Here is a 57,671-nt window from a genome sequence, read left to right as displayed (position 1 = left end):
GGGCGAGTTCCCTGACGCGACGTCCGGTACTCGATGCCAACTGCTGCGACAGTTCCTGCCCCGGGCCGCCTGCGCCACCGGAAATACCGGGCAGATCCAGCACGGCGGGCAGTGACGCGAGCCTGCCGCGCCAATAGGCGAGTCCGGCTTCGTCGGGTGCGCGCGAACTCAGCGCGACATCGGCGAACTGGCGCTCCGCTCGATCGTCGCGCAGCCCTCGACCGTCGAGCAGGCGTCGGTAGCCGTCCATCAGCTCACCGAAGAACACCGCGGTGGAGGCGTCGTCCCACACGATGTGGTGGGCGACCACGACCACTGTGCTCGTCTCGGCGCCGGTTCGGATCAGGCGGACCCGCAACGGCGAATCCTTCGACAGGTCGAACGGGCGCCCGGTCACCGCACGGGCGAGTTCGTCGACGCGGGGGTCGCGTTGCCCCTCGACCAGGTCGCCGATATCGAACTGGTCGTAGACGGCGGGCAGTTCGTCGACCACCACCTGCACCGGCCGGTCGACGTCCATGCGATAGGTGGTGCGCAAGATGTCGTGTCGTTCGACCACGCCCTGGACAGCGCGCCCCAGCAGCTCGGGATCGAGGGCGCCGACCACATCCACCGAGATGGTCACGTTGTAGCCGACGGTTCCCGGATCGAGCTGCTGGATCGACCACATGCGCTGCTGGCCGGGCGAGAGGGGGCGTGGGACACCGGTGTCGGCCGACTCGTCGGACCGCGCTGTGGGTGCGGTGAGAAGATTCGCCTCGGCCAGGCGGCGTTGTAGCAGCGCGCGACGACGTTCGGCCAGGTTCGCAGATCTGTCCGCACTCATGCGGAACCGCCTTTCGCTTCCGGGGCAACCGAATTCGGCTGTGCGATCCGCTCCCCCGAGATGGTCATCGGACTTCGGGCGTGCACGGGCGTCGCGGCATCACCGCATGCGCTCGATCAGGCTCGCCGGGCGCATATCCGTCCAGACCGCCTCGACGTGGGCGAGGCACGCTTGCCGATCCCCCGGCCCGTGATCGACCGTCCAGCCCTCGGGCACCTCCGCGAACACCGGCCACAGCGAGTACTGCTTCTCCGCATTGACCAGGATGTAGAACTCAGCGCTGTCATCATCAAATGGATTGGGGGACATGGAATCTCCTCGATCGGATGAACACCAGCCCATGAAGTAAAGCAAGCCTTGCCTAATCATGGCAAGGGTTTGCTCGCCGCCTCAGCTCGGCGGCGGCGCGTCAAATACGTTCGCCACCAAGGTGATCCGGTGCGGTGGCGTCACTCACCCGCCGCGAGTCGGCATCGACAGCTCGCAGATCGACCGGATCCGACAGCCGCGCCCGGCGCAGCCCCGGCATGCGCACCGTCAACGTGGCCACCGCCACGACGCAGACCACACCGCCGAGCACGGGCACGAGGGGTGCCGACAGCGATCGCGCCAGCACTCCCGCCGCCATGTTGCCCACGTTGGGAGCGAGCGTTCCCTGGGCCAGCCACAGGCTGCCGACCCGGCCCTGCAATCCGTCCGGCGTCCGCTGCTGGATCAGCGCCCTGCGCACAATCTCCGAGGTGGTATCCGCCAGACCCGCGACGACCAAGGCCGCCAAGGCGACCCACAGCGACGCCGTGAGTCCGACGCACGAAATCGCCACACCCCACAGGAGCACCGCGCCGATGAGCACAACGCCCGTGTCGCGAACCCGACCGGCCCAACCACTGACCAACGCCGCGAGCAACGCACCGACGGCGGGCGCGGAATACAGCAGCCCCACCGTCTGCGACCCGCCACCGAAGTGCTCGCTCGCCAACTCTGGAAACAAGGCGTACGGCATCGCCGTTACCATCGCCAACGTATCGATCAACAGCACCCCACCGACGACCCGATCGCGGCGCACGAACGAAAAACCTTCGACAATCGAGCGGATCGGGCGTCGGTCCTCGGCAACGTCCGGGGGCGGCACCGGAGCGAGCAACCACAGCAACACCGCGCTGATCACGAAGCAGACGGCGTCGAGGGCGAAACACACCGCCAACCCCGGTCCCGCCGCGATCAGGCCGGCCATCGCCGGTCCGATCACCGCACCGACTTGGATCGACAGCGCGGTCAACGCGGCCGCCGCGGCCAACCGCTCGGGGCCCACCAGAGCGGGCACGAGAGCCATGAGGGCGGGGGCACCCAGCCCGTTGATACCGCCCGCCAGTACGGCGGCGACGTAGACAACCCAGAGGTGCGGAGTCGGCAGGGCCGCATTCACGGCGAGCCCCACGAAGACGACCACGACTGCCGCGCGGGTGGCGACGGCGATCACGCGGCGATCAGCCCTGTCCGCCACCACACCCCCGCTCAGAATGCCGATGAGCAGCGCCACGCCGAAGACCAACCCCACCGCGCCGACCTGCAAGGAGGAACCGGTGAGCTGATAGACCTGGAGATTCACCGCCACGACGGTGAGATGCGTGCCCAGCATCGAAATCGCCTGCGCGGCAAGGACGAGCCGGAATTCGGGCGCGGTGCGCAGCGGTCCGACATCGATAACCACGTCGCCCAACCGCACAACCGCCTCCAGACTTCGAGATACGATGCGGTGAGCCTAACCTAAATTTGATGTCCGCTCGGGGGGTTCTCGATCCTCGACACCCGATATCGTTCGGCAGAGTACTGATTCCGAGTCAGCGAATCGCGCAGTGCACGAAGGGAATACACCGATGCGGCGCACAGGGTCGAGCGCCCGAGTCCCCACAGCCGAGGCCGGCATCGCACCGTCGCGGGTCGAGCCCACCGCCACCCGCTACCGCACCCGCACACTCCAGATCATCGTGCTGCTCGGGCTCGTGGTGGTGAGTTGCGCGCTGAGTCTGTGTATCGGCGCCAAACCGATTCCACTCGACGCGGTCTGGCACGCACTGGTCACGCCATCGGGTCTCGAGGACGACATGATCGTTCGAGATCTGCGCGTTCCCCGCACGGTGATCGGCGCGCTGGTCGGCGCGGCGCTCGGCCTGGCGGGAGCCCTGACGCAGGGGCACACCCGCAACCCGATCGCCGATCCCGGAATCCTGGGAATCACCCACGGCGCCGGACTGGCCATCGTGCTGGCGACCTACTCGCTCGGAATCACCGATCTGCACAGCTTCATCTGGTTCGGCTTCGCCGGGGCAGCGCTGGGCGCGCTCACCGTGTTCGCCGTCGGGTCCGCGGGCCGGGGCGGTCCGACACCGCTGACGCTGGTGTTGGCGGGCGCCGCGATCAGCGCACTGCTGCAAGCGATCACGTTCGCGATCGTGCTGCTGGATCAGCGCAGCCTGGACGCGTTCCGCTTCTGGAAGGTGGGATCGATCGCCGTCGCCGGCATGCCCCTGGTGGTGCAGGTACTGCCGTTTCTCGTGATCGGGCTGGCGCTCGGTCTCGCGGGCGCGTCCGGCTTGAACGCACTGGCGCTGGGCGAAGATGTGGCCCGGTCCCTCGGGCACAGCGTGGAACGGGTGCGCGTGCTCGGCATCGCCGCCATCACGGTCCTGGTCGGCGCGAGTGTCGCCGTGTGCGGGCCGATCGGGTTCGTCGGCCTGATCGTTCCCCACGCGGTCCGGCTGGTCACCGGACCGGATCATCGCTGGATCCTGCCGTTCTCGGCGCTGGCCGGGGCCATCCTGGTCTTGCTGACCGATACCGTGGGCCGCATCGTCGCACGACCGGGAGAGATCGAGGTCGGTGTCATGCTGGCGCTGATCGGCGCACCGTTCTTCGTCGTGCTGGTCCGCCGCCGAAAGCTGGTACGAGTGTGAACCACAGCGCGCGCACCGACGTCGTCGACTCAGGGCCGCTGCCCTCGGTCCGGCGCCCCGCACTGCGAATCGGCGCGTTCTCCATGGCTTTTCGCGCCCGTCCACTACTGCTCGTGATCGTCGCGGCTCTCGTCCTCGCCCTGGTGTTCGTGGTCGGTCTCGGCCTCGGCGCGTTCAGGCTGTCACCGGCGGAGGTCATGGAGGTTCTGCTCGGCGGCGGCCACCCGGCCGACCGCCTCGCGGTGCTGGAGCTACGCCTGCCGCGCGCCGTCGCGGCCGTGCTGGTGGGTGCGGCCCTCGGCCTGTCCGGCGCGATCATCCAAACCGTCGCGCGAAATCCCCTGGCCAGCCCGGACATCCTCGGTGTCACCTGGGGCGCCGGTGCGGCTGTCACCGCGGCCATCGTCCTCGGCGGAACCTCAGGGGGCATCCTCGCCACCACCGGGCTGCCCGGGGTGGCGCTGGCAGGCGGATTGCTCGCCGGGCTCGCCGTATTCGGGCTCACCTACCGTGACGGACTCGATTCGCTGCGGCTACTCCTGGTCGGCGTCGGCGTCATGGCCATCGCCTCCAGCGCCACCGTGTGGCTGCTCAGCGCGGGCGATGTCAACGACGCGGGCCGCGCCCTGATCTGGCTGACCGGCAGCCTCAACGGTCGTGGCTGGAACGACGTTGTGCCCCTCGCGATCACGCTCGCGATACTCGTCCCGCCGACCTTGATCGGGTCCCGCACTCTCGGCGCACTGCAATTCGACGACGACACCGTCCACGCGATCGGTGTTCGGGTGACGCCGGCTCGCGGTGTGCTGCTGCTGGCCGCCGTGATCTTCGCCGCGGTCGCGACCGCGGTGGCCGGACCGATCCAATTCGTCGCGCTGTGCGCGCCGCAGATCGCCTTGCGCCTGGCGCGAATGCCGCGTCCACCGCTCGTCCTGTCGATGCTGCTCGCCGCCGTACTCGTCCTGGCCGCCGACCTGATCTCCCGGGCCGCCTTCGGCACCGCGGAGCTACCCGTCGGCATCGTCACCGCCGTGCTCGGCGCCCCCTACCTCATCTACCTGATCACCCGACGACGCCGAGGCGACACCGTCTGACACGACCGGCCTACGTCGCTCCCAGATGCCCGGCATCGAAAGCGGAGCGAGTCATTGTGACTGGAATCACTCACTGGCGAAACAGTTCAGCGCCTCGCACGACCTGATTCGACACCGCCTCGGGCCTCTATCAACGAACGCTATTGCACGTATATTGCACAAAAAAGTGCAGGCCGTCGCCAATATGGCTGTGACCTGCACTTTTGAGGTGGTCCCAGCTGGTTTCGAACCAGCGACCTTCCGCGTGTGAGGCGGACGCTCTCCCGCTGAGCTATGGGACCGAACACTGCGTCGGGCGGGTTTTCGAGCCGCTCGAACGAGATGGAACATTAGCACGGAGGGCCCGGATGACACCAAATCGCCTTGTGAAGCAGGTATTCGGCGAGGCTGGGGCCGCCTGGTTCGGCGCCCGCGCTTGCGCGTGTGTGTGCTCGAGCCGGTGATCGATAGTTCGTACCGATTTCCGGTCAATGAATCAGATAGATGCGCATATCTATGTCCCATGATGGAAGAACGATGGAGTGGTCGGGCGCGGCTCGGGCTGGGCGGGCGTGGACGACATGCGTGTAATTCGTATTCGTGCCGGTCTACCAGGCGATTTGTAGTCTGCGTCGAACGTCGGCTAATGTTCTCCTCGCACCGCAGAGAGCAGCAAAGCCGCCAGGCCGAGCCGCTCCCCTAAGTGTGAAGTAAATGCGGATGTGGCGCAGTGGTAGCGCATCACCTTGCCAAGGTGAGGGTCGCGAGTTCGAATCTCGTCATCCGCTCGAGAGGTAGGTAAGGCAACAGCCCCATCCTCCTTTGTACGGTGGAGTGGCCGAGTGGTGAGGCAACGGCCTGCAAAGCCGTGCACACGGGTTCGATTCCCGTCTCCACCTCGCGCGATTAGCTCAGCGGGAGAGCGCTTCCCTGACACGGAAGAGGTCACTGGTTCAATCCCAGTATCGCGCACCACCGTACCGAGTCAGGCCCCCTTTCGAGGGGGCCTGACTTGTTTGCGTTGCGGTCACATCGACGGATGCTGGTCGGCGTGCATGATCGCCGTGAAGGTCATTCGGTCGCCGCGGTACAGCGAGCGACGTTGTTCGATCGGGATGCCGTTCTGGTCGTAGGAGACGCGGTTCAACAGGAACATGGGGGTCCGGGTGTCCACGGTCAGCAGGGCTGATTCGCGGGCATCCGGCAGCGCGGTCTCGATCGAGTCGACGGTGCGCTCGAAGGCTATTCCGCGGCTGCGGATTTCGGCGTACAGCGAGTCGCGGTAGTCGAAGGTCCGGGCCAGACCGGGGTAGCGGTCGGCGGGGAGTCTGGTGGTCTCCAGGCCGACCCGCACGCCATCAGTGGTCAGTACCCGCTCGAGCTGGATGATCGGCGCACCCACCGCCACCGACAGTGTGGCAGCCAGCGGTTCGTCGGCGACCTGGTCGGTCCAGCCGACCAGGATGCGGCCCGCGCTCAGACCTTGGGACTTGACGGCTTCGGTGTAGGAACCCATCGCGAGGGGCTGCTGGATCTTGGGCCGCGCGACGACGGTGGTGCGGCCGCGGCGCTCGACCCGCCCCGCCAGCAAGAGCTCGCGCAGTGCTTGGCGCACCGTTTCCCGCGCGACGTCGTAGGTTTCCGCGATCTCACGTTCGGCGGGAAAAGGATCTCCCACCTGCATGTTATCCAGCATTCTGTCCAGCTGTGCGCGGACAACCTGGTGTTTGAGCACTCGGGGTTCAACGGGCGCTGTCATTGTCCGAGCGTATCAAATTGTGGTCTAGACCAAGAAAGTCGATTGCTGTTCATCTGCCGATTCCTCGGCATGCACTTCTTGGTATAGACCAAGCCTCACCGTCATCGGCATGAAGATTCACCTGCGCCGCACCGCCATGATCGCCGCGGCGTTCATCGCGACACTCTCACTCGCCCTGTCCGGCTGTTCGGGCTCCGATTCCGAGGCGGTGAACGCGCAGGGATTTCCCGAGACCCTGACGTTGGCGGCCATCCCGGCGGAGAACTCCACCGATCTGAAAGCCAGCTACGCGCCGCTGATCAAGGCGCTGGAGAAGGAGACCGGCTCGAAGATCGAGTTCGTTCAGGCTTCCGACTACGCCGGCGTGGTGGAGGGGATGATCGCGGGCAACGTCGACCTCGCGTTCTTCGGCCCGTTCGCCTATGTCGTGGCCGGCATCAACGGCGCCGACATCACGCCGGTGGGGGCGGTCATCAAGAACAAGGGCGCCAAGCCCGGGTACCAGTCCTACGGGATCGCGCGATCGGACGCGAATGCGATCACGGGATTGAAGGACTTCGCCGGCAAGAAGGTGTGTTTCGTCGATCCCAGTTCGACCTCGGGATTCCTCTACCCGACCGCGGGGCTGATCGAGGCCGGGGTCATCAAATCCGGGAAGGAGGCCGACATCTCGGCCGGGATGTCGCCGATCTACGCCGGCGGACACGATTCCTCGGCACTGGCCGTCGCCCATGGTGACTGCGACGCGGGCTTCGCCTTCGACACCATGGTGGACAAGACCATGATCGACAAGGGCGATCTGAAGGCAGGCGAGCTCAAGACGGTGTGGAAGTCGGAGATGATCGCCGGGTCGGTGTTCGCCGCCGCCAACTCGCTCGGCACCACTGCCGTCGACAAGCTGAAAGCGCTGTTCGTCGAGCAGGTGAACGTCGAGAGCCTGCAGAGCGCGGGGTATTGCACCGGCGACGCCTGCCGGATCACCGACGAGCGGGCCTGGGGCTTCGTCCCCGTCACCGACGCCGACTTCGCCGGAGTCCGCAAGGTATGCGCGGTCACGGGCTCCGAGAAGTGCAAGGGCTGACAGCTGTGACCACCGCCGAACCCGAACGGGTCGTCGCGGGCGACGATCTCGTCATCACCGCGAGCAATGTCACCAAACGATTCGGGAGCACGCTGGCGCTCGATGACGTCTCGCTCGACGTGCGCCGCAGCGAATTGCTCGTCCTGCTCGGCCTGTCCGGGTCCGGCAAATCCACCCTGCTGCGTTGCTTCAACGGCCTGCAGCCGGTGAGTTCGGGGACCGTGGAAGTCGGCGGGACGCGCGTCGACCGGGCAACGGGGGCCCAACTGCGGGCACTGCGCCGCAACGTCGGCTTCGTGTTCCAGGACTTCAATCTCGTCGGCCGGCTGAGCTGCCTGGAGAACGTGTTGATCGGCGGCCTGGCGCACCTGCGCCTGCCGCGCTACGGCGCGCTGACCTATCCGGCGCGCATGCGCGCCGAAGCACTCGGTCACCTGGATCGGGTCGGACTCGCCGATTTCGCCGATCGGCGGGCCGACACGCTGTCGGGCGGACAGCAACAGCGCGTCGCCATCGCGCGCACGCTGATGCAGAAACCCGGATTGGTGCTCGCCGACGAACCCGTCGCGTCGCTGGACCCCGAGAATGCCGCCATCGTCATGGATCTGCTGTTCAGGGTGTGCATCGAGGAGAAACTGACGGTGGTGTGCACGCTGCACCAGGTGGACCTCGCGCTCGGCTGGGCGCACCGCATCGTGGGCCTGCGCAACGGACGGAAAGTGCTCGACCGGCCCGCGGTCGGGATGACCCGCGACGACGTGATGAGCGTCTACCAGCGCGTCGACCCGACGGTTCTGTCCATGCCCGAACCGTCATGACCACCACGCTCGACAAACCAGCGACACGTCCGCTCATCCTGCGCTTGGTCGCGGTGGGCTTTCTCGCCGCGACGCTGCTGTCGGCCTGGTCGATCGACTTCGCGCCGGCCGCCCTGATCGACGGGGCCGACGACGTGGTGGCGCTGCTGGACAGGATGCTGCCGCCGCGACTCGACAATCCGGGGCGGATCGTCGACCTGGCCGTGCAGACCCTGCTGATGGCCGTGCTCGGTACGGTGCTCGCCGCCATCGCCTCGGTTCCGCTGGCGTTTCTCGCCGCGCGCAATACGAGCCCGCACCCGGCGGTCCAGGCGGTGGCCCGCGCGATCATCACGTTCTGCCGCGCGATGCCCGACCTGCTGTTCGCCGTGCTGTTCGTCCGGGCGTTGGGCATCGGTGTGCTGCCCGGCATCCTCGCCCTCGCGCTGCACTCGATCGGCATGCTCGCCAAACTGTTCGCCGACGCGATCGAGCAGACCGACGTAGGGCCGCGCGAGGCCGTGCGGAGCACCGGCGTCGGATACTTCAGGGAAATGCTCAATGCTGTTGTTCCCCAGGTTGTTCCGTCGTGGATCGGCACCTTCGTCTATCGGATCGACATCAATCTGCGGATGTCGGTGGTGCTGGGATTCGTCGGCGCGGGCGGCATCGGGTTCGCGTTGCAGGACGCGCTGCGCGGGCTGGTCTATCCACGGGCGCTCGGCATCGTCGGGGTGATCCTGGTCGCCATCACCGCGATGGAACTGCTGTCGATCGCGATCCGGCGCATGCTGCTCGACGCTTCGCACAGCGGCCCACGTCGCGACCGAGTCGTGCGCTTCGGCTTCAGTGGCTTGCTGCTCGGCACCGTGCTCGCCGCGTTCGTGGTCCTCGAGCTGGACCCGCTGTCACTGGTCACCTGGATCGGGCCGTCGATCGAGGTGTTCGCGCGCATGGTTCCGCCCGACTTCGAAACGCTGGGTGCCGACCTGTTCGAAGCCGCCGCCCAAACCGTCGCGATCGGTGTCGTCGCCACGGCGATCGGCAGCGTGTTCTCGCTGCCCGTCGGCATTCTCGCCGCGCGCAATGTGACGCCGAACGCCGCGATGTACTGGATCGCGCGGGCCTGGATCCTGCTGGTGCGCGCCGTGCCCGAACTCATTCTGGCCGTGATCTTCGTCGCCGCGCTGGGGCTCGGGCCGGTGGCCGGTGCCTGCGCGCTGGCCATCGGCTCCGTCGGATTCCTCGCCAAACTGGTCGCCGACGCCATCGAGGAAATCGAGCCGGGCCCGATGGAAGCGGTGCGCTCGATCGGCGGAGGGTGGTGGCAGACGCTGTTCGCCGCGGTGCTCCCGCAGTCGATTCCCTCGATCGTCGGCGCCGGTCTGTATCTGCTCGACGTCAATGTGCGCACCTCCACGATCCTGGGCATCGTCGGCGCGGGCGGCATCGGATTCCTGCTGTTCGAATCCATCCGCACGATCGACTTCGAGGTCGCGGGCGCCATCGTGATCGTCATCTTCGTGATCGTCTACGCCATCGAAAGGTTGTCCGGATGGATCCGGTCTCGTCTCGTCTGACCACCGCCGCGATCTGGACCGGCGGCACAGACGTCGATCTGCGCCGGGTCGAGATCCCCGATCTCGCCGACGGCGAAACCCTGGTGCGCGTGCGACTGGCGACGGTCTGCGGCAGCGACCTACACACTGTCACCGGCCGCAGGCCGGGCGCGTGTCCGTCGATCCTCGGCCACGAAGCGGTCGGCGATGTGGTCGCGGTCGGCGTCGGCGCGACCGTGGCCGTCGGGCAACGCGTCGTCTGGTCGGTCACGGTCGCCTGTGGGGACTGCGCGCGCTGCCGACAGGGACGCACGGCCAAGTGCGGTGCGGTACGCAAGGTCGGCCACGAGTCCTTCCACGGCGACTGGCCCCTGTCGGGGGCCTATGCCGAACACATCGTGCTGCCGCGCGGCACCGCGACCGCCGTTGTGCCGCCGGGCCTCCCGGATTCGGTCGCCGCACCCGCGGCCTGCGCCACCGCGACTGTGATGGCGACCATCGAGGCCGCGGGCGACCTGCGTGGGCGCCGCGTGCTCGTCGTCGGAGCTGGCATGCTCGGTCTCACCGCGGTGGCAGCGGGTAGCGACGCGGGCGCCGAGGTGCAGGCGGTCGACACCGATCCCGCGCGACTGGCCTTGGCCCCCCGGTTCGGCGCCGTCGCCGCCGATACCGACCCGGTGGATATCGCCATCGACTTCACCGGATCGGCGAACGCCATCGAGACAGCGCTGCGGCGACTCGATATCGGCGGCGTCCTCGTGCTGGCGGGGTCGGTCACCCCGGGTCCGCCGCTGGCCGTCGACCCGGAGCGGCTGGTCCGCCGCTGGCTGACCATCACCGGCGTGCACAACTACGAACCGCGACACCTGGGTCGAGCCGTCGACTTCCTCCACCGCACCGTGAACAGGTATCCGTGGCGCGATGTCGTGGCCGAGCCACTCCCCCTCGCGCAGCTCGGGGCCGCGCTACTCCGGCCGCCCCCCGGCATCCTGCGCACCGCCGTGGCTCCTCGAATGTAACCCAGATCACTCTCGGCACGGTTTCCCGGTGAGCTCCCCTAGTATCGGCACACGGCATCGCCGGGCGGGTCCGGTGCGGCGGCATGGAGGGGCGATCGCGTGAGGCAGATCCTGTTATCGGCGGGGATCGCGCTTGCCGTCACCATCACGCTCACGCCGGGGTTGATCCGGGTTTTCGCGCGCCGGGGGTTCGGGCAGGAGATCCGGATCGACGGGCCCGCCAGTCATCAGGCCAAACGCGGAACGCCGACGATGGGTGGGTTGGCGATCGGGGCGGGGGTGTGGGCCGGGTATCTCGGGTCGCATCTGATCGGGTTGCTGTGGGACGCGCCCGGACCGAGCGCGTCAGGAGTACTAATTCTGCTGCTGGCCTCGGCGCTGGGGGTGGTCGGCTTTCTCGATGACTCCATCAAACTGCGCAAACACCGCAATCTCGGGTTGACCGCAGCAGGCAAATACCTCGGGCAGATCGGTGCGGCGGTGGTGTTCGCCGTGCTGGTGCTGCGGTTCCCCGGCGCCACCGGGCTCACGCCCGCCGGTCGCAACCTGTCTTTCGTTCGCGATATCAGCACCATCACCTTCGCGTCGCTGTTCTTCGTCGCGTTCATCGTGCTGCTGGTGGTCGCGTGGTCGAACGCGGTGAACATCACCGACGGTCTCGACGGGCTGGCAGCGGGTTCGATGAGCCTCACCCTCGGCGCGTACGTGGTGATCACGCTGTGGCAGTACGACAACTCGTGCGAGATCACCCCGGGACGCGGCTGCTACACCGTGCGCGATCCGCTCGACCTGGCGATGGTCAGCGCCGCGGGCGCGGCGGCGTGTATCGGGTTCCTGTGGTGGAACGCCGCGCCCGCCAAGATCTTCATGGGCGATACCGGTTCGCTCGGCCTCGGCGGCCTGCTGGCCGGGCTGTCGATCACCAGCCGCACCGAGCTGCTGGCCGTGGTGATCGGGGCGCTGTTCGTCGCCGAGATCATGTCGGTGGTGCTGCAGATCGTGGTGTTTCGCACGACCCATACCCGCCTGTTCCGGATGGCGCCGTTCCATCACCACTTCGAGCTCAACAACTGGCCCGAGACCGCGGTGATCATCCGGTTCTGGGTGCTGGCCGGGATCGCGTCGGCGACAGGGCTGTGCCTGTTCTACAGCGAGTATCTGACCTCGCTCTAGTTGTCGGGGCCGACGGCTACGCTGACTCGACCGAGCGAGGGAGGTCGCCGCTGTGAGTGCCGAGATCGTCAGGCCACCGGGCCACGATATCGCCGCCGACGTCTCGTTCGAGCTAGAGGAACTCGACGACCTGGTCGGCGAACTGCTCACCGAGCATGCCGAACGCGCTGCCCGCGACGCGCGAATCGTCGCGTTGCGGCTCGGAATCGGAGGGCAGCGCCCGGAAACCCTCACCCGGATCGGCGCCCGCTACGACCTCGCCCGCGACCGCGTCCGCCAGCTCTACGCCAAGGCGGTCGGGCGGATCGTGCGCGAAGCCGCACGCTCGGGACATCGGTCGGCGCGGGTGTTCGCGCACCGCTACCCGCTCGGGACAGGGGACCTGCGCCTGGTGCGCATGCTGCTGGCCGAGACCTACGCCACCGATACCGACCTGGTGGCCATGGAATGGTCCTACCTCAAGCTCCGGCTGGCCGGACACGAACCGGGCGACGCCAAGCGGGTGGCCGGCTACGTGATGCAGCGAATCCTGGGCTGGCAGAAGAAGACCGCCAGCATCCTGGCCAAGCTGCGGGTGCCCGAAGAGGGCGCCGACGATCTGCGGCCACTGCCGGCCGACGTCGAATGGTCGACCGGGTCCGCCGCCCGATTGCCGACGGAGTCGGCGCGCGTGGCCGACGGTGACGACGACGGTCGCGGCCGGTTCTACTTGGCGAAGGTAGGTCGCGACGTCGCCTACGACTCGGCCCTGGTCGCCCGCCTGCTGCGCACCCTCGACGCCGACCCGGCGGTGGCGGCGTTCCAGGAGGAACCGACCGCACTCACCTACCGCTTCGGCGACGAGGACCGGGTGCACTATCCGGCTGTCGCCGCCGAGCTCTCCGACGGCCGTACCGTGCTCATCGACGTGATCCCGTTGGGCCGCACAGCCTTCCATCACAACCGGATCCAGAGCGAACTCGGCCGCGCCTTCGCGCACGAGCACGGCTGGGGGTGGCTCGCCTGGACCGGCAGCGCGCTCGGCACACCCCAGCTCCGAGCCCGCCGGGTGGACCCGGCGATCGAACGACGACTGACCACCGACCTGGAACAGGGCCCCTACGACCGGCAGGCACTGACCACGGTCAGCGCCGAGACCGGCCTCGAACTGCTCGACCTGGCCGGTCTCGTGCTGCGCAACGACTGGCGGTGGGACAGGTTGCCGATGCGGCTCAGCGCAGCACCGTCGCGCCGACCATGACGGTGAGCACCAGCAGCATCGCGCAGCAGGTGAGCCACTGCCACTGATTCAAGGTGCGATCCATGCGCCCGATGCTCGCGCGCAGACTCGCCGAGGCACGCTCCTGGGCGACGAGTTCGCTGCGCAGTCCGGACATGGTGATGGCCTCGGCGTCGGCGTTCGCCCCGGCCCGATCGATCCGTTTGTGCAGACGGCCGATCAGCCGCTGCTTGTCGCGCACCGTCTGGCGCGAGACCGCGAGCTCCACCCGCTGGTCGCGCAACTCGGTGCGCTGGTGCTCGATCATCGCGGCCTGCGCGGCGGTGTGCTGCTCCCAAGTGCCCACGTCGGACCACCCTCCTGTCGTGAGATCCGCGTGTCCCCAGTGTGTTTCGCCACACACCCAGCTTTCGAGAAAATCGCGCAGCTCCGTGCTGTCACGGACGGGGGCGGCGAAACCGGTCTCACTCGCGGCGAGCATGCCCTGATCGATGCGGTAGTCGGCGGCGGCGGGCGAGAAATCGGCGATGCCGACCGCCGGAAGCAGCGGCACCCAGAAGCCCTGCGGACACACCCACAGCACGTCGTCGATTCCGGCCGCCCGCAAGTGATTCCGGTGCGCGCGGGCCGCGGTGATGTCGAGCGGGCCGCTGCGAACCTCGACCACACAGCGCCGGTCGCCTCGGCGCCAGTAGATGTCGACGGGGATATCGCCGATCTGCGCGTCGACCTCGGCCTCGTCGGCGCCCGCGGCGCTGAGCCTGCCACAGATCCAGTGCTCCAGACGCTGCGTATTCCATTGCATCGCAGCACATTCGGGACAACCACAGCCATATCCGGTGCGCTCGGTGACGGCGCGGCGGCTGCCCTCGGAAATCCCCAGTTCGTCGAGTAGCGCTCGACGTCCACATGCCACCTGGGTCTCGCTCAGCCGCTTCGTCCTCACACCATCACTCCCTCACCAAAGGGACCCGTCGTAAGCTCACGCACATGTCCTGGAGACCAGGTTCCCGCAGCCACAGAAAAGGCGCCAGCCCCCTTGACCCGCGTTCGGGTGCGTCATCGCCAGGTGATCGAGATCACAAACGCGACTCTACTTGTATATCAAGCCATTTCATTGTGCCAACGTCGCACCCGGACGCCCAGATCTTGACCATTTCGATACACAGACCGGGCCTGTTGCACACCCATTTCATCCTCATTGCGAATCGGCTCGGCGCGTCGCGCAAGCGGTCGCGACAACACGTGCTGTTGCCCCGGTGGATATGATCGCTGCGGCCGAGGCGGGCACGCTCGGGCGACCACGGGAAGTAGGGTGTGCATGAACCACGCAGAGCACGACGAATCCATCGGGTCGATGCTGGCCAGTATCGCCACGGCGCTGCGCGAAGTCAGCGACAAGCTCGATATCGTCGCCGCGCGGGTCCAGCTCGATGTGCCCACCTTCCCTGTCGAGGAGGACCTGCCCGACCACGTCCGGATCAGGCGACTGGAATCCTGGGCATTTCGCGCGTCGCAGGATATTTCACGCCTGAGTTCCCGGCTCGACGCCCTCGACAATGACGGTGAGCCCGATTCCGGCCGTCCGGCGCGGGGCACGCGCAGCCGTCGCGAGGTCCGTGAGGCCGCGGAAGCCGCCGAACGCGCCGCCGATGGACTCACCGACCAGCTATCGGCCCCCGATCCTTTACCGCCGCACCAGAACTGCGGCACCGACGGCTCCCGTCCCCCGCTCGAACGCCGCAACTCCCCCGCCCGGCCCGCCACCGATCACCTCGGCGACCCCACCGCGCTGGCCGCGACGCCGGTGCCGCGCACTGTCTCGGCGGAAGCGTCGGCCGTGCCCCCGAGCCGACCGGCCACGTTCGACACCGATTCGATCGCCGCGGTCGGCGGCAACGGCGCCGAGACCGCACCGCCCAGTCGGCGGTCCGCGCCGGCGCGGCTCAGCAACACCGGGGCCGGCGAGCGGGTCGCGGTCGGCTCGATCGGCAATGCGACATCGACGAACGGCACCGCCAAGGGTGCGGCCGGTGACATCGCGGCCACCCGAAACGGCACGCCGGTGCCCGCGGTGATCGGCACGGTGTTGACCGCGCCTGTGGTCGACCACGGGCCCGCGGCGAGTGCGTCGACATCCACGGCGGCGGTGCTCGAGGAGGATCGCGCGCCCACGTCAGGCCTCGACAGCGGCGCGGCGTCGTCCGCGAGCGTTACCCTGCCCGGCAGCGCGGAGGTGAGCGCCGCGGTTCGCGAGGGCGGCGTGAACGGGTTCGGGCTGAGTTCCGCTGCGACGAGGCATGTTCCGAGCTCACCGGTCGACGATCGGGCGGCGCGGCCCGCGACCGGAGATCCGCTGACGACGCAGATCGGTCCCGACGCGGTGATCGAGCGGGCTCGTCCGGTCAAGAAGCCTGCGGAAACGTCGCCCCTCGGAGATGCCGGAGCGAGCGTTGGGCCGCCGGAGGAGCTGTCCGCCAACGGCAATGGCGTCGCACGGTCCGCGCCGACCGGTCAGCTCCATGCCGCCGACGACCAGCTCTCCCCGGGATTCACCGCCGAGCGATTCACCGAGACACCGAATGGCAAGCCGGTCAATGGATTCGGGCCGCCTTCTCCGATCGTGGATGACATTCGCACCGGCACGTCGACGGAAGCGCAGCCCGCGGTCAACACCGCCAACGGCATCCACTGGTCGTTCACCGATGATCCGGCGCCCACGACTCCGGGCCGAAACGGGCACGCTCGCAACGGCTTCACCACCGACTCCGCTCGCCGCGCCGAATCCCTCTTCGACGATTTCACCCCCCGTGACCGTCTGACCGCCGGTGAAACGGCCGAGCGACCTGCCGTCTCGACGCCGCCCGCACGCCTCACCCCGCCGACGGAACTCACCACACAGCCGAATCAGGTCTCGGTGGATCCGGCACGCACCCCCGGTTCATCGCACGTCAACGGTTTCGGCGACAGCGCCGCCGACCCGGGGCCGTCGAGCGTCGATCAGCCCGCGAACGCCGGCAGGCTGCCCGATCACCACGCGCGGCCCGACCAGGCATCGTTCACCGACCACGCTCGCCCGTCCTCGGACTTCGATCCGCCCACCCTCGGTCTGCCGACCGGCGGTGATGGCTCGACGAGCGACCCCGATCCGCTCGTACGCCCTGCCACCGACCCGATTCCGCCCACTGCCACCGACGCGGCCGGTATCACCGTCACCGGCACGTTCCGCGCCTTCGACATCGAAAGCGCGCAGGTGGACAAACTGCAGGCCATGCTCGACGAGCTGAAACGCTCGGCGGGCCTGCCGCCGGGCCGCCGCGACGTGTTCGGCCCGCCGACGCCGGACCTCGGCTAGGCAGCGTTCACGAATGCTCGCAGCGCCGCCGCCACGGCCTGCGGTTGATCCTCCGGAACGAGCGTCCAGGAATCGTCGACGATCACCTTGGACGCGTGGGGAAACAGCGCGACCAAGCGGTCCGCGTGGGCCAGCGGCATCATGCGATCTTCGCGCGCCCACACGACGAGAACCGGGCGGGTGAAGGTCCGCAACTGCTCGGACAGTTCGAGCAACCGACGACGTGAGGGCGCCCCGGTGGCGAACTTCACCAGGTCACGGCGGATCGCGGCGTTCTCGACGGCGGGACGGAACCACTCGTCGTACAACGAGTCCGGTATCCCGACCTTGCTCAGCGCACCGTACGCGCGCCGACTGTGCCGGAAGAACGCGGTACCGAACATCCGGCTCAGCAGCCATCCGCCGCCCGGCAGCCGGCACAGCAGGGACGCGGGGCGGGCCGGCGCGGGTGGGTAGTTGTCGAACGCGGTGCAGGACACGAGCACCAAGCTCGCGAGGCGCTGGTCTCGGCCCTGCGAGATCATGAATTGCCCACCACCCCAGTCGTTGAGGACCAGTGTCACCTCGTCGAGCTCCAGCGCGTCGAGGAAGTCCGCGAGGATGCGAGCCACTCCCTGCTCGGTCAGATCCGCGTCGGGGTTCATCGGCTCGGTATGCGCGCCCAAGGGCAGGGTCGGCGTGATGCACCGGTATTCGGACAGCAGCGGGATGACTTTGCGCCACTGGCGACCGTCCATGAGCAGCCCGTGCCCGAAGACGAGAACGGGCCCCGCTCCCCCGGTGTCCGCGTAGGTGATGGGTCCCGCCGGCACGTGCGCTGTTGGCATCCCGAGCTCCTAGATAGATCGTTCTACTGGCACCAAGATATGCTGTCGCGAACCACCGTGCAAGGAGGAACCGCCATGGCCGAACTCAGTACCCGTGAGCGGATACTCGAGGCGACAGCGCAGCTGTATCGCCGTCAGGGCATGTCCGCCACCGGCCTCAAACAGATCTCCACCGCCGCGCAGGCGCCGTTCGGCTCGATCTACCACCACTTTCCCGGCGGCAAGGAATCCATCAGCGTGGAGGTCATCCGGCGGGAGGGGGTCCGGTACGGCGATTTCGTCGGCATCCAGCTGGCCGACACCGATCCCGCGACGGGAATCCCGCGACTGTTCGAGAATGCCGGCATCCTCATGGAATCCCAGGGCTACAGCGAGGCGTGCTCGATCGAAACCATCGCGCTGGAAGTCGCGAGTACGAACGAACTGCTCAGAACCGAGACCGCCGTGGTTTTCGAGGACTGGTTGAGCCAACTCGCACGGTGGTTCGGGCAACTCGACATCACCGAGCAGCAGAGTCGCGATCTGGCGATGTGCACGCTGACCGCGTTGGAAGGAGCGTTCGTACTGTGCCGCGCACTGCGCTCGACCGACCCCCTCGTCGCTGCCGGGCACGGAGTCCAGTCCGCCGTCGTCGCCGCACTCACCCCGGCGTGATCGGCGACGGGTTCGCGACGGACCTCAGCTGAGCAGTTTCACCAGCGCCCGAGAGACCTGCGGGACCGCCTGCTCGTGGGCGAGCTGACCCAACGCGATCGGCGTGACGGCAGACATCACCATGCCGAGAAACATCTGAGCCACCAGTTCGGGGGCGAAGCTCCGGTCCAGCTCGCCTGCGCGCTGCCCCCGGGCGATGAACTCCGCGACGGTGTCGCGCACCTGGATCGCGGCCGGTGTCGGATCCACCCAGCCCTGGTTGAGCACGAGGTAGCGATATTTCATACCCAGCTCGACGCTGGATTCCAGCAGGGCCACCAGCGCGGGCACGACCGGCCCGCTCGTCGGCAACTCGGCGACGATCGCCACGATATCGGCCTCGGCCAGGGCACGGATCGCCGCGATCAGGTCTTCCCGGTGGCGGTAGTAGCGATAGACCGTGGCACGGGTGAGCTCCGCGGCGTCCGCGATATCGGTCATCGTCGCCCCCGGGTTCTGCGCGAGCACGGCAGTGGCGGCCTCGAGCAAGCGACGCGCGTTGCGTCGGGTATCGGCACGTCGACCGACCGAGCGCGGCGCGGATGCGATGTCGTCGAGTGCTGGCACGAACGAAATCGTCTCACACACGATCCGAGACATTCCTGTCGCATTTGAGACAGCGGTGCTACATTTTTCCGCGTGGAGAGGAGTCGCGCATGCGCCGACGTCACAAGCTGATCATCTGGGGACCGGGCGATATGGGCGGGCAGGCGCTGCGGACGGCACTCGCCTCCCCTGATTTCGACGTCGTCGGGGTGAAGGTGTTCAGCCCGCACAAGGACGGTGTGGATATCGGCGAGCTGGTCGGTCTACCCGCCGTCGGGGTCACCGCGACCACTGACAAACAGGCGATCCTCGACCTCGAGGCCGACTGCGTCATCCACACCCCCACGACTCCCGCGCTGATGAAGGGCGCCGACGACGACGTGATCGATCTGCTCGAGTCCGGCAAGAACGTGGTGTCGGCGGCCTCGTATCACAATGTGTCGATGGCCAATTGGCTGACCGAGTCGCGGCCACCACTCGATATCCTGCGCACGCTCGCGACGATGCGGACGACCGGCGCGGTACCCGGACCCCAGGAACGGCAGGCGATCACCGCGCTGCGATGGGCGATGCGCGCGGTCGACTCGCCGCTGGCGGCACCGGTCCGGCCACTGGTGCAGACTTTCGCCGACAAGTCCATGGACCGTGCCGTGCCGCGACGCCGCACCGGTGAGCGCATCCAGCAGGCCTGTCTGCGCGGGGGCGTGTCACTGCACGGCACCGGGTTGCATCCCGGACTGATGGTGGAGCAGGTGGTACTCCGGCTGGCCGGTCTGCTCGACGAGGTGCGCGAAGTCGGATTTCTCGAGGTCGGCGATCTCTCGGCCGCGCCCGACGGTATGTGGGGCGGGCTGTCGAGCCTGGGATTCGGAACCGAACTCAGCGCGGTGAATTCCGACCACGCCATCGCGCTGGCGCAGCACTTCTACTTCGACGCGGTCCTCGGCAACGTCGCGCACGCGCTGTTCGGCGCGCATTCGCGTGATGTCCGGGTCGAACGGCACGTGTACCCGGTGCCCGCCCGGGTCGAGGTCACCGCGGGCGGGACCGTCATCCGGCCGGGGACGGTCGGTGCGATCCACATGACCTACCGTGGCTATCTCGGCGACCGGCTCTTCATGACGAACGAGGAATGCTGGCATGTCGGCCCCGGCAACGCCCACCTCGGCCCCGACCACCCGGACAGTCACACCGGCGGCCACGTGATTCGACTCGACGGGCTGCCCGGACGGATCGACATGCGCAATGTCGCCGCGGACGACGCCGGGGGCGGCGACTGGTCGGCGGTCACCCACATCTCGGTGAAAGCCATGCTCGACATCGTCGCCGCGGTCTGCGCGGCACCACCGGGAGCCGTCATCGCGGATCTGTCGCCGCGATACCAGTTGGAGGCTTTGTGAACACCGCGCCCATTCCGGTCACGCTGCTCGGCACGAATACCGTTCTCACCGAACGACTCACGCGGCACCCCGAGTTCACGCCGGTGGATCTCGACGCGTCGGGTCTGGTTGTCTATCTGCCCGAATCGGGCGCGGTCACCGACGCCATCGACACCGTGACCCAACTACTCGGCGCGGGACACGACGTCGTGACCACGACGCCGCTCGACTACGACGCGATCGCCGCGGCCTGCCGCACCGGCCGGTCGACCTTCCACGCGACCGGCGGACTCCCTACCGCCGTGGTGGCCCGGTTCTGCCGGGCGTTCGCGGGTGCCTGGCGCGACATCACCCATGTCAGCATGACCGAGTTCCGTGACCCCGACGCACGATTCGTCCCGGATGCCGACTACGAAGCGGGCCTGCGCGCACTCGCTGCCGCCGTCCTCCCCGAGCTGCCCGACGCCGGTGCCCCGGTCGTCTCGAGCTCCCACCACGCCGACGAGATCCACGTCAGCCGCAAGCTGGGTCCGCACGTGTCCTACGACTCGGTCTGGGCCGACCTCGGTCCTGGCGAGGCGTTGCGCTATCGGCTCACCACCACGACCGCGGCGTCGGGCACGGGGCACACCACCCTGCGATTCGATACCGGCGCGGGCCCCGACATCGTCGACCACCTGGTGGCCGTGGGTGTCCTCGCCGCGATCCGGGCGACCAACGACAGCCCTCCCGGAATACTGCGCCACGATTTCGACATCGACCATGTCGTCACCGACGATCGTCTCCCCGGGTCCGCGCCGAACCGCTGACCCGGCGCTGCCCGATCATTTCGGGTTCCTGGTCGACGTCGATGGGCGAATGGGTCAGCCGACGCGAGCCGCGACGTTCACACCGGTCGCGTACGGGGCCTTCGGGGTTCGGCGGTCTGTCAGGCAGACGTTGCCAGCGGGACGAGACCGGGATCGACCTGCTGGGCCGGGGATTGGCGCAGGACGGTGTCGATGAGCTCGCGCAGGGCGCGATGGCCCGCGTCGGCGGTGTTGCGTGGATGCCACGCCATGGCGACAACGGGGGCGGGCAGCGGCAGCGGGATCTCGAACATCGCCAAGCCGAGCGCGGCACGCGCGGCGCGGGACAGCAGTTCCGGTGCGGGGCAGACCAATTCGGTCGACGCGAGGGTGAGCAGCGCGGTGGGCAGATCGGCCACGGTGGCGACCACGCGACGGGTGCGGCCGTGCAACGCGAGGCGGTCGTCGATCGGGCCGCGCATGCGGCCGGTGGGGGAAACCTCCAGATGGCGGGCCGAGGCGTAGGCGGCGACGGTGGGACGGTCGACGGCGAACGGGTGATCGGGCGCGGCGACGCCGATCCAGCGGTCGGTGAACACCCGCTCGACCACCGTTTCCGGGTCGGTATGGCCGATCATGCCGACTTCGATGTCGACGCGGCCGTCGCGCAGCGCCACCGCGCCGTCGGCGGCGTCGGCCGCGAGCAGCCGCACCGTCACTGCCGGTAGCTGGGCGTGCACCGCCGCCAGTAGCGGCCCGGACAGACTCGCGCCGACCGAATCACCCACGCGCACAACGAAATCACGGTGCCTGCCGGGCCCGTTGCCCGCGCGGGCGGTGAGCAACGACCGACCCTGATCGACCAGGCTCGCCACATCGTGGCGTAGTTCGAGGGCTCGCGGCGTCGGCACCATCTGTCTGCCCGAGCGAACAAGCAACGGATCGCCGAGCACCTCGCGCAGCCGGGTGAGGGTGCGACTCATCGCCGAGGTCGAGGTGTGTAGTCGCCTGGCCGCCTCGGTGACGCTGTTGGTGTCGAGCAGCGCGTCGAGCGCGAGCAGCAGGTTCAGATCCAGCGCGTCCACGCGAGGATTATCACCAACGCACCGATCGCCGTCGGCGTTGCCGACGGCGATCCGGCGTGTCGGCTACCGCTCCGCTACGGGCGCCGGTGTGGGCGCCACGGGGGTGGCCACCGCGCGATTACGCAGCACCCCCCGATAGGACGACGGCCGCACGGGGCGCACCCACTGGGCCAGCCGCGACACCAGCGGCAACGGCGTGCCGAGATCGTCGAGCATCTCGTCGATATTGGCCAGGGAGAACGGGACCACCGAGGCGCCGTGCGCGTGGTCGCCCTCGCTGTGCTCGCGCGACCACGCGAGGCGCGCATCGATCTCGTTGTTCATCAGCTCGGCCATCGGCGGCACGAACCGGCCGGTGAGCAGTCCGGCGATCCACTGCGCGCCCACCTCGGCGCTGAGCGCGCTCGCATTCGAGCTGTTGTAGCCGGCGAAGCTCAGGTTGGGGATCTCCACCGGCAGGATGTGGCGGTAGAGCCGGAAATCGCTCACCTCGTCGGTGAGGGCACGTCGGACGAACGGGGTGAGGAACGGCACCTCCTGCCGGTATCCGGTAGCGCAGATGACGATCTCGGCCAGTTTCAGGCTGCCGTCGGACAGCCGGACCGCGGGTCCGTGCGGTCCACCGATCAGTTCGGTGATCTCGGTGTCGCGGTGCACGCTGATCCGGCCCGCCTCGACCTGCTCGGCGAAGCCGTCGGTGGCCATGCTCGCGCTGCTGGTGCCGATCTCGGAGATCGGGCCCGTCGGCACCAGGTCGAGCTCACGCAGCCGCAGCTTGCGCGTGATCCGCTCCTGCAGCAGGTCCATGTTCGATTGGCGCAAGACGAGACGGTCGAGTAGCCGTTCCACGCGGTGCGGGAAGCGCGAGGGGAAATGCGCCTCCCCCGCGCGGGTGAGCAACAGGCGCTCGTAGTCGACGCCGAAACCGAGTTTGCGCGGCATCTTCCAGGTGAGTTCGCGCGCCACCACGGCGGTCTCGTCGGCGACCTGGCTGACGGCCTCGGCCACATCGCAGGCGGCCTTGTCGTAGCCGAGCACGACCACCGATCGATCGCGCGCCTGCTCGACATCGTGGAATTGCGAGACGTGGCACAGTCGCCCGCCCGAGGCACGAAACGCCGCGGCCCCGGCCAGCTCGGGCAGCACCGGGTCGCTGTGGACACCGTTGGCGACGATCAGGTGATCGCAGGTGGTGCGGTGCACGCCGGTCTGGTCGCGGATCTCGAGCAGCCAGCCGCTGTCCACCGGATCGGCCGCCACCACCTCGGTGCCCAGGCGCAGGTGCGGGCCCAGGCCGAACTCCTGCACGTAACCGGCCAGGTAGGACTGCATCTGCTGACCGTCGGGCCAGCGGGGGAAATCATCGGGCATCGGGTAATCGCTGAACGCGGCCGTGGACTTGCTGTTCTGCGCGCGAAGTCCCGGATACCGGCGGGTGGCACTCCACATCCCGCCGACGTCGGGGGCCCGGTCGAAGACTTCGACCGGGAACCCCGCCTGACTCAATACCTTCGCGCAGGCCAAACCCGCCACTCCCGCACCGACGATCCCGATGCGGCTACCGCTCGTCATGCGCAGGAGACTACTCGGACCCGTAGGTCAGGTGCCACCGCGCCGGACCGCCCACAACCTGAGGCAGCGCGCGCGACCCGGTCGTCGGGCCGCCGCGCTGCCGCGATCCGCCGTCGCGCCGCGGCGGGGATGACCCGTGCTGTACTGGAAAGATGACCAACAGTTCCGTCGTCGTCGACCGAGCCGGCCTCTGGGACGCCGAGGCGCTCAGCGATGTCGCCGCCGCGACATTTCCGCTCGCCTGCCCGCCCGAGGCCACCGCGGGCGATATCGAGATCTTCCTCGAGCAGATGCTCTCGGGCGAACGCTTCGGCGAGTACCTGTCCGACCCGGCCAGGACCGTGCTCAAAGCCGTCGAGGGTGACGAGATCGTCGGCTACGCCATGCTCGTCGCAGGCAGGCCGAGCGACCCCGACGTCGCCGCGCAGGTGAGCGCGGGCGAGGTGGTGGAACTGAGCAAGATGTATGTCCTGCCCGGACACCACGGCAGCGGTGTCGCCGCGGCTTTGATGGAAGCCGCGGTCGACACCGCACGCGATGCGGGCGCCGAGACGGTGTGGCTGGGGGTCAACCAGGCCAACGAACGCGCGCGAAAGTTCTACGCCAAGCACGGTTTCCGGCAGGTGGGCACCAAGACCTTCGTCGTCGGCAGCCAACTGCACTCCGATTTCGTATTCGAACGCGCGCTCTGACCTGCCGTGCGTCAGGCGGCAGCGGCCTCGAAGCGCGAGAGCGCGAGCAGCCGCGAGATGGCGCGCAAATACTTCTTGCGGTAGCCGCCGTCGAGCATCTCCTGGGAGAAGATCTCGTCGAGCTTCACACCCGAGACCGTCACCGGGATGCTCGCGTCGTAGAGGCGGTCGGCCAGCACCACCACGCGCAGCGCGACGGCCTGATCGGTCACGGTGTGCACATCGGAGATGAACACCGATGCCACGCCCTGGATCAGCGCACCGAACTTGGACGGATGCAGCGTGCTCAGGTGCTTCAGCAGCACGTCGAATTCGTCGAGCGTGGAGCCCGGAGTGCTCGCGGCGCGCTCGACGAGCACCTCGTTCGAGGTGGGTTCCGGCGCGGGCGGCAGGTCGCGGTGCCGGTAGTCGGGTCCGTCGACGCGGACCGGATCGAAGATCGAACCGAGTTTCTTGATCTCGCGCAGGAAGTCCGAGGCCGCGAAACGCCCCTCACCCAGCTGGCCGGGCAGCGTGTTCGACGTCGCCACGATGGAGACGCCACGGCCGGACAACTCGGTGAGCAGTCGCGACACGAGCATCGTGTCGCCCGGATCGTCGAGTTCGAACTCGTCGATGCACAGCACGCTGTTGGCCGAGAGCCGCTCGACGGCGTTGTTGAAGCCGAGCGCGCCGACCAGGTTGGTGACCTCACCGAAGGTGCCGAACGACTTGGGCGCCGGTGAGCTGTGGAAAATCGAGGCGAGCAGGTGGGTCTTGCCGACACCGAAGCCGCCGTCGAGATACAGACCGGCGCCCGAGACAGGCTTCTTCTTGCCGAAGAGGCTCTTCTTCGAGGCGGCCTTGTGGATTTTCGCCACCTGACCTGCGAATTCCTCGGCTTTGGCGACCGCGGCGGCTTGGCTCGGCTCGTGGGGGTCGGGGATGTAGGAGGCGAAACTGACCTCGTCGAACATGGGCGGGGGCACCATCTGCGCGACGAGTTGGTCGGCCGGGACCTCCGGATGGCGATCGACGAGGCGTTCTTGCATGGACAAATGGTACGGACGTGGTTGCATCGATCCCTATGCAGCGTATCCACAATGTGACCCAGCTCGCAGACCTCGACCCCGACGCACTGGCCAGGTGCTATGCCTATCCACGGCAGCTGGACGGTCCGTGGGTGCGGGCGAACTTCGTCAGCAGCATCGACGGCGCGTTCACCGTCGACGGTGTTTCCGAAGGACTCGGCACCGAGGCGGACAAGACGGTGTTCACCCTCCTGCGTGAACTGGCCGACGTGATCGTGATCGGCGCGGGCACACTGCGCGCGGAGAACTACGGCGGCGCGCACCCGGACCCGCAACGGCGCATCGCGCACCATCGGCACGGCATCGGTGGTCACCCCGACGGCACCGCGCCGCCGATCGCGGTGGTCACCGCGAGCGCCGCGATCGATCCCGCGTCGAAGTTCTTCACCGACGCCGAGGTGGCGCCGCTGGTCGTCACCACCAGCCACGCGGACCCGAAGCAGATCAGCGCCCTCGAGGACGCGGGCGCGCAGGTGGTGGTCGCCGGCGAGGCCGCGATCATGCCCGCCGCGCTGATCCGGGTGTTCGCCGAGCGCGGCCTGCACCGGGTGCTGTGTGAGGGCGGACCCCACCTATTCGGGCAGCTGGCCGAGGCGGGCCTGGTCGACGAACTCTGTCTGACCACCGCCCCGATGCTGGTCGGCGGCGCGGGCGGGCGAATCTCGCTGTCGGCGAGCACTTTCGACCGGCCGATGGCGCGCAAGCAGCTGGTGCTCGCCGAGGACGGCACCGTCCTGGCCCGGTGGGCCCGTCGATGAAACCCGGCGCCGAACCTGGCAGTGTGTAGCGCATGCGTTGGACTCGGGCCGCGGCGACGGCCGCGACACTGTCGATCATGCTCGCGGGCTGTGGGGCCGGGCCGTCGGATCGGCCGGTCGTCGCTGTCGAGCGCCCCGGGGCCGGCAGCGCCAAGACCGAGGCGCCCGCACCGCGCGAACTCGCCAAGGCCGAGGTGCCCAAAACCGACCTGGCCTGGCGTGATTGCACCGCGGCCACGTTGAGCTCGCTCGATTTCGGCCCAGCGCCGGCCGGCCTGGTTCTCGAGTGCGCCGAATTCTCCACCCCGATCGATACCGCGGGCACCGTGCTCGGCACCTTCCGCGCCGGCGCCCTGCGGGCTCGCCTGCCCCAGACGCCCACCGACACGCCACCGCTGGTACTCACCTCCGGTTCGGACCGGTCGTCGGCCTCGACACTGGCCGGTCTGGCGATCGGGCCCAACAGCGCCTTGCTGGCGGCGCAGCCGATCGTCGCGGTGGATCGACGCGGTATCGGCGCCTCCCAGCCCATCGACTGCATTCCGGCGCAGCTGCGCGCGGTGATGACCGATCTCGGCCAGACCGGGGTGGGCAACGCCGATCAGGTCGATGCCGTCGCGGGCTTCAGCCAGGACGCCACCATCGCCTGCCGCGATTTCCTGCAGCCCTACGAGGGCACGTTCGACGCGCCGCACGCCGCCGACGACATCGAACAGCTGCGCAAGCAATGGCAGGTCGACAAGATCAACCTGCTCGGCGCGGGCAACGGCGCCAAGGTGGCCCTGAGCTATGCCCGCCGCTACGGCGACCATCTGGCCCGCCTCGTGCTCGACGCGCCCGAACCCGTCGGCGCGGACGCCACCACCATGACCGAGGCGCGCGTCACCGGCGCCGAAGCGGCGCTCACCGCGTTCGCGCAGCGCTGCAAGGCTGCCAACTGCGCACTCGGCGCCGATCCGCGAGCGGCCGTTGTCGCGTTGATGAACAAGGCGAGCAGCGGCGGGCTCGGCGACATCTCGGCCGCGGACCTGTCGACCGCGCTCACCGGTTTCCTGTCCAGTCCCCGTGGTGACCAGGTGAATCGGGTCACCGCCATGGCCGACATCCTGGCCGCGGCCGACCGCGGCGACCGCGGACCGCTCTCGGCCATGGTCGTGCGCGAAGCCGCCGCGATCACCTCCGACGGCGAGTTCGTCAACCGGTGCACCGACAGCCAGCAGCCCCCGACCGCGGACAAGGCCCGTGAACTCGCCCAGACATGGGCGAGCAAATATCCGGTATTCGGGCGCAATGCCGCCATCGGGATGATGGTCTGCTCGGCCTGGCCGGTCTCCACCGCTGCGCCGCTGCCGACGAAACTCGACTTGCCGGTGCTGGTGTTCGCCGGTGCCGCCGATCCGATCGTCGGCGGGGCCGCCGCTTCGGTGACCGGTACGCTCGGCTCGGCGGGCGCCCGGCACGCCACCATGACCTGGCAGGGCTGGGGTCATCCGGTGGCCAATCACTCCGGGTGCGCGCAGAAGGCCGTCAACGACTATCTCGCCGAGGGGAAACTGCCCGCTGACGGCGGTGCCTGCCCGGCCTGATCCGATTCGGCAATCGCCCGGTTTCGGCGCGACATACAGGTCCGGCGACACCATCGCTACCCGATCCGGTGTACCGTGCCCCAGTGTTGTTCCGACAGCTCGAGCCCCGTACCGCTCGCACCTCCGCCGAGGTGATCAAGTTCGCGCTCTGGCCCTTCGCGGTCATGATGGTGCTGAACCGCGTCTTCATCAAGGCGATCAACGGTTTCGTCACCGATGACTACCGGCCTGTGTACAACGCCTCGTTCGAGTTCCTGAACGGCAGGCCCCTGTACACCGCCGACTTCTCGTCGGTCGACCCGCACTATCTCTACTATCCGAGCGGAACGCTGCTGATCGCACCGGTGGCGATCATCGACTACGAGCTGTCGCGCTGGCTGTTCATCGGGCTCAACGCCGCCGCGATCCTGCTCGCCTGGTATCTGCTGCTTCGCCTGTTCAAGTTCGGCCTCGGCTCCATCGCCGCGCCCGCGTTGCTGCTGGCGATGTTCGCCTCCGAGACGGTGACCAACACGTTGGTCTTCACCAACGTCAACGGCTGTCTGTTGCTGGCCGAACTGGTGTTCATCACGCTGCTGCTCGCGCGTAAGGACCTCTGGGCCGGTGTGGCGCTCGGTTTGAGCATCGCGGTGAAGCCGACGCTCGCGCCGCTGCTGCTGGTAGCCGCCGTTCGCGGGCAGTGGAAGGTGTTCATCACCGCGCTCGGCGTGCCGTTGACGCTCACCGCGATCGCGTGGCCGCTGTCGGCGGACCCCGAGAAATTCTTCACTCACGTTTTGCCGTATCTGGCCGAGACGCGCGACTACTTCAACAGTTCGGTCGGTGGCAACGGGCTCTACTACGGGTTGCCGGAATGGCTGATCCTGCTGGTCAAGGTCCTGATGGCCGGGGTGGTCGCGGTATCGCTGTGGCTGCTGTGGCGCTACTACCGCCACGATGAGCTGTTCTTCGTCACCACGTTCTCCGGCGTGCTGCTCACCGCGTGGTTCCTGCTGCCCTCGCTGGGTCAGATGTACTACTCGATGATGGTGTTCCCGTTCCTGATGACGGTGGTGCTGCGCAATTCCGTGCTGCGCAACTGGCCCGCGTGGCTGGCGATCTTCGGGTTCATGACCTACGACAAGTGGCTCTCGGATCGCTGGCAGGACGTCGGTCGCAACCTCGAATACCTGCGGGTGACATTCGGCTGGGGGCTGCTGCTCATCGTCGTGTTCTGCGTGCTCGGTGACCGGTATCTGGCGGCGCGTCGCGAGGGCAGGCTGCAGTTCGGGATCGACCCGATATGGATCGAGAGTGCGCCCGATTCGCGGGATGGCACCGACGAGCCCGCACCGGTCGCGCCCGTCGAGGAAACCCCGCCGCACCGTGAGGATCCGGTGGCGCCGGTCGAGGATCGCGAGCCCGCCCTCAAGTAATTCGTCGGCCGGTGACGCACCGCTCACAGCGCGCACCGGCCGAAACCATTAGCGTGGAGCCATGAGTTCCGATACTTCGTTGCCCACGCCGCGTATCCAGCTGACGCCGCAGCAATGGCGGGCGAAACTGGATCCCGAGGAATACGCCGTCCTGCGCGAGGCGGCCACCGAGCGCCCGTTCATCGGCGAATACACCGACACCAAAACCGAGGGCGTCTATGCCTGTCGCGCCTGCGGTGCCGAATTGTTCCGCAGCACAGAGAAATTCGACTCGCACTGCGGCTGGCCGTCCTTCTTCGATCCCGCCGATTCCGATGCGGTGATACTCAAGGCCGACGACACCCTGGGGATGCGGCGGGTCGAGGTGATCTGCGCGAACTGTCACAGCCACCTCGGACATGTCTTCGAGGGCGAGGGCTACCCCACTCCCACCGACCAGCGCTACTGCATCAACTCGATCTCGTTGCGGCTGCGCCCCACAGAGGAAGGCTCGCCCGGCTGAACCGCTGGAGCTCGGCCGCCGCGCATAGCACGGCGGACAGGGGTCAGGTGCGGCGATCGGTTGTGGTGCGCTCAGGGTAGACACCATGACCGACCTGTAGGTACGACAGCCGGTCGGCCAGTCGAGTACTGAGCCGTCGCAGGGCATCGTAGACGCGAGCGTCCTTGCCGATCACCACCCGACCCCTACCGCAGGCGGTGGTGTCGACCATGCGGCGCGCCACGCGCGCGGGCTGGGCCGAGAATCCCTTGGCGAGCCACTCGGGCGCGCCCATCTGCCGGGCTACCTCGCGCACCAGGTCGGTCCACACCGAGCCGGGAAGAACCGTGGTCACCGTGACATTCGAGCGGCCACGCAGATCCTGCGCCAGGCCGTAACCGAACAGGGCGAGCGCGGCTTTGGACGCGCCGTACACCGCTGAGCCCGGCACCGGGACGATCGCCGACAGGCTCGAGGTGTTCATGACGACGCCGCGGGGGCGGCGCAGCAGGTGCGGCAGGAAGGCCCGCGTCATCCACACCGCGCCGAAGAAGTTCACCTGCATCAGCGTCTCGATCCGAGCGTCGCTGAGGTCGGCGACAGGGTGGAGTTCCTGAGCGATTCCCGCGATGTTGAACAATCCGTCGACGTGTCCGTGGGCGGCGATCACGCTGCCGGGAAACGCCGCCACGGCGGCACGGTCGCAGATATCGATCGGGTGCGCGGTGAAGCGCGCGCGGTCGGTGACCAGTGCGGCGGTGGCGGCCAACGCCCGCTCGTCACGATCGGCACCGACCACGATCGCGCCCCGGTCGATCAGCTCCACCGCGACGCATCGCCCGATGCCGTTGCCCGCCCCGGTGACAACGAAGACGCTGCCCTCGATCGGCATCCGCGATCTCCGCGTTCTCCGCCGCGCGGCGGACAGCGGTGTACTCATGATTCGACTCCCCCGCGCTCGCCAAGCGTGAGCTGGATCGGCTCGCGCGACAGGGTGGGGCGGTACAGGCAACGCGTGCCCGTGTAGATGGTCGGCATGCACTCGTTGCAGTGCACGCAGGCCGACCGCGTCGATTCATCGGCTCGGATGCGCCGCAGCAGATTCGGTTCGCGCAGCAGTGCCCGGCCCATGGCGACGAATTCGAAACCCTCGGTCCTGGCCAGTCGCATGGTGTCGAGCTCGGTGATACCGCCCAACAGGATCAGCGGCATCGACAGCGCGCGCCGGAAGTGGCGGGCCCGCTCGAGCAGGTAGGCCTCCCGATACGGGTACTCCTTCAGGAAGGATTTCCCGACCAGGCGAAAGCCGAGGCGGGCCGGGTTGGGGAGGGTTTTCGCGAAAGAGCGCCGCGGCGGCGTGCCGTGGAACAGCATCATCGGGTTCAGCAGGGAACTGCCCGCGGTCAACTCGAGGGCGTCGAGCGCACCGTCGGCCTCCAGCCAGGCAGCCACCTGCAGCGATTGGGGAATGGTGAGGCCACCGGCCTGGCCGTCCTCCATATTGATCTTGGCGGTGACCGCGATCCGACCTCCCACGGCGTCGGCGACCGCGCAGGCGATCTCCCGTGCCATCCGAGCTCGGTTGAGCAGCGATCCCCCGTACGCGTCCTTGCGGCGGTTCAGCACCGGGCTCAGGAACGAACTGGCCAGATAGTTGTGCCCGAAATGGATCTCCACCGCGTCGAATCCGGCCTGCTCGGCCAGACGGGCGGCGTCGGCGTGCGCGGCGACGGTGTCGGCGATCTCGGCGATGGTGGGAGTCTTGGTGAATCGCATGCCGAGCGGGTTGAACATCCGGCTCGGCGCGAGCGCGGGCACCCGATTGGACGCGGCGTTGGCCACCGGTCCGGCATGACCGATCTGCGCGCAGGCCGCAGCCCCCTCCGCGTGCACGGCATCGGTCAGCTTCCGCAGTCCCGCAACAGCTTCCGGACGCATCCAGATCTGATGCCGATCGGTGCGACCGCCGGGCGCGACCGCGCAATACGCGACGGTGGTCATGCCGACACCGCCGGCGGCGACCTCGCGATGGAACTCGATCAGCTCCGGGGTGACCAGCGCGTCCGGTGTGCGGCCTTCGAAGGTCGCGGCCTTGATCACCCTGTTGCGCAGGGTGATCGGGCCCAGCGTGGCCGGTGCGAAGATGTCGTTCATCGCTGTTCTCCTGTCGGCGCGGTCAAACCGGCCACCACGAAATCTCGCAGTGTCGCCAGGTCCGGCTGCGACATTCCGCGTTCCTCGATTTCGGGGCTGCCGAAACGCATGATGATCAGATCGAAGGCGAGCATCCACCGACGGCGGCCCTCCCGGTCACTCAGCTCAGGGAGCAGCCCGGCCCAGGTGCCCATCCGGAACCACGGACCTTGCCACGTCGTGAGATGCCGTCCGAGGACGAACCTGGACAGCAGCCGAAGATGCAGGCGGCCCATGGGATCTCCCGCGAGCTGGACGAACGGGGCCAGGATCGTGTCGACCACTGCGGACAGCGGATCTCCCCCGGCGCTCGCGCGAGCGAGACCATCGGCCCACAGTGGCCCCAGCCGGTCCTCGATCAGCGCACCGACCAGGGCTTCCTTCGATCCGAAGTGGTAGTGCACCGCGGCGGCGTTGGCCCCGGCGGCGGCGCAGATGCCGCGCACGGAGACCTCGTCGTAGGGCTCGGTCAGCAGCAGTGATTCGGCGGCGATCAGCAGACGCTGCCGTGTCCCCGTCTTGACGTCATCGACCATACCCAGAAGTGAAACACGTTTCAATCGACAATTCAATCAATGATTCAATCGAGGGTAGAAACACCGTCATGTCGTCGACGCGGATTCTCACCGAGGTGTCCGTGACGGTCAGACGAGACCGCGCACGTCCCACACCAACACACCGTCCACCTGCGCGGCAGGCATGCCGAGCAGGTCGTCCACGGTGCGACGCAGGGCATCGGTGCTCTGCGCCAGCGGCAACACCACCACATCGGCACCCCAGTAACGCAGGTCCGAGATGGCTTGCTCACGCCGAGCGCGGTCGATGACCGGAACCAGATTGGACTTGCGGACCAGCATGAGCAGCACCGCGGTGGATCGCGGGTCGGAGCCGTAACCGGCCCCGCGGTCCGCGCCGATCGGGCCGACGAAATAGCCGCCGACGAGCGGGAAGGCGAAATCGGAGTCGATCTGCCACCGCAGCGCGATGGCGTCGCCCGAGGTGGGCGGCGGCACTATGACCACCGAGCCGTCCGAAACATACTGCCGCACAGTGCCATCGGCGAAGAACGCGGGCGTCGGGGGACGTTCGGTGATGGGCAGCATGGTCGGCGCGATGGGCAGCAGCGCGAAGGCCATGGCGCAGAACCAGGCAATGGGTCGCCGCATCGTGGCCGAGGTACGCAGCGATTCGATCGCCCGCTGGGTGCCAAGGACCAGGACTATCGCGATGGCCGGTATGGCGATCATGGCCAACCGTGATTCGATCATCCCGTTCAGTGGCGAGATCCATCCGAAGACGAACCACGGCATCGGAATCATGGAGTATTCGCCCTCACGGAAGCGCACGACGCCGTTGAAGGACAGCACAATGCCCATCGACAGTGTCGTGAACCCCACCCCGGCGATCACGGCGGCCCGCACGATGCGCTCACACCGCAGGTAGTACACGGCCACGGCGACGAGCAGCAGTAGCGGCCACCCGAAGTAGGTGTTGTCCTCGGTCGGGTTGATGCTCACGTCGGGGCCGAACGAGAACATGCTGCCCGCCGATTCCGGCGAGAACTGAACCAGCGAAATAATGTCGTTGCCGACCCGGCCGATCCCGACGAATCGATACGACTGCGGTCCGGCGAACTGCCACCACAGCCCGAAACCGGTGAGCGCCAGCGTGATCAGCGCCGCGAGCAGTATCGACGGGGCCGTCGCGCGCGCCGTGCGGGCGATCTCGCTCCAGCTGCCCAGGTAGGCAAGGGCGAAGACCGCGAAGCCGAGCGCGAAGATCAGCAGGGGCTCCTCACCCAGGGTGAGCTGCAAGGCGACCAGCAGTCCGAGCACGACAGCGGCGCATGGTTGCCATACCAGCCCGGTCCCCGCCGCGAGCTCCGCGTACCGCGCCATCTTGATGACCCGCACGGCGATGATCGGAAGCAACACCAGGAACACGAAATTCGCGTGCCCGTTGGTGTGCGCGATCATCGCGGGTGCGAATCCGCAGAACACACCGCCGACGGCAGCGGCGAGTTTCGAGGTCACCAGTTCGCGCGAGAACGCCCAGTACCAGGCGAATGCCGTGCCGGAGAGGCCGACCGTGAGCGCCGACACGAACGTGACGGTGGGCCCGAACAACAGGGTGACAGGCGTGAGCGGTACCCCCCACCCATACATGAGGGTGTTGGCCATCGTGTTCACACCGTCGGGATAATTCTGGAACTGTGTACTGAACGGACTCGCCAGGTGAGTGATGTTTCGCGCCGTAATGGCGTAGAACCACTCGTACAGCGTCTGGTCCTGATCGCTCTTACTCAGGTAGCCGCTTCGGGGGTTCGCCCACAGCCCGGCGAGGACGAAAAAAGCGAGCGACACATAACAACCGGCAACGACCAGATCGGTACGCGCCGCGCGTAGCCACCGCATCGGACTTCGCCGCGCCACAACGGTTTCCGCTACGGTTCGATCGATAGCTGCTATTGCGGATCGGCCCTCTTCGGTGCCGTCCGTTCCCCACCCTGAAACCACGCGCGAATCTCTCCCACCTCAAAGCCACAATCGGCCCGCTCACGATACTCGAGGTTTGACCGCGGCGAAAATGGGCAAGAAGAAAGACCCTCTCCGAGGGAGAGGGTCTTCGGTTTTCGCCACTACGGCAGCGCGTTTACCAACTGCTCGACCTCGACGCGCGGTCCGGTGAAGAACGGAATCTCTTCGCGCACATGCAGTCGCGCCTCGGTGGCCCGCAGGTCACGCATCAGATCCACGATCCGGTGCAGTTCGGGGGCCTCGAACGCGAGAATCCACTCGTAATCGCCCAGCGCCATCGAACTCACGGTGTTGGCGCGCACATCCGGGTACCCACGCGCCTCCTTGCCGTGGTCGGCGAGCATCTTGCGCCGCTCCTCGTCGGGCAGCAGGTACCACTCGTAGGATCGCACGAACGGGTAGACACAGATGTAGTTCCCCGCGTCCTCCCCCGCCAGGAAGGCCGGAATGTGGCTCTTGTTGAACTCCGCGGGCCGATGCACCGCCACATTGCTCCAGACCGGCGCACTCGCCCGGCCCAGTTCGGTCGTGCGACGGAAATCGGAGTACGCGGCCTGCAGATCCTCGACCCGCTCGGCATGGGTCCACAGCATGAAGTCGGCGTCGGCCCGCAGTCCCGCCACGTCGTAGATCCCGCGCAGCACCACGCCCTTGTCGGCGAGTCCATCGAAGAACGTCTGCGCCTGCTTGATCGCCTCGGCTCGGTCCTCACCGAGCACGCCCGGCTGAACCTGGAACACCGAGAACATCAGGTAGCGGATGGAGGAGTTGAGAGCCTGGTAGTCGAGTCGCGCCATGAATCTATGGTGCCACTGCGGCGTTTTCGCCCGCCGCTGGGGCTCGGTCCGCGACCGGCCTGCTCGCCCGCCACGGCGAGGACTCATCAGTTCCGAACACCGAGGTCACTGTGGTCACCTCGCCGTCGTGAAGTTCGACAGGCCCCAGATCAGGATCGAGAATCAGGCTCCGCGCACTGCGCTGCTCACCGGAAATGGTCACAGCGAGCGATCATGCACCACCGCTATCGCCGATAGCCGCGGACACGCCGCTGGTCAACCGGCGAAACCGTCCAGCCCGGTGAGTTCGCCTGATGTCGAGTTTCAGACCTGCGCGCCGAGGATCGCCAGGTCGTCGATCCCGCGGTAGTGGATGCCGATCATGCCGAGCGACTGCGCGGCGGTCACGTTCTCCGGCCGGTCGTCGATGAAGACACAGCGGTCAGGGGCGACACCGGCCGCCGCCGCGGCGATCTCGTAGATGCCGAGGTCCGGTTTCGCGACACCGACGACGGCGCTGCTGATCACGGTGTCGGCGAAACCGGTGAGGCGCATCCGCGCGAGATGGGAGTCGAGGTTGTCCATCGCGTTGGTGACCAGGATCAGCGGCATTCGTGTACGGACCGCCGCCAGTAGGTCCCTGACCTTCTCGTCGACCCAGAAGTCGACGGCGGCGAAGGCCTCGACCGCGCGGACGGCGTCGGGGTGGCCGCCGAGCGCCGCGGTGATCGAGGCCAGCCACTGTTCGGCGGTGACGCGCCCGAGGATGGCGGGGCGTATCTGCTCCGGGGCGAAGGCAGTGGCCAGTACCGGCAGGCCGTAGCGTTCCTCGAGCTCGCGCTGACCGTCATGGTCGAATCGGCGGAGCACGCCGTCCAGGTCACACAGCACCGCATCGAATTTCCGCATCATCCCAGTGTGCCTGTGCCAGTAAATGACTCACAAACCTCCCGCCACGCCACTGTCGACTACACACGACGCGGTCGGAACCGATCGATGCCGTGGAACACCCTGGGCCTCAGCACATCCGGTGGGCGAGCATCGGGGATCAGCGCTGCGTATTCTCGATGCACGCGGTAGCCACGCGTCGCGCGGCCGCGGTGCCCGAGGCGACACAAGCGGGGACACCGACACCGTGGAGGTACGCGCCCGCTACCGCGATGCCGTCGAGGTCGGCGATCGCCGATTCGAGCGCCGCGATCCGTTCGACGTGACCGGGAGCGTACTGCGGAAGACCACCCGGCCACCGTTGGACGACCACCTCGATCGGGGCGATCGGTATGCCGGTGACCGTGGACAGGTCCGCGACGGCCGCCGCGATGAGGTCTTCGTCGGTCCAAAAGAGCGGCTTGTCGTCACCGAGACGACCGAAGGAGGCCCGGACCAAGGCGACCTCCCGCTCGGCGAGGTGCGGCCATTTGCGGCTGGACAGGGTGAAAGCCTTGGCGCGCAAAGGTTCTCCGGTGGCGATGAGGATGCCGGAGTTATCCGGAAGTGGCGTTTCGCGCGGGAGGGCCATGGCGACGAGCGCCGAGGAGGACAGCTCGATACCGGCGGCGGCCCGCGCCGCGACGGGTGCGACGTGGTGCAGCAGGCGCGCGGTCACCGGCGCGGGCGTCGCGATGACCACGGCGTCGACGGCGCCGATCGGGTCGACCACCCAGCCACCGGGTGCGCGGGCCACGCGCGTCGCGGCCATGGTGGTGACGAAACGTGCCCCCGACGCCGCGGTCAGTGCGGCGATCAAGGCTCCGTAGCCGTCGCGCAGCCCGCCGAATACCGGGGCCGAGCTGGGCGCGGGCATCGCCGTACGAACCGCTTCGGTCAGACTCGACGCACCGTTGTCGAGCGCCGTGGCGAGGGTGGGTAACGCGGCGCAAATGCCGATGGAAGCGCTGATCCCCGCATACACCCCGCCCAGTAACGGATCGACACTGCGCTCGACGACCTGGCTGCCGAATCGGTCGCCCACCAGGGTTTGCACGTCGATATCGGCGCCCGGCTCCCAGTGCAGCGGGCGTTGCGGCTCGGTCGCGACCTGATCGAACGTCGCGTCGTCGACCAGTCCGCGCAGCGACTCGGCGTCGGAGGGAATCCCCATCAGGGTGCGACCGGGCAGCGGATGCGCCGACCCCTGCGCCCAGATCAGCGGTCGTTTACCGGCCGGGCGCACCAACTGGTCGTCCAGGCCGAGCTCGCTCATCAACTCGATCACCTCGGGCCTGCGCCCCACGAACGCTTCGGCACCGAGATCCACTGGTTCCCCGGCCAATTCGCGAGTGTGGAGCACACCGCCGACCCGCCCGCCCTGCTCCAGCACGACGATGTCAGCGTCCGCCCCGAGCCGCTGCCGCAACCGATACGCCGCGACGAGCCCGCTGATTCCGCCCCCGATAACCGCGATCCGCATACGTCGACCGTAGCCGTGCGGCACGGCGTCGTGTCAGCCCACCGGCTGTATCACCAGCGGCGTGGCCGAACCTACAGGGAGTGCACCAGCTCGACCAGCGCGGTCAGCACACCGGGATCGGTGTCGGGCAGCACGCCGTGGCCCAGGTTGAAGATGTGCCCGGTCGCGCCGAGCGTGATCGCCTCGTCCGCTTCGGCGAGGATCCGTCGCGTCTGCGCCTCGACCGCGTCGAAACCCGCGAACAGGATCGCGGGGTCCAGATTGCCCTGCAAGCCCTTCCCCGCACCGACTCGACGCACGGCATCGGTCAACGGCACCCGCCAGTCGACACCCACCACATCGGCACCGGCCTCACCCATGGCACCCAGCAGTTCACCGGTGCCGACGCCGAAGTGAATGCGCGGCACCCCTGCCGAAGCGACCTCGGCGAACACCCGCTCGGAATGCGGCAGCACGTACTCGCGGTAATCGGCCAGCGAGAGCGCGCCCGCCCAGGAATCGAACAATTGCACCGCGTCGACCCCGGCCGACAACTGGGCCTGCAGGAACGCGATGGTGATGTCGGTCAGGGCACCGAGCAGGGCGTGCCAGGTCTTCGGGTCGGCGTGCATCATCGCCTTGGTGCGCTCGTGCTGCTTGCTCGGCCCACCTTCCACCAGGTAGGAGGCGAGAGTGAACGGAGCGCCCGCGAAACCGATGAGTGGGGTGTCGCCGAGCGCGCCGGTGAGCAGCCGCACGCCTTCGGTGACCGCGCCGACCTCTTCGGGCCGCAGTCGCGGCAGCGCGCGCACGTCGGCTTCGGTGCGCACCGGCGAGGCGATGACCGGGCCGACACCGGGCACGATGTCGAGATCGATACCCGCGGCCTTGAGCGGAACGACGATGTCGGAGAACAGGATCGCCGCGTCGACGCCATGGCGGCGGATCGGCTGCATGGTGATCTCACACACCAGCTCCGGGTCGAAGCACGACTCGAGCATGCCGATGCCCTTGCGTAGTTCGCGGTACTCCGGCAGCGACCGGCCGGCCTGACGCATGAACCACACCGGGCGCCTGCTCGGCGTCGCGCCGGTGGCGGCGGCCAGGAAAGGGGCATCGGTCAACCGGCGGCGGGTGTAAGTGCTCATCGCCGTTCATCCTAGGCGTCGCACTCGCGCGAACATCACACCTATAGGGGTGTGGGACCGACCACACATCCGGCAAGTAGGTGGCCGTATGAGCTCTGCCGACTTCACCCTTGCACGGAGGTAAGGACTCCCGCCACGACAGACTCACGTCCGAACCACCGCGCTCGAGCGGTTCGCCGCCCGCCCAGCCACCGAACGCGCGGCCTTCCGTCGCATATCGCGCATCACACCCGCCCCGAGAATGCGCCCTGCGCAACAAGACCCGAACGCCACGCGCGCAGCGGCGCGCCTCCGACGACGGCGGGCGCCCACGGTCTACCGTTTCTCCTCGTGACACCGCTCGACATCCGCGACGGCGCCGCACCGACCGGGGGAACGCCCCGCGAGCCTGCTTCTTTCCGGGCGGCGGTCGATGCGATGGGCACCGCAACAGTGCACCCCCGAATCGAGCTGGCGCCTATCCGTCCCCCGCAACGGTTGGCGCCGTTCTCCTATGCGCTCGGAGCGGAGGTCACCCATCCCGACACCCCCGTGGTGCCCATCGACTCCGAGGGCGACGCGTTCGGCAGGCTGATCCTGCTGCACGACCCCGACGGCGACGAGGCCTGGAACGGCGTGTTCCGGCTCGTCGCCTACATCCAGGCCGACATCGACGCCGCACTGGCCGCCGACCCCCTGCTCCCCGAGGTGGCGTGGAGCTGGTTGGTCGACTCCCTCGAATCGCGCGGGGAACCGTTCACCGCCCTCGGCGGCACCGTCACCGCCACCAGTTCGGTCCGCTACGGCGATATCGCCGGCCCCCCGCGCGCGCACCAGCTGGAATTGCGCGCCTCGTGGACGGCCACGAGCACCGAGATGCGACGACACGTCGAAGCGTTCTGCGAGGTGCTGGCCTTCGCCGCCGGATTGCCGCCCGCCGGGGTCACCCATTTGCGACCGGAGTCCTATACCCGCACCGATCACCCTTGATCGCCACGTAGAGTTCACGTTTATGTCGGTCGCCGATGAACCCACCGCAGCAGAGCCCCTGCTCGCCCCCGCCGAGGGGGTTCCACCTGTGCTGGCGACCGCCGACGAGGTCGCCGCGGCGGCCAAAACCCTCGCCGCGGGCACCGGCCCGCTCGCCGTCGACGCCGAGCGCGCGTCCGGCTTCCGCTACTCGGCACGCGCGTACCTGATCCAGCTCCGCCGCGAGGGCGCGGGATCGTTCCTCATCGACCCGATTCCCGTCACCGACGCGCTGACCCCGCTGGCCGAGGCGATCAACGACCTCGAGTGGGTCCTGCACTCGGCCGACCAGGACCTGCCCGGCCTCGCCGAACTGGGCTTGCGCCCCACCCGCCTCTTCGACACCGAACTCGGCGGCCGCATCGCCGGCTACGAGCGCGTCGGCCTGGCCGCGATGGTCGAGAACCTGCTCGGCCGCTCCCTGCGCAAGGGCCACGGCGCCGCCGACTGGTCGAGCCGCCCGTTGCCCGACGAATGGCTCAACTACGCCGCCCTCGACGTCGAACTGCTCCTCGAACTCCGCGACACCGTCGCCGACGACCTCACCACCCAGGGCAAACTCGACTGGGCCGCAGAGGAATTCGAGCACGTCCGCACCATGGACCCGCCCACCCCGAAAGCCGATCGCTGGCGCCGCACCTCCGGCATCCACACCCTGCGCCGCACCCGCCAGCTGGCCATCGTGCGCGAACTGTGGACCACCCGCGACGAACTCGCCCGCGCTCGCGACGTCGCCCCCGCCCGCGTCCTACCCGACTCGGCCATCGTCACCGCCGCCACCGGCGAACCCCGCTCGATCGCCCAACTGCGCACCCTGCCCGTCTTCGGTGGCCCCCGCCAACGCCGCTACTCCCGCGACTGGCTGGCCGCCATCGAACGAGGCCGCGCCCTCCCCGACAAACAACTCCCCCCGCTCACCCTCCCCTTCGACGGCCCACCCCCCGTCAACCGCTGGGAACGCCGCGACCCCATCGCCGCCGCCCGCCTCACCACCGCCCGCGCCGCGATGGGCGAACTCTCCACCGAACACTCCATCCCGGTCGAGAACCTCCTCTCCCCCGACCTGGTCCGCCGTCTCTGCTGGGACGGCCTCCCCGACTACAAGAACGTCGGCACTCCCGAGGAGTTGTCCGCGAAGATCGAGGACTTCCTGCTCACCGGCGGTGCACGTTCGTGGCAGCGAACCCTCGCGGTGCCGGCGTTGACCAAGGCACTGACACCCGCAGCCGACTAGCCCGCAGCTACGGCCGATCAGAGGTCAGCGGGCAAGATCCGGAAAGCAGAGACTCCCGGGGTCAGTGGTTCGATTGCGCGAAAGTCGCGCTGATCCAGCGTGAACACCGTGTCGGTACGGAACTTGTCGGCGAGGACGACACCGACCGCATCGGCCAGATCCAATCGAAGCGCCTCATATTTGGCTCGGATCGTCTGCGCGGCGGACAGGTCGACATGTTTGAGTTCGGCCAGGCGATACCGCCCGTCGATCATGCGGGCCATCAACGCCTCGGTGACCTGCATCGCGGCGGAGAAGCCGAGGTCACGGTGTACGAGGTGGTCCAATTCCGTCAGGACCAGCGGCGAGATCACCAGCATTTCGGACTCCATGACCTCGACCGCCCGCGCATGTTCGACCTGGTCAGCATCGAACGCCGCGAAAAGCGCCGAGGTATCGGCAACGATGATCACCGACGCGCTGCCTGCTGCTTGATGTGGGCATACACGTCGTCGCCCATCTCGTCCGCAGACCGTGTGCGGCCGCTACGGAACACCGGCAGCGGCGCATCGCTCTTGGGTCGATCGGAGGAGTCGAGGAGCATCGCGATGCCGCGACGAATGAGCTCAGCCTTACTGACCCCCGTCGCCTGCGCCTCGGCATCGAGCCGAACCTCGAGCTCGTCCGGGAGGTACACGGTAGTCTTGATCATGCCACATATGGTACCACCCGACTGGCATCAAATCTTCAACAGAAAAACGCCCTTTCCTCGAGTTGAGGAGGTCGAATAGGCAGCACGCCCAAGGGTCCATCGACCATCCGATCTACAACTCAAACGCTTCCGTCGATCATTCAATTTCATGCGTTGAAGCTAACAGATGTTCGCCACAATTCGAACGAATCCATCTCCTTCTCCATCGCATTCAATACCTTATGACCCCCTTCAATGGCACCGACACCGTGGCGATGCAGAGATTCGACGCTATCACGGATAGCGCAAAGAAACTCTGGCAACGGAGTCGAATCAATCACCCTATTCCCGTGCCGGGTAGCTACACGACCCTTCTGAAGTGAAAACTCGACCACAAACATGGAACCAAAGCCTTCGAATCTCCCATTGCCTTTTCCACGACTGGCCAGCAAGCGAGCCTCAGAGAGGAGAGCAACAGCGGAGGGATACACCATCATGCGTTGATCAGGGTGCTCGAGACCACGAGTGGTAACCGACCCCGAGTTACCCAGTACTTCCAGGTCGCCCAACGAATATCCATCCTCCGGAAGGTCATCGCGGACCCTGAAAATGAACTCAACCATCATTTCTCCTGGTCACGAATCCTTGAATTCTTTTTCATGTTGCCGAGGCAATGAGCTCACACTCCTGCGACACCCCGATCGGTTTGACAAGACGAATGATCCAGTATGGGCAGCATCGCAGTTTCCGCAACACCTTCCACGTCTCTATGTAGCATATGCAGCGGCGGCCGAACGCGTCGTAGGTGTGGCCCGGTGAGGGTGGCGACTTCGGCGAGCTGGTCGAAGGCGTTGTGGCGGTAGTGCCAGATCGCGGGCTTGCGGGTCTCTTTCTCTCCGAATGAGGCGGCCGAGAAATCCGGGACGAAGGACTATGAATCGCCCCGGCGGGTCGGGAGACTTCATCTTCTGAGGAAGGATGAAGTTCGTGAGTTCGAAGAAGTACCCTCCGGAACTGCGTGAGCGGGCCGTCCGCATGGTTGCCGAGGTCCGCGACCAGCACGAGTCGGAATGGGCCGCGATCGGCGCGGTCGCCGACCTGCTCGGCGTCGGAACCGCCGAAACCGTCCGTAAGTGGGTCCGCCAAGACCAAGTCGATGCCGGCGCGCGGCCTGGGACGAGTCGGCGGAGTTGAAGCGGTTGCGGCGCGAGAACGCAGAACTCAAGCGCGCCAACGCGATCCTGAAAGCTGCGTCAGCTTTCTTCGCGGCCGAGATCGACCGGCCGCAACGCTGATCTGCAGGTTCGTCACCGAGCACCAAGGCCGCCGCGAGCACGGTGGCCCGCGGTGGGGTGTCGAGTCGATCTGCGCCGCGCTCGGTGATCTCGGCGTAAACTTTTCCACCTCAACCTATTACGAACAACGCAAACGAGCGGCCAGCACGCGGGAGCAACGCGACGAACAGTTGAAGCCGCAGATCGCGCGTGTCCACGGCGAGAATTTCGGCGTCTACGGTGCCCGGAAAGTATGGCTGCAGCTGAACAGGGAAGGCCATCGGGTGGCCCGCTGCACCGTCGAACGGTTGATGCGCGAGCTCGGCCTGCGGGGCGTGACCCGCGGCAGCACCAAACGCACGACCGTTGTGGATCCGGCCGCTGACCGGCCGCCGGATCTGGTGCAGCGGCGGTTCGCGCCGGCTGCGCCGAACCGGCTGTGGGTCGCCGACATTACCTATGTGTCGACCTGGTCGGGCTGGGTCTACGTGGCCTTCGTGATCGACGCCTACGCGCGAAGGATCCTGGGCTGGCGCACGTCCACGTCGATGACGACCGCGTTGGTGCTCGACGCGATCGAACACGCGATCTGGACCCGCGAACGAGCGGGATGGGACGTGAAAGATGTTGTCCACCATACAGATAGGGGATCTCAATACACGTCCATAGCCTTCAGTGAACGCCTTGCCGAGGCCGGGATCCAGCCCAGTGTCGGCGCGGCGGGATCGAGCTATGACAACGCGCTCGCCGAGACGATCAACGGGCTCTACAAGACCGAGTTGATCAAGCCGCGTGGCCCGTGGCGCACGGTCGATCACGTGGAATTCGCGACTGCGGAATGGGTCGACTGGTTCAACCGTCGCCGTCTCTACCGCTATTGCGGTGACATCCCACCAGCGGAGATGGAGGCCGCGCACTACGCTCAACACCCAGCCCAACACGCGGTTAGGCTGTCACACCGATAGGTCTCCGGACTCACCGGGACGATTCAGGTGGGATGGCGAGCCTTTCGAAGAATGGAGGGGATTCAGTGAGATTCGCTGGTGGGGGGATTTAGTTCTCAAGCGAAGCAAGCCAGCACTCGACTGGCTGGAGCCGTGGCTCGATCTGAATCGAATACGCACAGAAAGGGGAAACTGGATCTACTTTGGACACGCGAAGCCAGTAAAAGAACATCTCGCGCGCGACTGGATTCGATGGGCAATGGGCATCGCACAGGCGCAGTACAAAGTGACCAACGGTACACCTGTCGACAATCAAATAGCGACATACCTACTGCGATATATTCGTTACGAGTGATCGCGGATTCGTCATATGTGTCGAATTGATCCGTCCTTTTTCTCCCGCCTCACTGGCGCATACCTCGGTATCGCCCGCAGGAGATAACGCAGTCGCTTACATATTTGAACTGATCAGCACACCGATGGCTGGTCTTGACGGCGCGCGCTGAATCTGGCTCTGTACCACATTCGACGATCGGGGTTGATCATGTTGGGGTGCAGTGGATTCCTGTCGAAGGTGGGCAGTGTTCGGCGAGGGTGGCGCAGAGGTGTTGTGGCAGTAGTCGCCGCGACACCGAGACCGCAGATTGGAATCGGCTGGCCGCCGCGTGACGTCCGAATTCCAGACAAGTCGCTCAGACACCAGCCATTCAGGTCGATCGTGACCGGCCAGCTGGCCTGCTCGAGTTTCATCTGGAACAGGCCAGATCGACCATAGCGAAAGCATGTGACAAGCATCCGGCGGGGTTACAGATCCAGCCAAGGAAACTCGACCACCCCTTCGCTGATAACTGTCATGGCAAGCTGCGCTGTCTGCTGTAGCGTTGTGTCCGGGTCCACATGCAGTCCCTGTAGCTGCGCCTGGAGTATGTTCGAATGAGAAATTAGATGCTCAGCGGCAGGATGGGCAAACAAGGTCGCAGTCTTTTCGATCGCACGGATTTGCAGTGAGATCGTTGCCACCATCCCATCAACGATGCACGTTAAACCATCGGTGATGCGCTGCCGTTCAAAACTTTCAAATTCGCCTAAAATTATCGCTGATGAAAGGCGTCGAACAGCGATGGCGACCTGTTCAGCTTGCTGCCCAAAATTCAGTGACGCTTCCGCGTATAGAATAATCTCAACTGCATGCGGGTGAACAAACTTGCCGCTATTTGTGTCGATCTCCATCAATGTTTCGGCCAGGTCCAATGCGCTGCTTTTCAATACAATATCCGGCCGATCGACTTGTTTTATCTCCCATGTATCAATATCGGGAATGCCGTGCCGTGCCATTAGGACGGCAACGAGGTGATCGCGAAATGTTTCAATCGACAGTGGTCGAACATGCATCTGCATCGATTTCCTGAATCGACGCACGGAAAGCAGCTCGATACCGCTTGCTCCCATCCGGCGTTCTACCTGCATGTCCCAGGTCAGTAGATCGACAGGCGGTGGTTGCGAGTAGGTCCTATCGAATTCGTTCAATGCGATCTCGACGCCCGCGTTGAAGCCAGCTCCGGTTTCCATCGCACGTATCGCCGCGACGGCTAATTCCTCAGGTGAGGCGAGCTCACCATCGAGCGAGATGCACTGGTTGACCGTGTCCCAGTGGAACTGCGAATGGGCGATAGCGTTCCGCCATTGTCGATTTATGCACGACAGCAGCAGGATGCAACTGGGCTCCTCAATATTCGCGGACAATCGGTCCTCGATTGTTTTCAGCACTACATTTCGGTCTTGCCTTTCTCCCAGAAATCCAAGAACGCGGCGAGCGATGCGTCGGATATCGCCTTCGACGACTCGCTGGTAGAGATTGCATGCCGGATCCATCCGATCCTCGGAATCATCCGCGTTCTTGAATGCCGAAATTTCTCTCTGCACTTGACGATGGGTAGCGTAGTGTCCCGATTCCTCGTTGACGAGCTCCGCGATTATTTCGGCACAGTATGCGGGATCTTTAGCCAACGCTGCGAGTGTCAGATCGCGGCTGGCCATAGCGGCTTGATGGGCGGGCAGCACATGCGTGGTCGCCAGCAAAGCCGTTAAGTGGTGTCGTACCTCGAAGCTCAACTCTTGTCCCGGCTTCAGCAAATGGGGCACCTGTCGGCGCAGACGCGAGTCGAGCTCGTCGATCCGCTTGGTCCAAGCCACTCTCAGACGTGAAGGGAATGTGAAGCCGGAACCAGCTGGCAATTCTCCGGCGGACAACCCCATTGAACGTTGAAGACGCATCTCAACTGAGTCGTCTAGATCCAAAGTTGTGAGTTCGGTGAGCCTTTGGAGCGCCAGGGCGTATTCATCATGTAGCTCGCCCGACTTTTCCCAGTAGGCGCCATCCAGCCCCTCGATAAGGCAGCTGATCACGTTCTCAACGATGCTGCAAGCGAGCTGCTGCATGCTAGCGACGAGATCCAGACCCTCCGCTAGGTGCTCGGACGGCGGCACGAAGCGTCCGACCTCGAACAGCCTGGCTTGGAGCGTGTCGTGTGCCTCCCCAAGTTGCGTCAGTGCACGAAAAAGTTCGCGTCCGATCGTTGACGCGGGCTCGCAAACTACGCTGGCGACTTGGTCGACGGAGGTGTTCAGGTCGTCCCAGAAAAAGTCGACGCCGCTATCCATTGCAGCCCATTGCCATTGTCTAGACGTGCATAGCACAGTGGCTGGCAAAGTATGCGGCCGTGCAATAGCGTGCACTTTCTTAAGCCAAGCGTTGGTGCAACTCTTGGCGGCCGAACGCTGTTGTGGTCCAGTCATTTTAAGCGCATCGACTGTGCCAGATAGATTCACCATCCGAGTCTGACAGGTTCACCAGCGATGTCCACCATCCGCACCGAGAGGAGGGCCGCTGCACGGACGGGTGGACATGGTCACCTCATCGTTCAGCCCCAGTCTCTAGCCGATCCAGCACGGTTCATACACCACCTCCATGGACTCGCCACCGGGTGGTCACGCGCGGTGCATGAGGTGTCCACTAGCATGAGCGATTCAGGATCAGGACACTGCCCCAGGTCATCTGCGGAGGCGCAGTGGGTGAGCGGCAGTGTTTTCGACAGCAGGTCGCCCGCGTGGCAGTCGAGGATTCACGGCGGCGCGGACGTGCCAGAATCCTTGCCTCCGAGGTGTTGTACGTGATCTCTTGGAGCTCGTTCAGGTTGGCAAGTGTGGAGGAGTGGGTAGTGGTGAAGGAGAAGGGGGCAAAAAGCACGTATGGGGTGCCCTTGGAGCGGAGTGACTACCTCAAACTGAACCAGCACAGGCACTACTGCGAGCCGGAGGATTTCGACAAGTGGGTCCAGTCCGGATACGGCAAGGATAAGCGTCTGGCCGTTGACCTCTTCTCAGGTGCTGGGGGGCTGAGCCTAGGGCTGGAGCGGGCCGGATGGACCACCGCTGCGGCCGTGGACGTCGACCAACGGGCTCTTGAGACGCACGCGGCGAACTTCCCTGGGATGAGCCTGTGCCTCGATCTCGGGGATGACGTCCAGCGACACGAGTTCGTGCAGCGAATCCTGGATTCCGGCGCCGATATCGATCTCCTCGCCGGGGGTCCCCCCTGTCAGCCGTTCAGTCGCGCCGGACGCAGCAAAATTCGGCACTTGGTCGAATACCATAACCGGGCCTCACATGATCTCCGTAAGGAACTCTGGCGCGCCTATGTGGATGTGGTCGAGCACCTGTTTCCTCGTGCTGTACTCATGGAAAACGTACCGGATATGGGGCTAGGTGATGATTTCAGCGTGATCCGCATTATCGAGGATAAGCTGGAGAGCCTTGGTTACACTACGCAGGTACGTCTTGTGGATGCGTGGAATTATCGCGTACCGCAACACCGGAAGCGTCTGATCCTTCTTGCGCGGAGGGACGGTGGCAGTTTTGAGTGGGGCAAGTCCAAGAAGCAGACAACCCTTCATGAGGCGATCGGGGATCTCCCCGACCTCGATCCGCAACCCTTGCTGCCGCTGGGTGGCCGACTCTGTGAATACGACGAACAGCAGGATCCCAAGCCTTCTCCCTTCGCGAAGGAGATGCGCCGAAGAGCAACCAAGGGCGTAGTTCACGACCATATGACGCGACGGGTCCGCGAAGACGACTTCAGAATCTTCACTATCATGGACTCCAAAACCCTCTATTCCGAACTTGGCGAGATGCTGAAAGAGGACGAGAAGGAGTTTCAGCGGTACGATGCGGAGCAGTTCACGGATAAGTACAAGAAGCTGGACTGGGAGGAGTTAAGCCGCACCATCACGGCACACATCGCCAAGGATGGTTATTGGTACATTCATCCTAAAGAAGCGCGAACATTGACCGTTCGTGAAGCCGCAAGAATACAGACCTTCCCGGACCGATTCCGGTTCGCCGGTACACGGAGTGACGCCTTTCGTCAGATCGGCAACGCGGTTCCGCCTCTATTGGGCGAGGCTGCCGCTCGGGTGCTCTTGGTTCAGGATGTTCCCGCCGGAGACGAGGCCGTAGACAAATGGCCGAAACTGCGTGAGGAACTGACCCGTTGGGCCAAGGAACAGCGTGCTGGCAAACAGTGGTACCAGTTTCCCGGTGGCCGGAAGATGAAGCCGCTTGGAGCTCTTGTCATGGCGGTTCTCTCAGGAAGCAAGCTGCGGATGAAGCAGCTCTCCAATGTGATGGACATGGTCGCCGGGCATAGAGAACTGTCGCAGGACGTCTATATAGCCCTTAGGAACGCCGCGCCTACGGTCGCGCTATGCAAGCGCCTAGAGTCCCGCCTCGGCCCGGTCGTCGGTAAGCCCGAAGTCTGGGTGAACGCGGATTCGGTTCTCTCTCACAGCAAGGAGATGGGGCTCAAACCGGCGGAGCTGGCGTTGTTCAGGCTCCTGGCAGGCGGCGACATAATGCTGGTCAGCCAGAGCGCGCTGCGGGTCGCCGCGAGGGTTCAGCAGAATGAATCCCACCTGACCAACCGGCTGACGGAGGGTCGGCTCAACCTCATCAAGCTGCTCGGCGCTGGTCATGATGCACCGGTGCGCATGGCCGCCATCAGGTTTATCGGTGAGAACATGTGTCGCGACAAGCAGCCAATCTGCGGAAGTTGCCCGCTGAGCAACTACTGCCCGACCGGTTTGCAGGAGGACGAGGGGAGCGAGGCCGCTTCGACTTTGTGGTGACTACAGGCTGACCGGCCCGGTCGTAGCCTGCGGATCATTCACCCCCGATTGCGTGCACAACCTGATGTTCCCGTTTCTCGGAACTGGTTTGCTTGACTCTTGGTCACGGACTCATCAAAGGAGAGTGGTTCGTGCCGATGCGTTCTGCCGCGGAATTCCGTTGTAGGGACTGGGATCCAGTTGTTCGCAGCGATGACGCATCTCGGGGATGCCGCTGGTGAATACCGGCGATCCGGAACTGTTCGTCGAGGCCGAGTTTCGGGTACTCACGATGCAGAAGAAGCTGCACCGATGGGAGGTGCGGGCGAAATCCCGACCGAACAGGGCCAGAGCAGGAAACGACTACCGGCAACCCCACCTCCGAACGGCGCCCGCCGCGCGATCGCCTCACGTTCCTGACCACTGTCACGACGCTGCTGCTAGCGCAGTTACAGCGTCCACGTAGGCAACCTACGCCAGACGCGCCTTGTTCGGTACGATGCTCCGAACCGGGCATCTCTTCGGCTGGCGTACGGCGAGTATCGACGCTCTCGCCACACGAGACCCAAAGAGTCCTATCACTTTCCGCTCGCTACAGCACGCAGGCGAACGGCCACCCAGAACTAGCCGGGTACACCGGGTACGGAGCGTGAAGATGGACTTCGACGTCGCTGCTCCTGACCCTGCTGGCATGGTGGCGTCGCTTAGTTCGCTCGGCTACTCGCTTCCGGCCGCCGTCGCTGATTTGGTGGACAACAGTCTCTCGGCAGAGGCAAAGAACGTCGACGTCGATTTCACATGGGAAGGACAACGCTCCTGGATAGCCGTCGCGGACGACGGCAGGGGCATGACGGAACCTGAGCTTGTGATCGCCATGACGGTGGCGGCCCGTGGTCCGTCCGCCGAGCGCAGTGCCACGGATCTCGGCCGTTTCGGCGTGGGGCTGAAGTCTGCCTCCTTCTCCCAGTGCCGCAAACTTACTGTCGCCACGACCAGAGACGGAAGTTGGCACGCCCGCACATGGGACCTCGGCATTGTGGAGCAATACAAGGAGTGGCGACTTCTCCGGGACCCCGGAGACGCGACCACCTCCCTCCTACGTCGGATAACCGGAGACATGCAACATGGGACTGTCGTCCTGTGGGAGCAGCTCTCGGGCTACCACAGCACATTCGTGTCGAACGAAGACGAGAAGACGCAGGCCCAGTTCTATGCAGAGGCAGAACGCACCGAGGCCCACCTCGCGATGGTCTTCGCCCGATTTCTACAACGTCCGGCTCGATGCCGACTCCGAGTGCGCGGCTCCGAACTTTCCCCGTGGGACCCGTTTCTGTCTGCGCACGCGTCAGTACAGCGGATCCCCTGGGAGCCTTTACCGCTGGGATCGCAATCAGTGCGCGTGGAGCCCTTCGTCCTTCCGACGGCACAGCGGCTCTCGGCAGCCGAACACGAGTCGGCTGCCGGGCAAAAAGGATGGCTCGGGCAGCAGGGTTTCTACGTCTACCGCCGTGATCGCCTGATCTTGGCCGGTGGCTGGTTGGGGATCCGCGGCCTTCGGCGGGAGGAGAAATACAACCTTGCGCGGATAGCTGTAGACATCCCCGCAGAGGCCGACACCGATTGGGGCGTGGACGTACGCAAAGCGAGCGTCGTTCCACCCGTCTCCTTGCGGCGACATCTGGAGAGGATCGCCAACTACACGCGTGAGGCGGCAGCCCGCTCCGCGCGGCAGCGTGGTGAAGTCGTTTCACGGGCGCACGGCGCCCCCTTGAGGTTCGCCTGGAACGTGAAGCGCCAAGACGGTCGGATCATTCTGCGCATCAACAGAAATCACCCACTGGTCAAAGCAGCAATGGGCGACCGAGTCGGAAATCCCGACGTCGTTCGCTCGATGATTCGTCTACTTGAGGAGACGGTCCCTGTCATGGCGCTCCGTGTGCTACACGAGACCGACACGGTAGACGATCCCGAGCCCTTCGGCGGTCCGGGGCCAGCAGCTCCAGAGACCGTTGCCATCGCCCGTCACGTGTACGAGACGCTACTCGGACAGGGCCGCTCGCCCGAGGACGCCCGGGGTGTGCTCAGCTCGATGTCACCGTTCGACGAGCAACAAGGTTTCTGGAATTCCTGATCCGCCTGATAGTTTCCACTCCCTACCGCTCCGGCCACAGGAGGTTGACTTGAGCACCAACCCTGAAGACAACATCGAGAAGGCCGAGCAGACCGCGGTGATGCTCCTGCCAGGTGACCGCCAAGCGACGCCAGCCGAGGTGGATTTCGCTGTGAACACAGCAGTCAGCATCCTCGCTGCCCAGGGGATCACCGTGCAGCGGGACCAGGTCCGGAAGGTGCTCGAAGCCCGGGCCACCGTGTTCCAAGCAGATTCCTCGGCCATGAAGGATGACGAGGGACACGTTCCGTGGCTGGCCGATGCCAAAGCAGGCCGGACGTGGGACTTCTGGGACCGTTACCGACGCTACCTCCTCACTGTCTCCAAGCTCCCGCCCCAGGTTGTGCGCCGACTCAACCAAAGCACCGACGAGGTCCTCGGCGAGCTGGAAGATCCGCAGCGCGAAGGTGTCTGGCGCCGGACCGGGCTTGTGATCGGACAGGTCCAGTCCGGTAAGACGGGACAGTTCATCGGCCTTGCAGCGAAGGCGGCAGATGCCGGCTACCGGCTCATCGTGGTGTTCGCCGGGATCCATAACGACCTGCGCAGCCAGACACAGCTTCGTATCGACGAGGGGCTCCTCGGTTTCGACACCCAGTACCAGTTTCGCTCCGACGATGCCGCGCATCGTCATATCGGCGTGGGCGCCATGTCGCATGGCAAGCGACTGAAGGCCGCGTCGCTCACCACCAGCCACGAGCAGGGAGACTTTGCCCGCAAGACGGCGGTCTCCGCGAACGTGCCTGTGGGCAGTGTCCCAGTGGTCCTAGTGATCAAGAAGAACAGGCGGATCATTGACAACCTGCGGGACTGGGTGATCGACAACCACGGTGTAGAGGATGCGGAGACCGGCCGGAAGGTCGTTCCCGACTTGCCCTTGTTCGTAGTCGATGACGAAGCCGACAACGCCGGAGTGAACACCTCCAAGGACCCCGACACCAATCCGTCGGCGATCAACAAGGCCATCAGGCAGCTCATAAACAGCTTCACGAAGGCGTCTTACGTCGGCTATACCGCGACTCCCTTCGCGAACATCTACATCAGTCCCGATACCGACCATGATGAGCTGGGCCCCGACCTCTTCCCGGAAAGTTTTATACGCACACTGCGGGCCCCTTCGAACTACTTGGGTCCCGAGCGCCTCTTCGGCCTGCGAACCGATGGAGAAGAGGAGGACATTGAACCACTGCCGCTCGTAAGGCACATCAAGGACACCGATCTCTGGGTGCCAGATAAGCACAAGTCTTACCATGAAGTTCCCGACTTCCTGCCTGAGTCGCTGCAGCGGGCCATTCGGTCCTTCGTCCTCGCCTGCACGGCACGTCGCGCACGGCAGCAGATCGCCGTGCACAACTCCATGCTGGTGCACGTGACCCGCTTCACTGCCGTGCAGCAGCAAGTCCGCGAGCAGATCGATGCCTACGTGCGTCTGCTCTTCGACGTGCTACAAGACAGGTTCAGCAGTGCCCAGAATGAACTCAAGGAAGAGCTGCGGCAGCTCTGGGACGAGGACTTCATTCCCTGCACTGAGGACATGGTCGGGGGCAGACTCGACTGGGAGGACGTCGAACCCCATCTCCATGCCGCCATCGCAAAAATCACCGTTATGGCTGTCAACGGTGCCGCGAAAGATGCCCTCCAGTACTACGAGCGCCGGGAGACCGGCCTGTCGGTTATCGCGGTGGGCGGCGAGAAGCTCTCTCGCGGTCTAACCCTTGAAGGACTTTCTGTCAGCTACTACCTGCGGGCCTCCAAGACGTACGACACCCTTCTCCAGATGGGCCGCTGGTTCGGCTACCGTCCCCACTACGAGGACCTGTGCAGGCTGTACACGACCCGCACACTGCAGCGCCAGTACGCAGAGATCACCGCAGCCACCGACGAACTCCGGCGCGACGTCGAGGAGATGTCCGCAGTTGGACTAACCCCCCGCGAGTACGGCCTCAAGGTCAGGACCTCGTCGCTCGGCCTTGGCATCACGGCCTCCAACAAGATGAAAAAGGGCACACGTGTCCGCCTTAGCTACTCCGGCGAGCTTCCCGAGACGACCATCTTCAACCTCTCGGAAAAGGCGGTCCGCCACAACCACGAGCTTCTCGAATCGTTCGTCGCGCGCCTCGACTCGCTGTCTGCTGGGAAAGTGGATGACCGTAGCGGAAGCATCACGTGGACTGGCGTCGCCGCCTCGGATGTCACCGAGCGGTTCCTCGACTCTTATCTCACCGACCGGCAGGCTCGACGGGTTCGGCCAGCCTTCGTCGCAGAGTACATACGGCGGTGCGCCAAGCAGGGTGAGCTTGGCAACTGGACAGTCCGCCTAGCCAGTCGCTTACCTGAGGGGGCGCCGACCAAGATCGCGGGCCATTCCATCGGCCTCATCACGCGCAGCCACTCCAAATCCTCGGAGCCCGTCAGCGGCCGCTACACGATTAAGCGCGTACTCAGCCCGGCCGACGAGCTCTGCGACCTGACCGACGAGCAGAGGAATCGTGCGCTCACAGCGACGAAGGATGCCGCGGAGGGGAAGCTCAACAGGAAGGGCGAACCGCTGAACCCTGACTCCCCTCGAGGCCGACCTTTGCGACATCAGCGTAGCCCTGACCAGCCGTTGCTTCTGCTGTACCCCCTCAGTCCCACCGAGGTGGCCAAGTCGTCCCGGAACCCAGAGCCAGTCGCTCCGTTGGTCGGGTTCGCCATCAGTTTTCCGTTCTCCCGGCACCAGTTGGAGACCGAGTACGTGGTGAACGACATCTGGTTTCAGCAGGACATGGAGCTCGACGACCTCGAGGACGAAGAGTGATCGACGAGAGCGTGTGGCAGGAGCTAGAGGCCCACCAACAGATCGCGGGCAGATCCACTCGGCGGCTCCACCCCGATTCTCCACACGACATCCAGGTGTCGGTGACGCACCCTGCCCTCCGGCGGATGCTGTTGGTCGGGACAGACGCCAAGACTGCCGACACCGTACGTCAGGAAATCCATGAAATGCCGGTCACTCACGGCCTGCAGCTGAATCTGTCGTCGGTATCCGGCAATCACTACGAGCTCCAAGTGATGCTCACCGACGACGAACTCACCGAAGTCTTCACCCCGCTCGTCGTTGACATCGCAGACGTAGTGGTGGACGCGCCGACAACCGAGACAGCTGCAGAGGCCGCGGTGCGCCGCTATGTCCGGTGGCAGCAGTTGTTGCGTTCTGTGTTGCGCGACGGTCTGTCCCGACAAGCTCGGTGTGGTCTCTTCGGCGAGTTGCATTTCCTCTTGGAGTACATACTCCCCGCTGTGGACCAGCACACGGCCGTCAGCTCTTGGACCGGCCCCCGGCAGACGAACCAGGACTTCCAGTTGCCTGGTGTCGCGGTCGAAATAAAGGCGACCACCGCACGCGCTCCCCGGACGATCCAGATCGCGAGTGAGCGGCAACTCGACACCGCTGACTCAACACCCCTCACACTGGCTCACATCGTCCTAGACGACCGGCAAAGTGGATCCGGCAGGAGTCTGAACATTTTGGTGGATGAGATACGAGCCCGTCTGACCTCGCCGTCCGCCTCCCAGCGCTTCGAAGGTCTGCTCGTCCAAGCCGGCTACCTGCCCTCGCAGCGCGACCTCTATGACCACGACCGTTACACCCTTCGGCGCAGCGAGTTCTGGGCGGTCGGGGAAGGATTCCCTCGCATCGTCGAGGCCGAACTGCCGCCGGGTGTAAGTAACTGCACGTACACGATCGACGTGTCGGCACTGACCGCCTACAGCGTAACCGCCGAGACACTCGTCGACCTGATCCGAGGAACCGATGGCTGAGCTCGACCTCAACGACTACTGCCGTGCGTTGGTGACGGATATCCAGGCGCAGGCTGACGCCGAAGGCGGTTCGATCCCGAACACGTTCACACAGTACGTGCTCGAAATTCTCGCGGAGGCCGGAGTGGTCAGCGACGCAGCGCTCGCTTACCACTCATCCCGAGGGCTGGAAATCTACGGCTATGGCCTGCCCGACGATGGGTCCAGCCTTGATCTCTACACAACTGACTTCAACCTGACGCCCTTGAGCAGCAAGCTGACCAAGGCCGAGTCCGACAGGCTCTTCCGCAGGCTTCTCGCGTTCCTGGGCAAGCACGGAGCGATCCGAACCAGCCAAGAGGACAACACTGACGTGCATGACATGTGCGTCGGTGTTGGAAAGGCACTTGCGAACGTACCGAAGATTCGCCTGTTTCTTCTGAGTAACCGGGCCAGCACCACGACTGCCCCCGAGCCCGGGGAGTTCGAGGGGATCCCTGTTACGCACGAGCTCTGGGACCTTGCACGGCTCCACCGGCACGAGACCTCGGGGAGCATCGGTGAGCCGATCAAGGTGACCTTCGAGCGTCCCCTGCCCTGTTTGGCAGCGCACAGTGACGAACTGAACTACTCGGTAGTCTTGGCCGTCATTCCCGGTCGGCAACTTGCGGAACTGTACAAAGAGCACAGGACCCGGCTGCTCGAACTCAATGTTCGTTCCTTCCTGCAGACCCGCGGTGGCGTGAACAAAGGCATTCGCAATACCTTGTTGACGGATCCGAGACGTTTCCTGGCGTACAACAATGGTGTGACCGCTACGGCCTCGGACGTGGACTTCGAGACCGACAAGGACGGAACCCCTGTGGCGATCAGGAGCATGACCGGCCTCCAGATCGTCAATGGTGGCCAGACCACCGCCTCGCTGCACCACGTCCTGACTCGTGACGGGCGCGACTTAAACGATGTCCACGTGCAGATGAAACTCACCATCGTCGATCCGGCGCACCTTTCCGAGATCGTTCCGAAGATCTCCGAGTACTCCAACACTCAGAACAAGGTGACGCTGGTCGACTTCAGCTCGAATCACGACTTCCACGTCACCTTCGAGCGAGTCTCCCGCAGCCTTTGGGCTCCGGCGACCGACAGCAGCGGCCAAGAGACGCGATGGTTCTACGAGCGGGCGCGGGGACAGTACACGGACAAGTCCGCCGAGCACGAGACCCGTTCCGCGCAGCGCAAGTTCAAGCTGATCATGCCGAGCCGCCAGAGATTCAGCAAGTCCGACCTGGCCACTTTCGTACACTCCTGGGAACAACTCCCGTACTGGGTGTGTCGCGGCGCCCAAAAGAATTTTGCCCACTTCATGGAGCGGATCGAGAAGTCCGACCCCGTTGTGGACGTGCAGTACTGCAAGCGTGCAATAGCCACAGCCATCCTGTTCCGGCATGCTGATGGTATCGCCCGCGCACACTCCGCGGGCAGCCACAAACGGCTGATCACCACGTACTCGGTGGCCCGACTGTCACTCGCCGCCGAGAAACGGATCGACCTCGACAGAATCTGGAACGAGCAGGGCATTACGGACGCGCTCAGAGATGCCCTTGATGAGCTCTGTCCCCTGATCATGGAAACAGTGATCTCCGGCGACCGGCACGTGTCGGAATGGGCGAAGAAGCCGGACTGCTGGGACGAGGTGTCCCGTATCTCGTGGACACTCCCGGACGGGCTCGCAGCCGAGCTCACTGTTGACCCATTCGAGATCGCCTCACCTGCGAGCACGGAGTCCGACGAGGCCGAAGCCGCCGTCGAAGAAATCCCGAGCGAGGAGTGGCAAACTCTCGCAGACTGGGCTCGTGAAGGCCGGGCGCTGCTGGCCGGGGAGAGACAGCTCGCCGAGCGTGTCGCACAGCGTCTATCCCGGGGGCGGCGGGTCACCGAGATCCAGGCCAGGCAGGCGATGGGCGTTTACGAGAAAGCGCTGCTCTATGGATTCCAGCCCACGCCCGACCACGAGGCTGAATGAGTGCGGCAGTCACTACAACCGGATTCCGCTACGGCCTTCGTCCACGAAGGCCGTTGATCGCGTCTTCTGCCCGTGACAGGACCCCGCAAGCGGATGACCACGTCGCTAGCGGAGGTCTCGACCCGAGAAGAACACGGTTTCGGGGCAGCCCTGCTCTGATGGATTCGACACGTCCGAGCGTCACATCGGACCCCGGTTCAGCTCGAAAGGTCGTGGGCAGCCGTCGCGCCGACGAGTCCTGACCTGTCAACGCTGGCGGTGGTTCCTACTCACAGCGGGGTGGGTAATGATGAGGAAATGACGCAAACGCCTACCGGATACGTCGCCGTCGGACAGCCGTGGACAGTGGTGACCCGATGACCGATAGCGCTGAAAAACGCGCGCGTGAGGCTCGTATCGCGGCGTACGAGGCCGAACTGGCCCGTACGTACTCGCCGGAGTTGGACTCATTGTCCAGTCGCCTGTACGCGGTCGGTCAGATCACCAACACCGGGGGTGGTTGTACCGCGATTTCCGCGGTGATCGGCTGACCAGGCTGTTTGTGGGGCGGGCGGGGCTCGAACCCGCGACCAATGGAGTCGCCAACCCGACCGAGAACACCAACTCCGCCGCCCACACCGCGAGACGACCCACCGTCTGAGCAACCAAGTCCC

47 protein-coding genes, 4 tRNA genes and 1 pseudogene (1 of these 52 running past the window's edge) are annotated in these 57,671 nt (G+C 65.9%); 29 read left to right on the top strand and 23 right to left on the bottom strand.

Going from position 1 to position 57,671, the window contains the following annotated elements:
* From NA12_RS17435 to entS, 3 genes are all read right to left on the bottom strand, one after another.
* Positions 1 to 826, bottom strand: partial view of a non-ribosomal peptide synthetase gene (locus NA12_RS17435; protein WP_067451868.1) — the 5' end (the start) only. Its footprint begins 3,917 nt before the window's first position; the window shows 826 of its 4,743 coding nt (coding positions 1-826); the start codon lies at positions 824 to 826; its stop codon lies beyond the left edge, outside the window.
* A 99-nt stretch (positions 827 to 925) separates the two neighbouring features.
* On the bottom strand, positions 926 to 1,135 hold the full coding sequence (locus NA12_RS17430) for an MbtH family protein (protein ID WP_067451866.1): 210 nt from the start codon (positions 1,133 to 1,135) through the stop codon (positions 926 to 928).
* Between the two features lie 100 nt (positions 1,136 to 1,235).
* A complete protein-coding gene (gene entS / locus NA12_RS17425) occupies positions 1,236 to 2,537 on the bottom strand; it encodes an enterobactin transporter EntS (protein ID WP_067452038.1) in 1,302 nt (433 codons plus the stop codon).
* Positions 2,538 to 2,703: 166 nt separating this feature from the next.
* Here entS and NA12_RS17420 point away from each other — a divergent pair, with 166 nt between their 5' ends.
* Positions 2,704 to 3,780 (top strand): FecCD family ABC transporter permease, encoded by a 1,077-nt coding sequence (locus tag NA12_RS17420; RefSeq protein ID WP_084472848.1) that lies wholly within the window; start codon positions 2,704 to 2,706, stop codon positions 3,778 to 3,780.
* Positions 3,777 to 4,874, top strand: coding sequence for a FecCD family ABC transporter permease (locus NA12_RS17415; protein ID WP_243654965.1), 1,098 nt, complete (start codon positions 3,777 to 3,779; stop codon positions 4,872 to 4,874). The genes NA12_RS17420 and NA12_RS17415 overlap by 4 nt, the downstream gene beginning before the upstream one ends.
* Positions 4,875 to 5,083: 209 nt before the next feature.
* Here NA12_RS17415 and NA12_RS17410 read toward each other — a convergent pair.
* A tRNA-Val gene (locus NA12_RS17410) sits at positions 5,084 to 5,155 on the bottom strand.
* Positions 5,156 to 5,569: 414 nt separating this feature from the next.
* Here NA12_RS17410 and NA12_RS17405 point away from each other — a divergent pair.
* The 3 genes from NA12_RS17405 to NA12_RS17395 all read left to right on the top strand — a co-directional run bounded on the left by NA12_RS17405 (position 5,570) and on the right by NA12_RS17395 (position 5,828).
* A tRNA-Gly gene (locus NA12_RS17405) sits at positions 5,570 to 5,641 on the top strand.
* Between the two features lie 40 nt (positions 5,642 to 5,681).
* Positions 5,682 to 5,752, top strand: a tRNA-Cys gene (locus tag NA12_RS17400).
* Between the two features lies 1 nt (position 5,753).
* Positions 5,754 to 5,828 (top strand) — tRNA-Val (locus NA12_RS17395).
* 52 nt (positions 5,829 to 5,880) lie between these two features.
* Here NA12_RS17395 and NA12_RS17390 read toward each other — a convergent pair.
* Positions 5,881 to 6,612, bottom strand: a complete 732-nt coding sequence (locus tag NA12_RS17390; protein WP_067451863.1) for a GntR family transcriptional regulator — start codon at positions 6,610 to 6,612, stop codon at positions 5,881 to 5,883.
* A gap of 109 nt (positions 6,613 to 6,721) precedes the next feature.
* Between NA12_RS17390 and NA12_RS17385 the strand changes: the two genes are divergently transcribed.
* The 6 genes from NA12_RS17385 (at position 6,722) to NA12_RS17360 (ending at position 13,481) form a co-directional block, all read left to right on the top strand.
* Entirely contained in the window at positions 6,722 to 7,693 is a 972-nt protein-coding gene (locus NA12_RS17385; RefSeq protein ID WP_067451860.1) for a phosphate/phosphite/phosphonate ABC transporter substrate-binding protein, read from the top strand.
* 5 nt (positions 7,694 to 7,698) lie between these two features.
* The gene (gene phnC, locus NA12_RS17380; RefSeq protein ID WP_067451858.1) at positions 7,699 to 8,511 is read left to right on the top strand and encodes a phosphonate ABC transporter ATP-binding protein; all 813 of its coding nucleotides are present in this window, start codon (positions 7,699 to 7,701) and stop codon (positions 8,509 to 8,511) included.
* Positions 8,508 to 10,070 carry a phosphonate ABC transporter, permease protein PhnE gene (gene phnE, locus NA12_RS17375; protein WP_067451854.1) on the top strand — a complete coding sequence of 521 codons (1,563 nt, stop codon included), beginning with the start codon at positions 8,508 to 8,510 and terminating at the stop codon, positions 10,068 to 10,070. The genes phnC and phnE overlap by 4 nt, the downstream gene beginning before the upstream one ends.
* The gene (locus tag NA12_RS17370; RefSeq protein WP_067451851.1) at positions 10,046 to 11,068 is read left to right on the top strand and encodes a zinc-binding dehydrogenase; all 1,023 of its coding nucleotides are present in this window, start codon (positions 10,046 to 10,048) and stop codon (positions 11,066 to 11,068) included. The genes phnE and NA12_RS17370 overlap by 25 nt, the downstream gene beginning before the upstream one ends.
* A gap of 99 nt (positions 11,069 to 11,167) precedes the next feature.
* Positions 11,168 to 12,241 carry a phospho-N-acetylmuramoyl-pentapeptide-transferase gene (gene mraY / locus NA12_RS17365; protein ID WP_067451848.1) on the top strand — a complete coding sequence of 358 codons (1,074 nt, stop codon included), beginning with the start codon at positions 11,168 to 11,170 and terminating at the stop codon, positions 12,239 to 12,241.
* A gap of 52 nt (positions 12,242 to 12,293) precedes the next feature.
* A complete protein-coding gene (locus NA12_RS17360) occupies positions 12,294 to 13,481 on the top strand; it encodes a sigma-70 family RNA polymerase sigma factor (protein WP_243654964.1) in 1,188 nt (395 codons plus the stop codon).
* On the opposite strand, the gene NA12_RS17355 is transcribed toward NA12_RS17360, so the two are convergent.
* Complete coding sequence (locus NA12_RS17355; protein WP_243654963.1) at positions 13,453 to 14,265, bottom strand: hypothetical protein; 813 nt, start codon at positions 14,263 to 14,265, stop codon at positions 13,453 to 13,455. The genes NA12_RS17360 and NA12_RS17355 overlap by 29 nt on opposite strands.
* A gap of 516 nt (positions 14,266 to 14,781) precedes the next feature.
* Between NA12_RS17355 and NA12_RS17350 the strand changes: the two genes are divergently transcribed.
* Positions 14,782 to 16,815: a hypothetical protein gene (locus tag NA12_RS17350; RefSeq protein WP_067451845.1), complete on the top strand. Its 2,034-nt coding sequence runs from the start codon at positions 14,782 to 14,784 to the stop codon at positions 16,813 to 16,815.
* Here NA12_RS17350 and NA12_RS17345 read toward each other — a convergent pair.
* Complete coding sequence (locus NA12_RS17345) at positions 16,812 to 17,642, bottom strand: alpha/beta fold hydrolase (protein WP_067451842.1); 831 nt, start codon at positions 17,640 to 17,642, stop codon at positions 16,812 to 16,814. The two genes, NA12_RS17350 and NA12_RS17345, sit on opposite strands and share 4 nt — an antisense overlap.
* A 75-nt stretch (positions 17,643 to 17,717) precedes the next feature.
* On the opposite strand from NA12_RS17345, the gene NA12_RS17340 reads away from it, so the two are divergent.
* Positions 17,718 to 18,296, top strand: coding sequence for a TetR/AcrR family transcriptional regulator (locus NA12_RS17340; RefSeq protein ID WP_067452021.1), 579 nt, complete (start codon positions 17,718 to 17,720; stop codon positions 18,294 to 18,296).
* A gap of 24 nt (positions 18,297 to 18,320) precedes the next feature.
* On the opposite strand, the gene NA12_RS17335 is transcribed toward NA12_RS17340, so the two are convergent.
* A complete protein-coding gene (locus NA12_RS17335) occupies positions 18,321 to 18,902 on the bottom strand; it encodes a TetR/AcrR family transcriptional regulator (protein WP_165914825.1) in 582 nt (193 codons plus the stop codon).
* 89 nt (positions 18,903 to 18,991) lie between these two features.
* Between NA12_RS17335 and NA12_RS17330 the strand changes: the two genes are divergently transcribed.
* Positions 18,992 to 20,281, top strand: a complete 1,290-nt coding sequence (locus NA12_RS17330; RefSeq protein ID WP_067451835.1) for a hypothetical protein — start codon at positions 18,992 to 18,994, stop codon at positions 20,279 to 20,281.
* The gene (locus tag NA12_RS17325) at positions 20,278 to 21,069 is read left to right on the top strand and encodes a hypothetical protein (protein WP_067451832.1); all 792 of its coding nucleotides are present in this window, start codon (positions 20,278 to 20,280) and stop codon (positions 21,067 to 21,069) included. The genes NA12_RS17330 and NA12_RS17325 overlap by 4 nt, the downstream gene beginning before the upstream one ends.
* A 119-nt stretch (positions 21,070 to 21,188) precedes the next feature.
* Here the strand turns inward: NA12_RS17325 and NA12_RS17320 are convergent, their stop codons facing one another.
* Both NA12_RS17320 and NA12_RS17315 read right to left on the bottom strand, forming a co-directional pair.
* On the bottom strand, positions 21,189 to 22,133 hold the full coding sequence (locus NA12_RS17320; protein WP_067451829.1) for a LysR family transcriptional regulator: 945 nt from the start codon (positions 22,131 to 22,133) through the stop codon (positions 21,189 to 21,191).
* A gap of 63 nt (positions 22,134 to 22,196) precedes the next feature.
* Positions 22,197 to 23,705, bottom strand: a complete 1,509-nt coding sequence (locus tag NA12_RS17315) for a flavin-containing monooxygenase (RefSeq protein WP_067451826.1) — start codon at positions 23,703 to 23,705, stop codon at positions 22,197 to 22,199.
* A 152-nt stretch (positions 23,706 to 23,857) separates the two neighbouring features.
* On the opposite strand from NA12_RS17315, the gene NA12_RS17310 reads away from it, so the two are divergent.
* A complete protein-coding gene (locus NA12_RS17310) occupies positions 23,858 to 24,397 on the top strand; it encodes a GNAT family N-acetyltransferase (RefSeq protein ID WP_067451823.1) in 540 nt (179 codons plus the stop codon).
* A gap of 11 nt (positions 24,398 to 24,408) precedes the next feature.
* Here NA12_RS17310 and zapE read toward each other — a convergent pair whose 3' ends face one another.
* Positions 24,409 to 25,428 carry a cell division protein ZapE gene (gene zapE, locus NA12_RS17305; RefSeq protein ID WP_067451820.1) on the bottom strand — a complete coding sequence of 340 codons (1,020 nt, stop codon included), beginning with the start codon at positions 25,426 to 25,428 and terminating at the stop codon, positions 24,409 to 24,411.
* 35 nt (positions 25,429 to 25,463) lie between these two features.
* Between zapE and NA12_RS17300 the strand changes: the two genes are divergently transcribed.
* The 4 genes from NA12_RS17300 (at position 25,464) to msrB (ending at position 29,728) form a co-directional block, all read left to right on the top strand.
* Entirely contained in the window at positions 25,464 to 26,225 is a 762-nt protein-coding gene (locus NA12_RS17300) for a pyrimidine reductase family protein (protein ID WP_067451817.1), read from the top strand.
* A gap of 32 nt (positions 26,226 to 26,257) precedes the next feature.
* A complete protein-coding gene (locus NA12_RS17295) occupies positions 26,258 to 27,811 on the top strand; it encodes an alpha/beta hydrolase (protein ID WP_067451814.1) in 1,554 nt (517 codons plus the stop codon).
* Between the two features lie 83 nt (positions 27,812 to 27,894).
* Positions 27,895 to 29,226, top strand: a complete 1,332-nt coding sequence (locus tag NA12_RS17290; protein WP_207905624.1) for a glycosyltransferase family 87 protein — start codon at positions 27,895 to 27,897, stop codon at positions 29,224 to 29,226.
* A gap of 61 nt (positions 29,227 to 29,287) precedes the next feature.
* The gene (gene msrB, locus NA12_RS17285) at positions 29,288 to 29,728 is read left to right on the top strand and encodes a peptide-methionine (R)-S-oxide reductase MsrB (RefSeq protein ID WP_067451811.1); all 441 of its coding nucleotides are present in this window, start codon (positions 29,288 to 29,290) and stop codon (positions 29,726 to 29,728) included.
* A 43-nt stretch (positions 29,729 to 29,771) separates the two neighbouring features.
* Here the strand turns inward: msrB and NA12_RS17280 are convergent, their stop codons facing one another.
* From NA12_RS17280 to hemE, 8 genes are all read right to left on the bottom strand, one after another.
* Positions 29,772 to 30,647 carry an SDR family NAD(P)-dependent oxidoreductase gene (locus NA12_RS17280; RefSeq protein ID WP_243654962.1) on the bottom strand — a complete coding sequence of 292 codons (876 nt, stop codon included), beginning with the start codon at positions 30,645 to 30,647 and terminating at the stop codon, positions 29,772 to 29,774.
* Entirely contained in the window at positions 30,644 to 31,861 is a 1,218-nt protein-coding gene (locus tag NA12_RS17275) for an NADH:flavin oxidoreductase (protein ID WP_067451805.1), read from the bottom strand. Before NA12_RS17275 ends, NA12_RS17280 begins: the two co-directional genes overlap by 4 nt.
* Positions 31,858 to 32,436 carry a TetR/AcrR family transcriptional regulator gene (locus NA12_RS17270; protein ID WP_067451802.1) on the bottom strand — a complete coding sequence of 193 codons (579 nt, stop codon included), beginning with the start codon at positions 32,434 to 32,436 and terminating at the stop codon, positions 31,858 to 31,860. The genes NA12_RS17275 and NA12_RS17270 overlap by 4 nt, the downstream gene beginning before the upstream one ends.
* 108 nt (positions 32,437 to 32,544) lie before the next feature.
* Positions 32,545 to 34,263, bottom strand: a complete 1,719-nt coding sequence (locus tag NA12_RS17265) for a glycosyl transferase (protein ID WP_243654961.1) — start codon at positions 34,261 to 34,263, stop codon at positions 32,545 to 32,547.
* A gap of 275 nt (positions 34,264 to 34,538) precedes the next feature.
* Complete coding sequence (hemQ, locus tag NA12_RS17260) at positions 34,539 to 35,234, bottom strand: hydrogen peroxide-dependent heme synthase (protein ID WP_067451799.1); 696 nt, start codon at positions 35,232 to 35,234, stop codon at positions 34,539 to 34,541.
* Positions 35,235 to 35,537: 303 nt separating this feature from the next.
* Positions 35,538 to 36,122 (bottom strand): HAD family hydrolase, encoded by a 585-nt coding sequence (locus NA12_RS17255; protein ID WP_207905623.1) that lies wholly within the window; start codon positions 36,120 to 36,122, stop codon positions 35,538 to 35,540.
* A 139-nt stretch (positions 36,123 to 36,261) separates the two neighbouring features.
* Entirely contained in the window at positions 36,262 to 37,623 is a 1,362-nt protein-coding gene (locus NA12_RS17250; protein ID WP_067451793.1) for a protoporphyrinogen oxidase, read from the bottom strand.
* Between the two features lie 71 nt (positions 37,624 to 37,694).
* The gene (gene hemE / locus NA12_RS17245) at positions 37,695 to 38,750 is read right to left on the bottom strand and encodes a uroporphyrinogen decarboxylase (RefSeq protein WP_067451790.1); all 1,056 of its coding nucleotides are present in this window, start codon (positions 38,748 to 38,750) and stop codon (positions 37,695 to 37,697) included.
* A gap of 417 nt (positions 38,751 to 39,167) precedes the next feature.
* Between hemE and NA12_RS17240 the strand changes: the two genes are divergently transcribed.
* Both NA12_RS17240 and NA12_RS17235 read left to right on the top strand, forming a co-directional pair.
* The gene (locus tag NA12_RS17240) at positions 39,168 to 39,719 is read left to right on the top strand and encodes a DUF3000 domain-containing protein (protein ID WP_067451787.1); all 552 of its coding nucleotides are present in this window, start codon (positions 39,168 to 39,170) and stop codon (positions 39,717 to 39,719) included.
* A gap of 22 nt (positions 39,720 to 39,741) precedes the next feature.
* Entirely contained in the window at positions 39,742 to 40,992 is a 1,251-nt protein-coding gene (locus NA12_RS17235) for a ribonuclease D (protein WP_067451784.1), read from the top strand.
* A gap of 17 nt (positions 40,993 to 41,009) precedes the next feature.
* On the opposite strand, the gene NA12_RS17230 is transcribed toward NA12_RS17235, so the two are convergent.
* From NA12_RS17230 to NA12_RS33695, 3 genes are all read right to left on the bottom strand, one after another.
* Positions 41,010 to 41,444 carry a PIN domain-containing protein gene (locus NA12_RS17230; protein ID WP_067451780.1) on the bottom strand — a complete coding sequence of 145 codons (435 nt, stop codon included), beginning with the start codon at positions 41,442 to 41,444 and terminating at the stop codon, positions 41,010 to 41,012.
* Positions 41,441 to 41,683, bottom strand: a complete 243-nt coding sequence (locus NA12_RS17225) for a ribbon-helix-helix domain-containing protein (protein WP_067451777.1) — start codon at positions 41,681 to 41,683, stop codon at positions 41,441 to 41,443. Before NA12_RS17225 ends, NA12_RS17230 begins: the two co-directional genes overlap by 4 nt.
* Positions 41,684 to 41,829: 146 nt before the next feature.
* Positions 41,830 to 42,285 (bottom strand): hypothetical protein, encoded by a 456-nt coding sequence (locus NA12_RS33695; RefSeq protein ID WP_132369975.1) that lies wholly within the window; start codon positions 42,283 to 42,285, stop codon positions 41,830 to 41,832.
* Positions 42,286 to 42,640: 355 nt separating this feature from the next.
* On the opposite strand from NA12_RS33695, the pseudogene NA12_RS17215 reads away from it, so the two are divergent.
* Positions 42,641 to 43,901, top strand: a pseudogene (locus tag NA12_RS17215) (IS3 family transposase).
* 783 nt (positions 43,902 to 44,684) lie between these two features.
* Here the strand turns inward: NA12_RS17215 and NA12_RS17210 are convergent.
* Positions 44,685 to 46,541 carry a hypothetical protein gene (locus NA12_RS17210; RefSeq protein WP_067451775.1) on the bottom strand — a complete coding sequence of 619 codons (1,857 nt, stop codon included), beginning with the start codon at positions 46,539 to 46,541 and terminating at the stop codon, positions 44,685 to 44,687.
* 557 nt (positions 46,542 to 47,098) lie between these two features.
* Between NA12_RS17210 and NA12_RS17205 the strand changes: the two genes are divergently transcribed.
* The 6 genes from NA12_RS17205 to NA12_RS33690 all read left to right on the top strand — a co-directional run bounded on the left by NA12_RS17205 (position 47,099) and on the right by NA12_RS33690 (position 57,548).
* Positions 47,099 to 49,063: a DNA cytosine methyltransferase gene (locus tag NA12_RS17205; RefSeq protein ID WP_207905622.1), complete on the top strand. Its 1,965-nt coding sequence runs from the start codon at positions 47,099 to 47,101 to the stop codon at positions 49,061 to 49,063.
* Between the two features lie 634 nt (positions 49,064 to 49,697).
* Positions 49,698 to 51,173 (top strand): ATP-binding protein, encoded by a 1,476-nt coding sequence (locus NA12_RS17200; protein WP_067452009.1) that lies wholly within the window; start codon positions 49,698 to 49,700, stop codon positions 51,171 to 51,173.
* Between the two features lie 49 nt (positions 51,174 to 51,222).
* On the top strand, positions 51,223 to 54,012 hold the full coding sequence (locus NA12_RS17195) for a Z1 domain-containing protein (protein ID WP_067451772.1): 2,790 nt from the start codon (positions 51,223 to 51,225) through the stop codon (positions 54,010 to 54,012).
* Positions 54,009 to 55,016 (top strand): PD-(D/E)XK motif protein, encoded by a 1,008-nt coding sequence (locus NA12_RS17190; RefSeq protein ID WP_067451769.1) that lies wholly within the window; start codon positions 54,009 to 54,011, stop codon positions 55,014 to 55,016. Before NA12_RS17195 ends, NA12_RS17190 begins: the two co-directional genes overlap by 4 nt.
* Entirely contained in the window at positions 55,009 to 57,018 is a 2,010-nt protein-coding gene (locus NA12_RS17185; RefSeq protein WP_067451766.1) for an AIPR family protein, read from the top strand. Before NA12_RS17190 ends, NA12_RS17185 begins: the two co-directional genes overlap by 8 nt.
* A gap of 356 nt (positions 57,019 to 57,374) precedes the next feature.
* Positions 57,375 to 57,548, top strand: coding sequence for a hypothetical protein (locus tag NA12_RS33690; protein WP_157106396.1), 174 nt, complete (start codon positions 57,375 to 57,377; stop codon positions 57,546 to 57,548).
* Positions 57,549 to 57,671 lie beyond the last annotated feature (123 nt).

The sequence above is a fragment of the Nocardia alba NBRC 108234 genome, from assembly GCF_001612665.1.
Classification (GTDB): Bacteria; Actinomycetota; Actinomycetes; order Mycobacteriales; family Mycobacteriaceae; genus Nocardia; species Nocardia alba.
This window is presented reverse-complemented; position numbering and strand designations above follow the sequence as displayed.

Bases quoted from the DNA above. Each gene is read 5' to 3' on its own strand.
- NA12_RS17280 (WP_243654962.1), bottom strand. From the start codon at position 30,647: ATGAGTACACCGCTGTCCGCCGCGCGGCGGAGAACGCGGAGATCGCGG.
- hemE (WP_067451790.1), bottom strand. From the start codon at position 38,750: ATGAGCACTTACACCCGCCGCCGGTTGACCGATGCCCCTTTCCTGGCC.
- NA12_RS17310 (WP_067451823.1), top strand. From the start codon at position 23,858: ATGACCAACAGTTCCGTCGTCGTCGACCGAGCCGGCCTCTGGGACGCC.
- NA12_RS17210 (WP_067451775.1), bottom strand. From the start codon at position 46,541: ATGGATAGCGGCGTCGACTTTTTCTGGGACGACCTGAACACCTCCGTC.
- NA12_RS17350 (WP_067451845.1), top strand. From the start codon at position 14,782: ATGAACCACGCAGAGCACGACGAATCCATCGGGTCGATGCTGGCCAGT.
- NA12_RS17295 (WP_067451814.1), top strand. From the start codon at position 26,258: ATGCGTTGGACTCGGGCCGCGGCGACGGCCGCGACACTGTCGATCATG.
- NA12_RS17370 (WP_067451851.1), top strand. From the start codon at position 10,046: ATGGATCCGGTCTCGTCTCGTCTGACCACCGCCGCGATCTGGACCGGC.
- NA12_RS17250 (WP_067451793.1), bottom strand. From the start codon at position 37,623: ATGCGGATCGCGGTTATCGGGGGCGGAATCAGCGGGCTCGTCGCGGCG.
- NA12_RS17390 (WP_067451863.1), bottom strand. From the start codon at position 6,612: ATGACAGCGCCCGTTGAACCCCGAGTGCTCAAACACCAGGTTGTCCGC.
- NA12_RS17330 (WP_067451835.1), top strand. From the start codon at position 18,992: ATGCGCCGACGTCACAAGCTGATCATCTGGGGACCGGGCGATATGGGC.
- NA12_RS17420 (WP_084472848.1), top strand. From the start codon at position 2,704: ATGCGGCGCACAGGGTCGAGCGCCCGAGTCCCCACAGCCGAGGCCGGC.
- zapE (WP_067451820.1), bottom strand. From the start codon at position 25,428: ATGCAAGAACGCCTCGTCGATCGCCATCCGGAGGTCCCGGCCGACCAA.
- msrB (WP_067451811.1), top strand. From the start codon at position 29,288: ATGAGTTCCGATACTTCGTTGCCCACGCCGCGTATCCAGCTGACGCCG.
- NA12_RS17235 (WP_067451784.1), top strand. From the start codon at position 39,742: ATGTCGGTCGCCGATGAACCCACCGCAGCAGAGCCCCTGCTCGCCCCC.
- NA12_RS17345 (WP_067451842.1), bottom strand. From the start codon at position 17,642: ATGCCAACAGCGCACGTGCCGGCGGGACCCATCACCTACGCGGACACC.
- NA12_RS17275 (WP_067451805.1), bottom strand. From the start codon at position 31,861: ATGAACGACATCTTCGCACCGGCCACGCTGGGCCCGATCACCCTGCGC.
- phnE (WP_067451854.1), top strand. From the start codon at position 8,508: ATGACCACCACGCTCGACAAACCAGCGACACGTCCGCTCATCCTGCGC.
- NA12_RS17185 (WP_067451766.1), top strand. From the start codon at position 55,009: ATGGCTGAGCTCGACCTCAACGACTACTGCCGTGCGTTGGTGACGGAT.
- NA12_RS17385 (WP_067451860.1), top strand. From the start codon at position 6,722: ATGAAGATTCACCTGCGCCGCACCGCCATGATCGCCGCGGCGTTCATC.
- NA12_RS17300 (WP_067451817.1), top strand. From the start codon at position 25,464: ATGCAGCGTATCCACAATGTGACCCAGCTCGCAGACCTCGACCCCGAC.
- NA12_RS17225 (WP_067451777.1), bottom strand. From the start codon at position 41,683: ATGATCAAGACTACCGTGTACCTCCCGGACGAGCTCGAGGTTCGGCTC.
- hemQ (WP_067451799.1), bottom strand. From the start codon at position 35,234: ATGGCGCGACTCGACTACCAGGCTCTCAACTCCTCCATCCGCTACCTG.
- NA12_RS17355 (WP_243654963.1), bottom strand. From the start codon at position 14,265: ATGCAATGGAATACGCAGCGTCTGGAGCACTGGATCTGTGGCAGGCTC.
- NA12_RS17200 (WP_067452009.1), top strand. From the start codon at position 49,698: ATGGACTTCGACGTCGCTGCTCCTGACCCTGCTGGCATGGTGGCGTCG.
- NA12_RS17430 (WP_067451866.1), bottom strand. From the start codon at position 1,135: ATGTCCCCCAATCCATTTGATGATGACAGCGCTGAGTTCTACATCCTG.
- NA12_RS33690 (WP_157106396.1), top strand. From the start codon at position 57,375: ATGACCGATAGCGCTGAAAAACGCGCGCGTGAGGCTCGTATCGCGGCG.
- NA12_RS33695 (WP_132369975.1), bottom strand. From the start codon at position 42,285: ATGGTTGAGTTCATTTTCAGGGTCCGCGATGACCTTCCGGAGGATGGA.
- NA12_RS17240 (WP_067451787.1), top strand. From the start codon at position 39,168: ATGGGCACCGCAACAGTGCACCCCCGAATCGAGCTGGCGCCTATCCGT.
- NA12_RS17270 (WP_067451802.1), bottom strand. From the start codon at position 32,436: ATGGTCGATGACGTCAAGACGGGGACACGGCAGCGTCTGCTGATCGCC.
- NA12_RS17340 (WP_067452021.1), top strand. From the start codon at position 17,718: ATGGCCGAACTCAGTACCCGTGAGCGGATACTCGAGGCGACAGCGCAG.
- NA12_RS17315 (WP_067451826.1), bottom strand. From the start codon at position 23,705: ATGACGAGCGGTAGCCGCATCGGGATCGTCGGTGCGGGAGTGGCGGGT.
- NA12_RS17255 (WP_207905623.1), bottom strand. From the start codon at position 36,122: ATGCGGAAATTCGATGCGGTGCTGTGTGACCTGGACGGCGTGCTCCGC.